48 protein-coding genes, 6 pseudogenes and 1 riboswitch (2 of these 55 cut by a window edge) are annotated in these 57,671 nt (G+C 62.7%); of the genes and pseudogenes, 27 read left to right on the top strand and 27 right to left on the bottom strand.

Features of this window, described 5'->3' with window-relative positions:
- Both BN2476_RS09785 and BN2476_RS09780 read right to left on the bottom strand, forming a co-directional pair.
- Positions 1 to 147, bottom strand: partial view of an efflux RND transporter periplasmic adaptor subunit gene (locus BN2476_RS09785; RefSeq protein ID WP_087733930.1) — the beginning only. Its footprint begins 966 nt before the window's first position; only the first 147 of its 1,113 coding nucleotides appear in the window; it begins with the start codon at positions 145 to 147; its stop codon lies off the left edge, out of view.
- Positions 148 to 229: 82 nt separating this feature from the next.
- Positions 230 to 847 (bottom strand): TetR/AcrR family transcriptional regulator, encoded by a 618-nt coding sequence (locus tag BN2476_RS09780; protein ID WP_087733980.1) that lies wholly within the window; start codon positions 845 to 847, stop codon positions 230 to 232.
- Positions 848 to 923: 76 nt separating this feature from the next.
- On the opposite strand from BN2476_RS09780, the gene BN2476_RS09775 reads away from it, so the two are divergent.
- Both BN2476_RS09775 and BN2476_RS09770 read left to right on the top strand, forming a co-directional pair.
- Positions 924 to 2,384 (top strand): efflux transporter outer membrane subunit, encoded by a 1,461-nt coding sequence (locus tag BN2476_RS09775; RefSeq protein WP_087733979.1) that lies wholly within the window; start codon positions 924 to 926, stop codon positions 2,382 to 2,384.
- A gap of 285 nt (positions 2,385 to 2,669) precedes the next feature.
- Positions 2,670 to 2,933, top strand: a complete 264-nt coding sequence (locus BN2476_RS09770) for a transcriptional regulator (RefSeq protein ID WP_175607933.1) — start codon at positions 2,670 to 2,672, stop codon at positions 2,931 to 2,933.
- A gap of 513 nt (positions 2,934 to 3,446) precedes the next feature.
- Here the strand turns inward: BN2476_RS09770 and BN2476_RS49305 are convergent.
- The 11 genes and pseudogenes from BN2476_RS49305 to BN2476_RS09725 all read right to left on the bottom strand — a co-directional run bounded on the left by BN2476_RS49305 (position 3,447) and on the right by BN2476_RS09725 (position 12,703).
- The gene (locus BN2476_RS49305; protein WP_268957887.1) at positions 3,447 to 3,581 is read right to left on the bottom strand and encodes a hypothetical protein; all 135 of its coding nucleotides are present in this window, start codon (positions 3,579 to 3,581) and stop codon (positions 3,447 to 3,449) included.
- 37 nt (positions 3,582 to 3,618) lie between these two features.
- Positions 3,619 to 3,795 carry a CoA transferase gene (locus tag BN2476_RS49670; RefSeq protein WP_369122646.1) on the bottom strand — a complete coding sequence of 59 codons (177 nt, stop codon included), beginning with the start codon at positions 3,793 to 3,795 and terminating at the stop codon, positions 3,619 to 3,621.
- Positions 3,796 to 3,859: 64 nt separating this feature from the next.
- A pseudogene (locus BN2476_RS49665) lies at positions 3,860 to 3,964 on the bottom strand (hypothetical protein); the annotation flags it as partial.
- Between the two features lie 138 nt (positions 3,965 to 4,102).
- The gene (locus BN2476_RS09750) at positions 4,103 to 5,239 is read right to left on the bottom strand and encodes a porin (RefSeq protein WP_087733927.1); all 1,137 of its coding nucleotides are present in this window, start codon (positions 5,237 to 5,239) and stop codon (positions 4,103 to 4,105) included.
- 324 nt (positions 5,240 to 5,563) lie between these two features.
- A complete protein-coding gene (locus tag BN2476_RS46425; protein WP_160111692.1) occupies positions 5,564 to 5,728 on the bottom strand; it encodes a hypothetical protein in 165 nt (54 codons plus the stop codon).
- A 243-nt stretch (positions 5,729 to 5,971) separates the two neighbouring features.
- Positions 5,972 to 7,237, bottom strand: a complete 1,266-nt coding sequence (locus BN2476_RS09745; RefSeq protein ID WP_087733926.1) for a D-amino acid dehydrogenase — start codon at positions 7,235 to 7,237, stop codon at positions 5,972 to 5,974.
- 147 nt (positions 7,238 to 7,384) lie between these two features.
- Positions 7,385 to 7,478, bottom strand: a riboswitch (glycine riboswitch).
- Between the two features lie 153 nt (positions 7,479 to 7,631).
- On the bottom strand, positions 7,632 to 8,426 hold the full coding sequence (locus BN2476_RS09740; protein ID WP_143810930.1) for a DMT family transporter: 795 nt from the start codon (positions 8,424 to 8,426) through the stop codon (positions 7,632 to 7,634).
- Positions 8,427 to 8,437: 11 nt separating this feature from the next.
- Positions 8,438 to 8,587: a hypothetical protein gene (locus BN2476_RS46420; protein ID WP_160111691.1), complete on the bottom strand. Its 150-nt coding sequence runs from the start codon at positions 8,585 to 8,587 to the stop codon at positions 8,438 to 8,440.
- On the bottom strand, positions 8,587 to 9,885 hold the full coding sequence (locus BN2476_RS09735; RefSeq protein WP_268957884.1) for a Zn-dependent hydrolase: 1,299 nt from the start codon (positions 9,883 to 9,885) through the stop codon (positions 8,587 to 8,589). The genes BN2476_RS46420 and BN2476_RS09735 overlap by 1 nt, the downstream gene beginning before the upstream one ends.
- A 16-nt stretch (positions 9,886 to 9,901) precedes the next feature.
- Positions 9,902 to 11,452: a class I adenylate-forming enzyme family protein gene (locus BN2476_RS09730; RefSeq protein WP_087733923.1), complete on the bottom strand. Its 1,551-nt coding sequence runs from the start codon at positions 11,450 to 11,452 to the stop codon at positions 9,902 to 9,904.
- Positions 11,453 to 11,458: 6 nt separating this feature from the next.
- On the bottom strand, positions 11,459 to 12,703 hold the full coding sequence (locus BN2476_RS09725) for an aromatic ring-hydroxylating oxygenase subunit alpha (RefSeq protein ID WP_087733922.1): 1,245 nt from the start codon (positions 12,701 to 12,703) through the stop codon (positions 11,459 to 11,461).
- Positions 12,704 to 12,959: 256 nt separating this feature from the next.
- On the opposite strand from BN2476_RS09725, the gene BN2476_RS09720 reads away from it, so the two are divergent.
- The 12 genes from BN2476_RS09720 (at position 12,960) to BN2476_RS09665 (ending at position 26,006) form a co-directional block, all read left to right on the top strand.
- Positions 12,960 to 13,922: an arginase family protein gene (locus BN2476_RS09720; RefSeq protein WP_235850780.1), complete on the top strand. Its 963-nt coding sequence runs from the start codon at positions 12,960 to 12,962 to the stop codon at positions 13,920 to 13,922.
- A gap of 325 nt (positions 13,923 to 14,247) precedes the next feature.
- The gene (locus BN2476_RS09715) at positions 14,248 to 15,405 is read left to right on the top strand and encodes an acyl-CoA dehydrogenase family protein (RefSeq protein ID WP_087733975.1); all 1,158 of its coding nucleotides are present in this window, start codon (positions 14,248 to 14,250) and stop codon (positions 15,403 to 15,405) included.
- A 197-nt stretch (positions 15,406 to 15,602) separates the two neighbouring features.
- The gene (locus BN2476_RS09710; protein ID WP_328590283.1) at positions 15,603 to 16,421 is read left to right on the top strand and encodes an acyl-CoA dehydrogenase family protein; all 819 of its coding nucleotides are present in this window, start codon (positions 15,603 to 15,605) and stop codon (positions 16,419 to 16,421) included.
- A 10-nt stretch (positions 16,422 to 16,431) separates the two neighbouring features.
- Complete coding sequence (locus tag BN2476_RS09705) at positions 16,432 to 17,226, top strand: crotonase/enoyl-CoA hydratase family protein (protein ID WP_087733921.1); 795 nt, start codon at positions 16,432 to 16,434, stop codon at positions 17,224 to 17,226.
- Between the two features lie 60 nt (positions 17,227 to 17,286).
- Positions 17,287 to 18,471: a thiolase family protein gene (locus BN2476_RS09700; protein WP_087733920.1), complete on the top strand. Its 1,185-nt coding sequence runs from the start codon at positions 17,287 to 17,289 to the stop codon at positions 18,469 to 18,471.
- Positions 18,472 to 18,498: 27 nt separating this feature from the next.
- Positions 18,499 to 19,263 (top strand): SDR family NAD(P)-dependent oxidoreductase, encoded by a 765-nt coding sequence (locus tag BN2476_RS09695; protein ID WP_087733919.1) that lies wholly within the window; start codon positions 18,499 to 18,501, stop codon positions 19,261 to 19,263.
- 7 nt (positions 19,264 to 19,270) lie between these two features.
- Entirely contained in the window at positions 19,271 to 20,035 is a 765-nt protein-coding gene (locus tag BN2476_RS09690) for a crotonase/enoyl-CoA hydratase family protein (protein WP_087733918.1), read from the top strand.
- Positions 20,036 to 20,809: 774 nt separating this feature from the next.
- Positions 20,810 to 21,778, top strand: coding sequence for a LysR family transcriptional regulator (locus BN2476_RS09685; RefSeq protein ID WP_087733917.1), 969 nt, complete (start codon positions 20,810 to 20,812; stop codon positions 21,776 to 21,778).
- Positions 21,779 to 21,986: 208 nt separating this feature from the next.
- A complete protein-coding gene (locus BN2476_RS09680; protein WP_235850779.1) occupies positions 21,987 to 23,027 on the top strand; it encodes an ABC transporter substrate-binding protein in 1,041 nt (346 codons plus the stop codon).
- A gap of 104 nt (positions 23,028 to 23,131) precedes the next feature.
- Entirely contained in the window at positions 23,132 to 24,271 is a 1,140-nt protein-coding gene (locus BN2476_RS09675) for an ABC transporter ATP-binding protein (RefSeq protein ID WP_087733916.1), read from the top strand.
- Positions 24,264 to 25,172, top strand: coding sequence for an ABC transporter permease (locus BN2476_RS09670; RefSeq protein WP_143810929.1), 909 nt, complete (start codon positions 24,264 to 24,266; stop codon positions 25,170 to 25,172). Before BN2476_RS09675 ends, BN2476_RS09670 begins: the two co-directional genes overlap by 8 nt.
- Positions 25,173 to 25,181: 9 nt before the next feature.
- Positions 25,182 to 26,006 (top strand): ABC transporter permease, encoded by an 825-nt coding sequence (locus BN2476_RS09665; protein WP_087733914.1) that lies wholly within the window; start codon positions 25,182 to 25,184, stop codon positions 26,004 to 26,006.
- A 775-nt stretch (positions 26,007 to 26,781) separates the two neighbouring features.
- Here the strand turns inward: BN2476_RS09665 and BN2476_RS09660 are convergent.
- Both BN2476_RS09660 and BN2476_RS09655 read right to left on the bottom strand, forming a co-directional pair.
- Positions 26,782 to 27,024 (bottom strand): annotated as a pseudogene (locus tag BN2476_RS09660) (IS66 family transposase); the annotation flags it as partial.
- A gap of 90 nt (positions 27,025 to 27,114) precedes the next feature.
- Positions 27,115 to 28,395, bottom strand: a complete 1,281-nt coding sequence (locus BN2476_RS09655; RefSeq protein WP_235850778.1) for an aspartate aminotransferase family protein — start codon at positions 28,393 to 28,395, stop codon at positions 27,115 to 27,117.
- Between the two features lie 425 nt (positions 28,396 to 28,820).
- Between BN2476_RS09655 and BN2476_RS09650 the strand changes: the two genes are divergently transcribed.
- The 9 genes and pseudogenes from BN2476_RS09650 to BN2476_RS09610 all read left to right on the top strand — a co-directional run bounded on the left by BN2476_RS09650 (position 28,821) and on the right by BN2476_RS09610 (position 41,526).
- The gene (locus BN2476_RS09650; protein ID WP_087733913.1) at positions 28,821 to 30,350 is read left to right on the top strand and encodes a CoA-acylating methylmalonate-semialdehyde dehydrogenase; all 1,530 of its coding nucleotides are present in this window, start codon (positions 28,821 to 28,823) and stop codon (positions 30,348 to 30,350) included.
- Positions 30,351 to 30,492: 142 nt separating this feature from the next.
- Positions 30,493 to 31,607: pseudogene (locus BN2476_RS09645) on the top strand (enoyl-CoA hydratase/isomerase family protein).
- A gap of 425 nt (positions 31,608 to 32,032) precedes the next feature.
- Positions 32,033 to 32,881, top strand: coding sequence for an enoyl-CoA hydratase/isomerase family protein (locus tag BN2476_RS09640; protein WP_235850777.1), 849 nt, complete (start codon positions 32,033 to 32,035; stop codon positions 32,879 to 32,881).
- 112 nt (positions 32,882 to 32,993) lie between these two features.
- Positions 32,994 to 33,857 (top strand): 3-hydroxybutyryl-CoA dehydrogenase, encoded by an 864-nt coding sequence (locus BN2476_RS09635; protein ID WP_087733912.1) that lies wholly within the window; start codon positions 32,994 to 32,996, stop codon positions 33,855 to 33,857.
- A 121-nt stretch (positions 33,858 to 33,978) separates the two neighbouring features.
- Complete coding sequence (locus tag BN2476_RS09630; RefSeq protein ID WP_087733911.1) at positions 33,979 to 35,166, top strand: acetyl-CoA C-acyltransferase family protein; 1,188 nt, start codon at positions 33,979 to 33,981, stop codon at positions 35,164 to 35,166.
- A 101-nt stretch (positions 35,167 to 35,267) separates the two neighbouring features.
- The gene (locus BN2476_RS09625) at positions 35,268 to 36,161 is read left to right on the top strand and encodes a crotonase/enoyl-CoA hydratase family protein (protein ID WP_087733910.1); all 894 of its coding nucleotides are present in this window, start codon (positions 35,268 to 35,270) and stop codon (positions 36,159 to 36,161) included.
- An 89-nt stretch (positions 36,162 to 36,250) separates the two neighbouring features.
- A complete protein-coding gene (locus BN2476_RS09620) occupies positions 36,251 to 37,684 on the top strand; it encodes an aldehyde dehydrogenase family protein (protein WP_235850776.1) in 1,434 nt (477 codons plus the stop codon).
- An 84-nt stretch (positions 37,685 to 37,768) separates the two neighbouring features.
- Positions 37,769 to 39,226 (top strand): APC family permease, encoded by a 1,458-nt coding sequence (locus BN2476_RS09615; RefSeq protein ID WP_235850775.1) that lies wholly within the window; start codon positions 37,769 to 37,771, stop codon positions 39,224 to 39,226.
- Between the two features lie 500 nt (positions 39,227 to 39,726).
- Positions 39,727 to 41,526: a methyl-accepting chemotaxis protein gene (locus BN2476_RS09610; protein ID WP_087733908.1), complete on the top strand. Its 1,800-nt coding sequence runs from the start codon at positions 39,727 to 39,729 to the stop codon at positions 41,524 to 41,526.
- 264 nt (positions 41,527 to 41,790) lie between these two features.
- Here the strand turns inward: BN2476_RS09610 and BN2476_RS09605 are convergent, their stop codons facing one another.
- The 4 genes and pseudogenes from BN2476_RS09605 to BN2476_RS09590 form a co-directional block, all read right to left on the bottom strand.
- Positions 41,791 to 42,972, bottom strand: a complete 1,182-nt coding sequence (locus tag BN2476_RS09605) for a CaiB/BaiF CoA transferase family protein (RefSeq protein ID WP_087733907.1) — start codon at positions 42,970 to 42,972, stop codon at positions 41,791 to 41,793.
- Between the two features lie 8 nt (positions 42,973 to 42,980).
- Positions 42,981 to 44,501, bottom strand: a complete 1,521-nt coding sequence (locus BN2476_RS09600) for an AMP-binding protein (RefSeq protein WP_235850781.1) — start codon at positions 44,499 to 44,501, stop codon at positions 42,981 to 42,983.
- A 37-nt stretch (positions 44,502 to 44,538) separates the two neighbouring features.
- Positions 44,539 to 45,336 carry an enoyl-CoA hydratase/isomerase family protein gene (locus BN2476_RS09595; RefSeq protein WP_087733905.1) on the bottom strand — a complete coding sequence of 266 codons (798 nt, stop codon included), beginning with the start codon at positions 45,334 to 45,336 and terminating at the stop codon, positions 44,539 to 44,541.
- 689 nt (positions 45,337 to 46,025) lie between these two features.
- Positions 46,026 to 46,301, bottom strand: a pseudogene (locus tag BN2476_RS09590) (IS5/IS1182 family transposase); the annotation flags it as partial.
- 274 nt (positions 46,302 to 46,575) lie between these two features.
- On the opposite strand from BN2476_RS09590, the gene BN2476_RS09585 reads away from it, so the two are divergent.
- Positions 46,576 to 47,997, top strand: a complete 1,422-nt coding sequence (locus BN2476_RS09585) for an ISNCY family transposase (RefSeq protein ID WP_087733904.1) — start codon at positions 46,576 to 46,578, stop codon at positions 47,995 to 47,997.
- A gap of 337 nt (positions 47,998 to 48,334) precedes the next feature.
- On the opposite strand, the gene BN2476_RS09580 is transcribed toward BN2476_RS09585, so the two are convergent.
- The 3 genes from BN2476_RS09580 to BN2476_RS09570 all read right to left on the bottom strand — a co-directional run bounded on the left by BN2476_RS09580 (position 48,335) and on the right by BN2476_RS09570 (position 52,408).
- A complete protein-coding gene (locus tag BN2476_RS09580) occupies positions 48,335 to 49,291 on the bottom strand; it encodes a CobW family GTP-binding protein (RefSeq protein ID WP_087733903.1) in 957 nt (318 codons plus the stop codon).
- Positions 49,288 to 50,940, bottom strand: coding sequence for an amidohydrolase (locus BN2476_RS09575; protein WP_087733902.1), 1,653 nt, complete (start codon positions 50,938 to 50,940; stop codon positions 49,288 to 49,290). Before BN2476_RS09575 ends, BN2476_RS09580 begins: the two co-directional genes overlap by 4 nt.
- 82 nt (positions 50,941 to 51,022) lie before the next feature.
- The gene (locus tag BN2476_RS09570; protein WP_087733901.1) at positions 51,023 to 52,408 is read right to left on the bottom strand and encodes a sodium:solute symporter family protein; all 1,386 of its coding nucleotides are present in this window, start codon (positions 52,406 to 52,408) and stop codon (positions 51,023 to 51,025) included.
- On the opposite strand from BN2476_RS09570, the gene BN2476_RS47005 reads away from it, so the two are divergent.
- Positions 52,319 to 52,537 carry a hypothetical protein gene (locus tag BN2476_RS47005; protein ID WP_162497866.1) on the top strand — a complete coding sequence of 73 codons (219 nt, stop codon included), beginning with the start codon at positions 52,319 to 52,321 and terminating at the stop codon, positions 52,535 to 52,537. The genes BN2476_RS09570 and BN2476_RS47005 overlap by 90 nt on opposite strands.
- Here the strand turns inward: BN2476_RS47005 and BN2476_RS09565 are convergent.
- The 3 genes from BN2476_RS09565 to BN2476_RS49660 form a co-directional block, all read right to left on the bottom strand.
- Positions 52,441 to 52,641 carry a DUF3311 domain-containing protein gene (locus BN2476_RS09565; protein WP_087733900.1) on the bottom strand — a complete coding sequence of 67 codons (201 nt, stop codon included), beginning with the start codon at positions 52,639 to 52,641 and terminating at the stop codon, positions 52,441 to 52,443. The two genes, BN2476_RS47005 and BN2476_RS09565, sit on opposite strands and share 97 nt — an antisense overlap.
- A gap of 528 nt (positions 52,642 to 53,169) precedes the next feature.
- A complete protein-coding gene (locus BN2476_RS09555; RefSeq protein WP_369122645.1) occupies positions 53,170 to 53,829 on the bottom strand; it encodes an NAD(P)/FAD-dependent oxidoreductase in 660 nt (219 codons plus the stop codon).
- A gap of 19 nt (positions 53,830 to 53,848) precedes the next feature.
- Positions 53,849 to 53,983, bottom strand: a complete 135-nt coding sequence (locus BN2476_RS49660) for a hypothetical protein (RefSeq protein WP_369122644.1) — start codon at positions 53,981 to 53,983, stop codon at positions 53,849 to 53,851.
- Between the two features lie 82 nt (positions 53,984 to 54,065).
- On the opposite strand from BN2476_RS49660, the pseudogene BN2476_RS09550 reads away from it, so the two are divergent.
- Positions 54,066 to 54,457: pseudogene (locus BN2476_RS09550) on the top strand (nuclear transport factor 2 family protein).
- Positions 54,458 to 54,686: 229 nt separating this feature from the next.
- On the opposite strand, the pseudogene BN2476_RS09545 reads toward BN2476_RS09550, so the two are convergent.
- A pseudogene (locus tag BN2476_RS09545) lies at positions 54,687 to 54,876 on the bottom strand (IclR family transcriptional regulator); the annotation flags it as partial.
- A 952-nt stretch (positions 54,877 to 55,828) separates the two neighbouring features.
- Between BN2476_RS09545 and BN2476_RS09535 the strand changes: the two are divergent.
- Positions 55,829 to 57,487, top strand: coding sequence for a GMC family oxidoreductase (locus BN2476_RS09535; RefSeq protein WP_087733897.1), 1,659 nt, complete (start codon positions 55,829 to 55,831; stop codon positions 57,485 to 57,487).
- Between the two features lie 75 nt (positions 57,488 to 57,562).
- Here BN2476_RS09535 and BN2476_RS09530 read toward each other — a convergent pair whose 3' ends face one another.
- Positions 57,563 to 57,671, bottom strand: partial view of an FAD/NAD(P)-binding protein gene (locus tag BN2476_RS09530; protein ID WP_160111689.1) — the end only. It continues 1,445 nt past the right edge of the window; 109 of the gene's 1,554 nt are visible here — the last part of the coding sequence; the start codon falls outside the window, past its right edge; the stop codon is at positions 57,563 to 57,565.

The following is a 57,671-nucleotide window of genomic DNA, read 5'->3' as shown; positions in this document are numbered from 1 at the left end:
GGACGCGGGGGCGGCGCGCTGAACGATGGCCGTGCGCACCAGCGGCACCTCGGTGCGTGGATCGGACGGCGCTTTTTCGCCGCAGGCCGCTAGCGCAAGCGGCAGCGCACAGGCGAGTGCGGAGGTGGCAAGGCGACGCGAGAACATGAAAGTCCCATCGATGAAGTAATGATGGCTTCCATTATGGTTCTAGTGACTATTTCAGTCAAGCGTCACAAAAGGATTCGTGTCAGGGCGACAGACTTCGGAGCACCAGGCTGGACAGCTGCGCAGGCGCGACGTCGGTGGTGTCGCGGTTGTACTGGAGTAGAAGCGGGTTGAGGTAGGGGCGCAGCACCAGATAGATCGCCATCGCGGTTTCATCCAGCGGCGTCTTGCGCTCGAAGTCGCCGCTTTGCCTGCCTGCCTGCAGGACTTCCTGGAGCAGCGTCTGGACACGTGCTTCATAAGCCTGCACCGCCTGCCAGTTTTCCGTGGCGGCTGAGGCTGCGATGTCGTACAGCTTGCGGTCCTGGAAAAACAGCCGGAGGCTGGATTCGGTAAAGACCCTGAACATCCGTCGCAGCTTCTCCGGCGGCAGGTCGGTCTCTGCGACGGCTGTCCTGACCTCGCTTTCGATTTCGTGCAGGCAGTTGACGCAGATCATCTCGCCAATGGCCTGCTTGGATTCAAAGAACTTGTAGATGTAGGCCTTGGAAAACCCGATCGCCTTGGCAAGGTCGGACACCGTCGTTTTCGCGTAGCCATACCGGCTGAAGTGCTCGGTGGCTGCGGCAACGATCTGGTCCCGTATCTCGTGATCAGCGGGGCCGCGCACGGGGGCGGGGGCAGTGGTGGTGTTTTTCATGGGCATAGCATACAGCAATGGACAACCTGTGACTATTTGGTATTATAGTCACAACCGGAAACTCTCAAAGATGCTCATGCTACCCAAACACCTCCTTGCCGCGGTCGTCGTCGCCAGCCTCTCGGCGGGCTGCGCTGTAGGGCCCGACTATGTCCGCCCCGATATCCCCATGCCGGACCAGTTCCAGGGGCAGGCCGCGGTCGATCACCGGCAGGCGGCGGCGAGCGCCGACCTGGTCATGTGGTGGACGGGTTTCGGCGATCCGCAACTGACACGATTCGTCACGCTCGCGCTGGAGCAGAACCTGGACCTCGCGCAGGCTGCGGCGCGCGTCTCGCAGGCGCGCGCGGGACTTGGGGCAGCGAATGCCGCGCTGCTGCCTTCTGGCAATGTCAGCGGCCAGGCGGCCCGGGTCTATCAGTCGGTGGAAACGCCGCTGGGACGTGTCCTGAATTCAACGCCCGGGTTCGATCGCTACGGTAACGACTACGAGGCGAATTTCAGCGCGAGCTGGGAACTGGATGTGTTTGGTGGCCTGCGTCGCGGACGGGAAGCAGCACTTGCCGACTATCAGGCGTCAGAGGCCGGAGAAGTGGCCACGCGCCTGGCTGTGGCAGCACAGACTGCCGACATCTACATCACCGTTCGCGGATTGCAGGCTCGTCTGCAGGTGGCGCGCAAACAGTTGCAGACGCAGCAGGATCTGCTCTCGACCATCAACCTTTTGTACGGCAAGGGGCTGGCGGCCGATCTTCAGGTGAGCCAGGCCGAAGGTGCGCTGGCCCAGGTGCAGGCATCCATCCCGGTTCTGGAGACCGGCCTTGACGCGGCGATGAACGCGCTGGACGTGATGCTGGGTGCACAGCCCGGCACGCATCGGGCGGAACTCCTCGAGGGCGGCGATATCCCGGCCGCCCCGCAAATCGCAGGCACCGGATCGCCAGGCGAGTTACTCAGGCGCCGGCCCGATCTGATCGTGGCCGAGCGTCGCCTTGCTGCGTCCAGCGCGCGTATTGGCGTGGCAGTTGCCGAGTATTACCCCAAGCTGTCACTCAGTGGACTGATCGGGAGCGCCACCTCAGTGGCCAGCGGCAACCTGTTCAGTAGCGGCGCCAGTCAGGCCGCTGGCGTGCTGGGACTGCGCTGGCGTCTGTTCGACTTCGGCCGCATCAATGCCCAGATCAATGAGGCCAAGGGGCAGGACGCCGAGATGCTGGCCGCGTACCGGCTTGCCGCATTGCACGCAACGGAGGACGTCGAGAATTCTTTCTCGGCACTCGTGAAGCGCGAGGAGCAGGCTGCCGTTCTCGCGCAGGGCGTGAACTCGCTGGGCCGCGCGCGAGCCGCCTCGTTTGCAGCGTATCAGAAAGGTGTGGTCAGCCTGATCGAAGTCCTGCAGGCCGACGACAATCTGCTGCGCGCGTCGGACGCGCGCGTGCAGGCGCAAACGGAATCGGCGCGCGCAGCGGTCGCAGCCTTCAAGGCACTAGGCGGAGGTTGGCAACCGGGCGATCAAAAGTCTGTGGCAAGCAGATAGCAACTGTGGACCTATGAAGGAGTAAGGATGGAGCTTTGCCCTTTCTGTTCCTTCATGGCTGTCATCGTTACCAAGCAACTTCATCTGGTCAGTTATGCTGATCGGTTGAGCATCAAACAATCGCCGCTCTCGCGGACGATGCACCTTGTTTTTGGTGCGCAGAAATCTGCAATGCAAGGTGTGCGCAACGAGGTTCGGAACCATCACTTGCGCCGAGCCAAAAGTTTCCCACGAATGCAAAGTTGTTCCTGAGTTCAGACTTTCAAATTACTGAGCGAGTCGGACATGGAAAGAGATCAACCAAGGATTTCGCAGCAGGATTTTCTGCTCGCCGCAATGAGACAGTGCGGTATGGGTCGTCATGAATTTGCCGCTCACATTTCCGCAGGGCGGAGCGCGCTCGACAAATGGTTGTTGCCTGAGGATTCAGCGGACTTCAGGGCCCTTCCCGAAATGGGGCGCGCCTACATCGCCCAGGTCGTGCATTCGACAAAGAGCGGCGATCACACATTTTCCGGCGTCCCGCTTTGCCGCCGATCAAGTAATTGAGCTATTCAAAATACTTCGCCCCCTGCAGGTCGCATGCAATTTCGACCACGCTTCGAGGATCTCAAAGTGTCGCGGAAAAAGCGCTGGTGCTCAACTTTACTGGTGCCGCTTCAATGCTGGGAATACGAGAAGGAGTGTCGGATCATCAGGTACCTGCCTCAAGCTCCGAAATCGTTGATGTTCCCGGCGGCAAAAAAATCTGTCTGTTCGAGGTGCCACCCGAAGCTGTCACGTAAGTGATATTCAGCTCAAAGGTTAGCGCCGATGTGATGGCACAGGTCGATCAGGCGCTACAGGCGCGTGCACCTCATGTTTCAAAAAAAGGGCACGTTCGTACCCGGCGCCGGACTGCAGATCGTGTAGGGCGAGGCGTCCGCCAGCTAAGGCGATCCAGCGCGCCAGTCGCGCGTCACCTGAAGTTTGCCCAGCGTCAACGGCACTCTGAATCGGCCGCTCGCGACCAGCTGTATTGGCCCGGCTACGGCGCTATACAGCACCTCTCTGCAAGCAGATTCAGATGACCCGTTGCGAGCGGAGCACGTCGATCTGTGCTTGGGCATAACCGAGCGAGCGAAGGATCGCATCCGTGTGCTCACCGAGCATGGCCGGCTTCTCGCGGATGTCGCCCGGTGTTTTCGAGAGGAACACGGGCGCGCGCGAGGGGAACAGGACGGGGAGGGGGGCCTTAGTCTACCCAGTCGAAAAGACCGGTCGCCTCCGCGTGCGGATGCCTGACCAGCTCACCTGGCCGCAGCACGGGACCGGCGGGAATTCTCGCCGTTGCAAGCTCGCTCAGCGCATCCGCACTTGTTCTGCTCTCGCACCACAGCTGCATGCGATCGCTGATGATGCCGCCATGCAGGGCGCGCGAATCGTCCGTGTCGAAGCGTTCGTCGTCCAGCCAGCCGGGGTTCTTCCATCAACGCGGCCCAACGCCGGAACAGCGGTTTGCCGACCACCTGACAGATGATCCAGCCGTCTTTCGTCGCGAAGATATCCGCCGGCGCGGCGGCGAAGCTGCGATTGCCCACGCCGACCCGGATCTGCGCAACCACGGCAGTCACCAGTTCGCTGCGCAGGCGTCGCGTCCCAATGTGTGTTGGCCGGGTCGAGCCTGAATCGCCCGATCCGGCCGGTCAGCATTCCATACGATAAAACGGGATTGTCTGTCAAAACTTGTGCCGGATCCCGACCATGGCGAACTCCTGCGACTTCGATCCTGCGGCCGCGTACGAGTCCGCGACGACGGCCCGTGCGTCGCCGCCGTTGCCGTCCTGGCCCGATGCACGCGCGTAAGACACGGACGCATACACGTCGGTGCGCTTGCTCAGGGCATAGTCGCCTGCGAGCGAAATTTGATGGTAGGTAGCCGAAGAATCGCCGTGTGACTTGAGCAGGTTGTAGCCGATTTCGAACGTCGTAGCCGGTGTAGCCTGCCAGACCGCATATAGGTTGCCATTGTTATAGCGCTCCGCCTGCCGGAACGTGGAGGCGGCGTCGGCCAGATATTCCGAATAGCTGTAATAGCCGCCGAACGTGAAGCTGTCAACCGTGAAACTCGCGCCCGCTCTCGCGATATTGATCTTGCTGGCCGTCGCGTAAGCCGAGTTGACGGGCGAAATGATCAGATCCTTCGCGTCGGCCGTACCGCGTGTCGCCGTGGTGCCGTTGCCGTTGTCAACGTGCAGATAGCCGCCGCCGAAACTCCATACGGCGCCCGAATAGGACAGACCCACGCCATAGGACTGTCCGGAGCCCACGCTGCCGGGTATGCCGCCCAGCGCGTACGAGGCACGCACCTGAAAGCCGTGGTACGAGGGGCTGGCGTACTGGACCGAACTGCTCAGTCGCATCAGACCGTCGGAATTGTCGACGTTCCCCGGCGTCGTGAAGTAGTAGAGGTATGCATTCGGCTGGACGGCATACGTCATGTAAAACAGCGGATCGTACTGGCGACCCATGGTCAGCGTGCCCAGCGTCTCGGATTTCAGGCCCACATAGGCCGAGCGTCCAAACCCGGACGAGGTCTGTGCGCCCGTATTCGTGTCGAACCCGCTCTCGAGCTTGAAGATCGCCGACAGACCACCGCCGAGATCCTCGCTGCCCTTGAGCCCCCAGTTGCTGCCCGTCAGCTGCCCGGACTGGAGGGACAGCTGATAGCTCTTGCCGGCCACGTTGTGAACATACTGCAGCGAGTTATCGATCGTTCCATACAGCGTGACGCTGTTCTGCGCATGACTGGTCTGTGAAGCCAAACCAATAAGGACTGCTGATGAATAGATAAAGACTGTTCCAATGCTTTTCATGCCGCACCCTCTAGTAAGAAAAAAGATAAAAACAGATTTCTGAACCGGGAAAAACGTCCCTTGAAGTCGTTACGCGCAGAAGGTCAGATTTCCAGATCTGGTGGATTTTTCTCCACAGATATTCTTTGGTAGTCATGTCGGGGATCTCAGACGTGTGGCGTCTCCTCATCATTATTTTCGCTTCATCAGCCGTCAGCTTTATCTGCTTTCTGTTTAGTCATGCTACGCAAGCGGTGCTGAATACCGGTCCTTTGCTGGTTGGGTGCGCAGCCTGTACAGCCGCGTGCTCCTGCTGCAAGAGGGGGTGGCCTTGCACGGAGCCTGTCATTGCACAAACTGAGGGTAGAAAGCGTGCAGCGCCATGGAAAGCATGATATGGCGCGCCAAAAATAAAAGCATCGGAAAGACCCGAAACTTGGTTCGATCTACGATCAATTCACAGGGGTTTTCGGCGTGAAACCAGCCGACACCTGGATCGCTGGCGCGCATGATTGCTGCGTGACTGGACCGGTGACCGCACCCGTGGTCGCGCCCGTCATCGCTGGCGCGCGGCACCTTGACGCCGCAGGGCGGGCGCCCGATGTGTGAGTGCGGCGCGATGGGCGGCGAGCGGCGCGTGGCCGCCGCCGGCGTCGCCTTCGCAGGTTACCTTCGCAGGCTGCCTTCCCCGGTTGCGAAAGGTTCAGGGGAAGGGCAGGCAAGGACAGGACGCGCTCCACTATACGCGCTTCGCTATGCGGGCGGCAGGTGGGCGCTCGCCGCGGCCGATTGCGCGATCACGCCCGCGACCGTCTCGGCTGTCGCGGCGGACAGGGTCCAGCCAAGATGGCCATGACCTGTGTTGTAGAACACGTTGGGCAGTTTTCCTTTGCCCACCTTCGGCAGCATCGACGGGAGCATGGGACGCAGTCCCGTCCACGGGATGACGCGCGAGGTGGCGACGCCCGGAAAATGCCGCCGAGTCCAGTCGACAAGCGGCGCGATGCGGTCGGCGCGGATATCGCGGCTGAAGCCGTTGATCTCGGCGGTGCCCGCGACGCGAAAGCGATCCTTGCCGAGGCGGCTCGTGACAATCTTGGCGCCGTCGTCCAGCAGGCTGACCCACGGCGCGGCGTTACGGCTGGCTTCATCGTCCAGGCACACGGTGATCGAGTAGCCTTTCACGGGGTAGACGTTGACATGGTCGCCGAGCATCGCGGCGAACTGTCGGCTCATCACGCCCGCGCAGATGACGACGGCGTCGAACCGGTGGTCGCACACGTCATGCGACGCCGCATCCTCGGTTCGATGTTCGGCGATCAACGTGAAGAGACCCGATTCATCTCGCGCAAAGGACGTGACCGACGTGTCGAAATGGAAGGTCACGCCAAGACGCTCGCAGGCGGCCGTCAGTCCGCGCGTGAACTTGTGGATGTCTCCCGTCGAATCGGACGGGGTAAAGAAGCCGCCGTAGCAGGAGGCCTGCAACGCGGGCTCAATCGAGCGGATCTCGCCTTCGGCTACCGCGTGTCGTACGAGGCCTCCCTCGCGCAGCAGTGAATTGACGGCGGCTGCCGCCTCGAATCCCTTGCGATCGTGGTAGACGTGCAGGATCCCGCGTCGCTCCAGATCGAATTCGATCCCTTCCTTTTCGGCAATGGAGAACAGGTGCTGTCTCGCCTGCAGGGCGATACGGACGGTTTCGATCGTGTTGGCGCGATAGTTCGGGATCTGGCGCAGAAACTCGTAGATCCAGCTGTACTTGTGCCAGGCAGGGGCCGGGTTGAGCAGCAGCGGGGCGTCGCGGCGCAGCATCCAGCGCAGCGCTTTCGCAAGCGTCGCCACATGGTTCCAGACTTCGGCGTTGCTGACTGACAGCTGACCGCCGTTTGCAAACGACGTCTCCATCGCGGCGTATCGATGCCTGTCGAACACCGTCACATCGAAGCCACGTTGGATCAGGGCATAAGCGGTCGTGACGCCGGTGACGCCAGCGCCAATTACGGCAATTCGTTTCATGGTACGGTCCAGACGGGTTGGGATATCGCCATTGAACTGGCGTCAGTGCCCCATCTGTCCATGTACCTGAGAGTTTTTCTCGCCTGCGCCTGTGGGCCGCAGGAAAGTCCCCTTCGGTGTGCGTGCGAAACGCCTCTCTCCAGATGTCCTGATATCGCGGTCCTGTTGCCTGAGAGTTTCCGGGGCGGTTGCTCCGTCGGCGTCGTCATGGTGGTGTGACGATCTCTCCCGCGCCATCACTTGCGAACCCCGTCACGATATAGGCACGCATTGTCAAAAACAATATGGCTTCGACCAATCATTACATCGTCATACTGAATAATGTTTCCAGGCGGGCGAATGATTGTCCTGCGCCGGCGCGACGCGCACACCCTGATGGCCCCGCCTACACGATTCATCCCGTTCGGGACTGCCGGCGCGGGCGTCGCGTGACCGTGAACCTCAGCTTCGCTGCGCAGCCAGCCACGTGCCGGTGAGCACTAGCAGAAGCCCGATGACGTGGCCAGACTGTCAGCGGTTCGCCCAGAAAGAGCACCGAACTCGCGATGCCGAAAACGGGCACCCAGTAGAGCCACATCGACGCGCGGGCGATACCGACCGAGCCGACCGCGCGGTTCCATACCAGCGCGCCAAACCCGGTTGACAGTGCGCCCGAGAGGAATACGACGCACCAGTGCCAGCCAACATCACTCATGCGGGGCAGTTCCTGTCGCCAGCAGAGCGCGACCAGCGCATGCGCGAGCAGCATCATGGAGCCGAACGCCTGGATGCACACGCTCACTGTCAGCGCGTCGAGCTGTACGAGAACACGCTGCGTCATGGCGTTGCCGATGCAGTAGGCGACGACGGCGGCGAAGATAAGGACATCGCCGGCGCCCGCCTGGAGCAGCTGCGCGGAAGGCTGCATCAGGATTGTCACGGCGACGCCACCGAGACCGACGACCGTGCCAAGCCAGCGTTGATGGTTGATGCGCTCGCCCAGAAACGTCAGGGCCATGAACGAGGACAGCAACGGTTGCAGCGCCGTGATCAGCGCGCCGTTGGTGGCGGTGCTGCGCTGCACGCCCACTGTAAGCAGCAGTTGCTGGAAATAGACGGTCAGCACCGCGCAGAGCAGGAACCTGCGCCTGAAGCCCCTACCGGTCTGAAAGAGGGGAACCGTCGGGCGAAGCTGGCAGGCGAGCACCACGACGCCCGCCGTCAGCCGGAGCGCGGACAGGAGACGATGTCGAAGTGGCCCGTCAGCCACTTGACGAGCGGCAGCGTGAATCCCCACACCGCCATGAGCAGGAGAAGGGCGCCGTGCGAGCCCGTCGCGGCCCGATCGCCGATCGCCGAACCCGGTTCCACTATGGGCGGACCTTGGGGGCGTCGGCGGCGCCGTCGACGAGCGCAGTTTCGGCCACTGCGTGCAGCAGCACGTTGGCACCGGCGCCCGCCCACTCGGGTGAGATATCTTCCGCCTCGTTGTGGGAAATGCCGTCGACGCACGGGCACATGATCATCGCCGTCGGCGTGATGCGCGAGAGCCAGTAGGCGTCGTGTCCCGCGCCGGACACAATGTCGCGATGTGTATAGCCGAGCGACGCTGCGACGTGCCTGACCGTGCTGATCGAGGATGCATCGAATGCGACGGGCTCGGCGTGCTGCAGCTGGCTGATCGTGAAGGTCAGTTCCAGCTCGCCGGCGATCGCCTCGACGCCCTGACGGATGCTGGCTTCCATCGCGGCGAGCACGGCGGCGTCCGGCGAGCGGATATCAATGGCGAGTTCGGCCGAGCCGGGCACGCTGTTGGTGGAGTTCGGACGCAGTTCAAGACGACCCACCGTACCCACCGCGTGAGGCTGATGGCTCATCGCGACCTGCTGGACCAGTTCCATGACCCTCGCGGCGCCCAGCCCCGCGTTCCGGCGTCGCGCCATCGGGGTGCTGCCCGCGTGCGCGGAGCGGCCCTGCAGATTCACCTGCAGCCACGTGAGCCCCTGGCCGCCCGTCACGACGCCGATCTCGGTGCTTTCCGCTTCAAGAATCGGTCCCTGCTCGATGTGCAGTTCGTAGTATGCCTTCAGCTTCAGGGAGCCAACCGGCATCCTGCCTTTCCAGCCGATGCGTTCGAGCTCGTCGCCAAACCGCACGCCTGTCCGGTCCTGGCGAGCGTAGGCCCACTCGACGGAATGGACCCCGGCGAAGACGCCGGAGGCCATCATCACGGGTGCAAAGCGCGATCCCTCTTCATTGGTCCAGTTAGTGACGACGATCGGGTGTTTTGTCCTGATGCCGCGATCGTTGAGGGTGCGCACGACTTCGAGTCCGGCCAGCACACCGAGGATGCCGTCGAAACGGCCGCCCGCCGGCTGGGTGTCGAGATGGCTGCCGACGCACACGGGCGCCGCGTCCGGGTCCGTGCCAGGCCGCATCGCGAAGATGTTGCCCATCTGGTCAACCTGGATCTCCATGTCCGCGTCCTGGCACCAGCGCGCGAACAGCGTGCGGGCTGCGCCATCCTCGTCCGTGAGCGCTTGGCGGTTGTTTCCACCGGCAACGCCAGGCCCGACCTGGGCCATCGCCATCAGCGACGCCCACAGACGGTCCTGGTCCACGCGGGTGTCCCGGTCCAATGCAAGTCCGATGTTGCTCAGGTTGGTCACTGATCGCCCCCAAAATTCAGATTGCGCGACTGGTCGTTTGCCAGTAGCGGGCCTTGACGTCCTTCTTGAGCACCTTTCCATAGGCGTTCTTCGGAAGGTGGTCCGCGAAGTCAACCGACTTGGGCTTCTTGTACGACGCGAGCCGCGTGCGGCAGAATTCAATGACGTCTTCCTCCGCCACTTCCGTCCCAGCGCGCAGAACGACAACCGCCTTCACGGCTTCACCCCAGACATCGTCGGGCACGCCGACGACGCAGGCCTCGGCAATCGCCTCATGCTGCAGCAGGATTTCCTCGACTTCGCGCGGGTAGATGTTGGATCCGCCCGAGATGATCATGTCCTTCACGCGGTCAGTGATATAGATGTAGCCCTCGTCATCGCGATAGCCGACGTCGCCCGTGTGCAGCCAGCCCGCCTTCAGCACTTCGTCGGTCGCCTCCCTCCGCCGCCAGTAGCCGGGCGTCACGACGTCACCGCGCACCGTGATTTCGCCGGCGATGTTGCTGCCGACTTCCTGTCCCTGTTCGTCGACGATGCGCATGATCACGCCGGGATATTCCCGCCCGACCGAGCCAATTCGCTCCAGCATCTGCGGCGACGCGGGGTTGTATTCGGACTTGTGCATCCCGCATTGCGCGGGCGCTTCGCTCTGGCCGTAGCTCTGGCAGAACACGGGGCCGAAGACGTCGATCGCGCGACGCAGCACCTCGGCGTACATGGGCGCGCCCGAACACAGGATGTTTTTCAGGCTCCTGACGTTGTACCGGCCAATCTCGGGAGACTGCAGCAGCATCTGCACCATGGTCGGCGCCATGAAGCTCGCGGTGGCGCTGAAGCGTTCGATCGCTTCCAGGACTTTGGGGGGATCGAACCTGGACAGCCCCGGAAACACCTGCGCCGCGCCCACCGACAGGTGCACCAGACCCACGCTCGCCGTCGCATGGGCGATGGGCGCAAAGTGAATCATGCGGTCGTTCTCATCGGCGTCCTGTAGGATGCCAAGCCGCAACTGCTGCACCATCGACACCAGGTTGCGGTGCGTCTCCATCACACCCTTGGGTTTGCCCGTCGTACCCGAGGTGTAGAAGAGCCACGCCGTGTCGTCGGAGTCGATCGATACGGCCGGCGGCGCATCGCCGTCGCCTTCCAGGAGGTCGCCGTAGAATCCGGCGCCGTCGCACCGCTCCATGCAGATCCACTGCGAAATGTCCGGGTGTGAGGCCCGCAGGGACTCGACGGCGCCCGCAAACTCCGGCGAAAAGACGAGGGCGCTCGCGCCCGAATCCGCAAGCGTGAGGCTGATCTCGTCGACATGCAGTTTCGGATTGAGCGGGGTCGCCGTCATGCCCGCAGTCAGGACCGCCAGGTAGACTTCGAACGCCTCGAACCGGTTCGTCGAGATGATGGCCACGCGATCGCGCTGCTGCAATCTCGCGTGCAGCGAATGCGCGATGCTGTTGATGCGGCGAACGCCATCGGCATAAGTGATGGTGACCTCGGGGGTGATCCAGAGCGGTCGCCCGGGATGATTTTTTGCGGAGCGGTGAACGAAATGTGCGAGATGCATGTTGATTTACATGTTCGTTGTGGACGGATGGGCGGATTCGACGCTCATCAGGAGGGGCGCGCTCGTAGCACGGCGCGGCGCGAGCCTGTCGGCGACGAAGAGCTGGAACAGGTGCAGCGCGCGCTCCCATTGCGGCGAAAACCGGGTGGCCAGCCCCAGTTCATGCCGGACGTGACATTGCGTCTGGAGTGACTTCCAGATCTTTTCATCCTCGCCGAAGACCTGCTTCCAGAATTCGGCACTTTGCTCGCGCACGGCCCGGAAACGGTCATGCACGGCCTCACGCACGAAGCGGGTCGTGGAGTGATAGGCGGTGCTCTCGGGGCCGGTGGGGACGATGAGCGAAGTCGAGATCGAGAAGGGCCCGCACGAGAGCACGGTGTTCGGAAAGACGAACAGCACCATGGACTCGGTCATGCCCGCTTTCGACATGGTGGGCATCACCGGCAGACGCACGCCGTCGCTTTGCGCTTCATACCGGGCCGCCGCCTCATCGAGGGTTCGCCGCGACGAGAATCCGGCGTACACGCTTCCGCCGTCTTCCGTGGCGTAGTCGGCGCTGTGGTCGAACGCCCGGTGCACGAAGGGCAGGTGGTAATCCTCGATCGACCCCTCAAGAACGATTTTCCAGTTTGCCGCATAGTGGAAGGCGCCTTCCCGGCCGCCAGGCGCGTGCTCGAGGCAGGCCAGGTCGAAGCTACGCTCGACGCGGGAGATCGCTGGCTTCAGGTGTTCGGCGAGCGGCAGCGCATGTCCGTCAAGATTGACGAAGACGACGCCCAGCCACTGCTCGCACCGCACGCTCAGCAGGCCGAGCGCATCCCGGTTGACGCCGGGCGACTCGTTTTGCCGCACGCCCGCGATGCCGGGCGTCGCGACGAGCTTGCCGTCCAGGCTGTAAGTCCACGAGTGGTACTGGCACCTGAGGTTGCGCGCCGAGCATTGCCCGTCGACAATTTTCATTCCACGGTGCCGGCACACGTTGTGGTAACAGCGGATGGACCGGTCCGTCGCGCGAACGAGCAGCAGTTCCCACCCGGCGATGGTCACCGCCTTCGCGTCGCCCACCTCGGGAATCTCGTGCGCGAACCCCACGCCCATCCAGCCCGTGGCGAAGATGTTGCGGCGCTCGGCCTCGTAAAAATCATCGGAAAAATAGGCGCGACCCGGTAACCCGAGGGCGACGCCTGTCGGCGCGCGCAGCGCCTTCAGTTCTTCCGGGGTAACAATCGGCGTTTTGGATGGACGCATGGGGTCACAGGCACGTTGATTTGCGTACGGCCATTTTCCAGGCATTGCGACGCCGCACGCCATCAGCGATTCACGAACCTAACATTGGGAAAAGCCGAGGACGGACCGGGCGGATTTACCAGCTTTCGGAAAGCCCGAAGAAAAAGTCCGATCTTCCTTGTTGTTCAGGACCGCCCAGGATGGTCAGATCACCGGTAACGAAGTCCGGATGGGTTCCGGGTCGTTTCCTAATCTCTATCGTGAGCTGACTATCTTCATGACCACTATCTCCAGTAATGCAACCCCGGAAGTAGCGCCGCTGACGTTCATGGGCGTGCCGCGCTGCGGGGACATTGGCACTATCGACGCGGATGTTGCGATCATGGGCGTGTCGTGCGCGACGCCGTACCTGCAGTCCGAGGCCTATGGCCTCGCGAACCTGTCCGGGCCGACCGCGCTGCGCCGCGCCTCCATTCCGCTGCTGCGCCTGCGTGATCGCCACGACTGGGATCTCGACGGCGTGTTTCTGCCCGATGGGAACGGGCGGGTGGTTGACATTGGCGATCTTCCCGTCAACTTCCACGAAGCGGAAACGAACCGCCAGATCATCCGGCAGACGGTCGAGCAGCTCGCCGCGCGCAAGACGGCCGTGATCGCGCTGGGCGGCGAGGACTCGGTGCCGACGCCGATGCTGCAGGGCCTGAGCAGCTACGAAGACGTCACCGTGCTGCAGATCGACGCGCACATGGACTGGCGCGACGAGAACCTCGGCGAGCGATGGGGGCTCTCGAGCGGCATGCGCCGCGCATCGGAGATGTCGTTTGTGAAGGACATCATCCAGGTCGGCACGCGCGGCCCGAGCTCGGCGGGTGACGTCGAAGTCAACGATGCGCGCAAGTGGGGGGCGAAGATTTTCACGGGCGAGGGCCTCTTCGATCGTGGCGTGCAGCCGATCATCGACTCCGTGCGCGAAGGCGCGAACGTGCACGTCAACTTCGACCTGGACGGGCTGGACCCGACCATCATGCCGGCCGTCTGGGTGCCGTCGCCCGGCGGCCTGAGCTTCTGGCACGCGATCAAGCTGATCCGCGGCATCGCGCGAAAGGCCAATATCGTCAGCGTCGCGATGGTCGAATACGTCGAGGCGCGCGATCCGGCAGGGCTGGCGGCCAACGTGGCCGTCAGGCTGACCACCGCCTTCATCAGCGAAATCCTGCGTCAACGGCAGGCGGCCCGCTAACGGCGCCAGGGACGGGTAGGCATCCCTCTGGTCGAGTTTTCGCGCACCGCGGAGGCGACGCGCCTGGTTCGTGCCCTTGGGGCGCCCCCTGAGGCAGTCCCTGACCCGGTCCCTGAGCGCCCCCCGACCCATGTGCGCCGCTCGCGGCGCTGCACGGCAGGCATGCTGTGCGCTGTCGTCGCCCGTCGTCGTAACCGGTCGTCGTTAACGATTGAGAACAGATCATGAGCATCCGTCTGTTTTTCGCTTCCATTTCGCGTGACGTGCATGACGTGCATGATGTATCGACCGCGCATGCCGCGCCCCGGTCCGGCCGCACCGCGTGATGGGCGCGCTGACTTCCCTGAAACTGTGCGCCATCCCGCCGGAAGACGAAGCGCTGCGCGACGGCGTGAGAACGTTCCTGAGGGAATCCATCGGGGGCGTTGCTCCGCATATCCGCGCCCGATCGTGGACCAGCGCTGACCCCGGGTTTTCGCGTGAACTGGCTCGCCGGGGATGGCTGGGGCTCGCCCTGCCAAAGGAGTATGGCGGCGGGGGCCGCAGCGCATTCGCGCGCCATGTCGTCGCCGAGGAACTACTCAATGTGGGCGCGCCCGTTGGCGCACACTGGATTGCCGATCGCCAGAGCGCGCCCCTGATACTCCGGTATGGCAGCGACGCACAGAAGCGCTTTTACCTGCCGAAGATCTGTCGCGCAGAAGCGTTCTTCTGCATCGGCATGAGCGAGCCCGGCTCGGGCTCCGATCTGGCTTCCGTTCGCACCCGCGCCGTTCGCAAGGACGGCGGCTGGCTGCTCAACGGCCAGAAGATCTGGACCACCAACGCACAGCACTGCCACTACATGATCGCGCTCGTGCGCACGTCGGGCGCACCGGAGGACCGGCGTCAGGGAATGTCGCAGATCCTGATCGACATGCGCCTTCCGGGCATCGTCGTACGTCCGATCACGGATCTCTGCGGCGACGCCCACTTCTGTGAAGTCTTCTTCGACGACGTCCAGCTGGACGCCGACGCGCTGATCGGCGAGGAAGGACATGGCTGGCAGCAGGTGACATCAGAACTTGCGTTTGAGAGAAGCGGTCCCGAACGGATTTTCTCCAGCATCGTGCTCTTCGACGAGTGGCTGGCATTCGTCCGGACCTCCGACGGCCGGACGCCGCATGCGGTCCGGCTCGCGGGCAGGCTGCTCGCGCACCTCGCCTCACTGCGCGCGATGTCGGTGGCGCTGACGGCGAGCCTCGCGAAGGGCGAGAGCCCGGCGGTCGAGGCTGCGCTCGTCAAGGATCTCGGCACCGCGCTCGAGCAGCTGATTCCGGCCGCCATCGCCGATGACCTCTATTCGCGGGACGGCCAGCATGTCCCCATGGAACTTCTGGCGACGCTCACCTATCTCGTGCAGGTTGCGCCGTCGTTCTCTCTGCGTGGCGGCACCCGCGAAATCCTGCGCGGCATGATCGCACGCGGACTGGGGCTGCGGTGATGGAATATTTGATGGAACAACCCATCAACGACCCATTTTCCGACGCGCTCGCACGACTGCTGTCGCAGGAGTGCACGCCCGACATGGTCCGTCGCATCGAAGCGGGCGGATCTGCCGATACGCTCTGGAACGTTCTCGAGGCGTCCGGCTTCGCGAATGCGCTGCTGCCCGCGGCGAAGGGCGGCGCTGAACTGTCAATGACAGAAGCGTTTGCGCTTTTCGAGTTGTGCGGAACGCACGTGTTGCCATTGCCGCTGGCCGAAACCATGGTCGCCCGGATGCTGCTCGCCTCGGCGAACTATGACATTCCCGCGGGCAGCATCACGCTGTCGGTGGCGACGCGGTACGGGGATCGCATCCGGTGTGGCGCGGTCGCCTTTGGCGCGGTGTCCGATCATGTGCTGGCGGCGGACGCGTCGGGCAACGCGTATCTGCTGCCTGCCGCCATCGCCCGCAAAAACCCGGACGTCTTCCCCCTTGACGCGGGTCTCGACTGGGACATCGGGCTGCTCGGGTCGATGCCACGCATCGCGTTCGGCGAGCTGCGCACGCTGCACGCCTGCCTGTGCACGGCCCACCTGTGCGGCGCACTGCAGGCCACGCTCAGCCGCACGTTGAGTTACGCGAATGAGCGTCTGCAGTTCGGCCGTGCGATCGGCGCCTTCCAGGCCATCCAGCATCAGTTGAGCGTGATGGCCGAACACGTGTTTGCGTCCCGGATCGCCGCGCAGCTGGGTTGCCGCGGACCACTGAAGGATCTTTCCCGTTTGGCCATCGCCGTCGCGAAGATCCTCACCAGTGAGGCCGCCCAGGAGGCGACTTCGATAGCGCACGCGATTCATGGCGCGGTCGGATTGAGCGCCGAGCATGACCTGCAACTGTTCACCAGACGGCTGTACTGGGGACGAAGGACGGCCGGTTCGGAAGGTTACTGGCACGACGTGCTGGGCGATGCCCTGCTGGCGAGCGAGTGCCGCGCGATCGACATGATCCGCGAAATCGGCGACATCCACTGACGAGGTTCTCATGGCAAATTTTCTGAATATCCGTCGCGAGGGCGCGATCCTTGTCCTGACCATGGACCAGCAGGAAACGCGCAATGCGCTGACGGGCAACACCGCGGTGCAGGAAATCGTCGACGCCTGCGCAATGGTCACCGCCGACGCCTGCGTGCGGGCGGTCATCATCACGGGCGCCGGCTCCGTTTTCAGCGCCGGCGGAAACGTGAAGGACATGCAGAAGTACGAGCGTGACAGGCCGCCGCCGGAGGTGGTGCGCGAGGAGTACCGCAGCGGCATCCAGCGTGTGCCCAAGGCGCTTTACCACCTGGAGGTGCCCGTGATCGCGGCCATCAATGGCCCCGCGATCGGTGCCGGTCTCGACCTTGCCTGCATGTGCGATATCCGCATCGCCTCTGCCGCGGCGACGTTTGCAGAAAGCTTCCTCAAGGTCGGTATCGTCCCGGGCGACGGTGGAGCGTGGCTCTTGCCCCGGGTCGTGGGCCGGGCGAAGGCGGCCGAGATGGCGTTTTTCGGCGAGCCCGTCTCGAGTGCGGAAGCGCTCGAATGCGGACTCGTCTCGCGCGTGGTCGAGCCCGATGCGCTGATGGATACGGCAATGAACGTCGCCTCCCGGATCGCCGCCCATCCTGGCGCGGTGCTGCGGATGACGAAACGCCTGCTGCGGGCGGCCGAGCACGGCTCGCTGGAGTCCTCGCTCGAACTCGCGGCCGCCTTTCAGGCGATCGCCCACATGAATCCCGATCACCACGAGGCGGTGCGCGCGTTTGCCGAAAAGCGACCGCCCAAATTTTCGCACTGAATCCCCGCGCCGATTTTTCCAACTGAGGCAGGACGATCTTCCCACTTCACTCCGGACAACATGACCCTTCAGACACCTCTTGTCGTCGACCTTGTGCGCAGCCCCGCCGGACGCATCAAGGCGGGCGGCGCATTTACAGAACTGCATCCGGCCGAACTGCTTGGCCAGGTCCTCCAGCACCTGGTGCAACGTACCGGGATTGATCCCGCCGAAGTAGGCGACGTCGTGACGGGATGCGTGAGCCAGGCAGGCGAGCAGTCGGTCACTCCGGGGCGCGTCGCGTGGCTGGGCGCGGGCTTTCCCGAGCATGTGCCGGCGACGACAATCGATCGCCGGTGCGGCTCCTCTCAGCAGGCGATCGCGTTCGCCGCGCAGGCCGTCATGGCGGGCGCGCACGACATGGTGATCGCCTGCGGCGTCGAGTCGATGAGCCAGGTACCGATGGGCAGCGCGCGGATGGGCAGGAATCCTTTCGGTCCTTCGTACATGGCGCGTTATGGTCAGCAGATTTCGCAGGGGGTGGCCGCAGAGCTCGTCGCCGCACGATGGAACCTCTCCCGCGACGAACTGGATCGCTATTCGGCGCAGTCGCATCAGCGCGCTGCGGCCGCGGCCGGGTCGGGGCAGTTCGCACAGGAGATCGTCGGCATTCGCACGGCTGCCGGGCTGGTCGATCAGGACGAATCCGTGCGACCGTCCACCACGGCTGACAGGCTGCGCGGACTGAAGCCGTCGTTTGCCGATGAGCGCCTGCGCGAGCGCTTCCCGGAGATCACGGACTGGCGTATCACCGCGGGCAATTCATCACAGATGACGGATGGGGCGGCTGCCGTGCTGATTGTGAGCGAACGGCTGGCGACGCGTCTGAATCTGCGGGCGCGCGCACGGTTCGTCGCGTTTGACGTGCGCGGCGACGACCCGATGATGATGTTGACGACACCGATCGCGTCGAGCCGCGCAGTGCTGCGGAAGGCGGGACTGAAGGTGCAGGACATCGACGCCTTCGAGGTCAATGAAGCCTTCGCACCGGTACCGCTTGCGTGGCTAAGGGAGCTCGATGCGGATCCCGCGCGCCTTAATCCGAGCGGCGGCGCGATCGCCCTGGGCCATCCCCTTGGCGCTTCGGGCGCGCGTATCGCGACGACGCTCGTGAACTGGCTCGAAATGCACAACGGTCGCTATGGACTGCAAACCATGTGTGAAGCCGGCGGCATGGCGAACACCATGGTGCTGGAACGAATCTAACGAAAAGGGGATAGGAGGAGCAACGAAATGGAGCAGGAAAAGAGCAGCGCTATCGTGACAGGCGGCGCGTCCGGGCTCGGGCTCGCGACGGTGCGGCGGCTTGTGGAGCAGAGCAGGTATGTCGTCATTGCGGATCTGCCGGGCTCGGGCGGCGCGCGCGTCGCGGATGAACTCGGCGGCCAGGTCCGGTTCGTCCCCGCGGACGTCACGAACGAGGCGCAGATTCAGGAGGCCGTCGCCACCGCGACAGCCCGCGCACCGCTGCGCGCGCTCGTGCACTGCGCCGGTCGGGGCGGCGCGCTGCGCGTCATCGACAGGGAGGGCAATCCCGCCTCGCAGGCGCTCTATGAAGAGGTCGTACGCGTGAATCTCTTCGGCACCTTCAATACCTTGCGGCTTGCCGCGGCCGCCATGGCGAAAAACGAGCCCCGGGATGGCGACCGGGGCGTATGCGTGCTGACGTCATCGGTCGCCGCGTGGGAAGGCCAGATCGGCCAGATACCGTACGCCTCCGCGAAAGCGGGCATCGTCGGCATGACGCTGGTCGCCGCGCGCGACCTCGCCCAGCACGCGATCCGGGTGATGACGATTGCGCCGGGGATTTTCGATACGCCGCTGCTCGCGCGTCTGCCCGAGAACGTACGGGCGTCGCTGGGCGCCGCCGTCCCGCATCCACCAAGACTTGGACAGCCGGACGAATTCGCCCGGCTTGTGTTGCAGATTCTCGACAACCCCATGCTGAACGGCGAGACCATCCGTCTGGATGGCGCCATTCGCATGCAGCCACGCTGAGGCGCTCATGAATTCCGAACTTCTGGTTGAACGCCGCGATGGCGTGCTCGTCATGACGATGAACCGGCCCGACGCACGCAATGCGATGACGCAGGCGCTGGCCCGTGAAATGGCTAACGCGCTTGACGAACTGGACGACGACGCAACGCTGCGCGTTGGCGTGCTCACGGGCGTCGGCGGGAATTTCTGCTCGGGCATGGATCTCAAGGGGTTCCTGCGTGGCGAGCTTCCTCGCATCGAAGGACGTGGATTCGGTGGGCTGACGCAAAAGCCCCCCCTGAAACCGCTTATTGCCGCGGTGGAAGGCTACGCGCTAGCGGGTGGATTCGAGATGGCGCTGGCCTGCGATCTGATCGTGGCGTCGCGCACCGCAAACTTCGGCCTGCCTGAAGCGAAGCGGGGCCTGGCGGCTACCGCGGGTGGTCTGATCCGCCTGCCGCAACGCATTCCCTATCATGTCGCCATGCAATACATCCTCACGGGCGACATGCTGCCCGCAGCGCCGGCCGCGCAATACGGTCTGGTGAACGTGCTGACCGAACCTGGCGAGACCCTCGCCGCTGCGTTCGCGCTTGCCGGAAAGATCCAGGCGAATGGCCCTCTCGCCGTGATGGCGGCAAAGCGGGTGGTGACTGAATCGGGTGACTGGTCCCAGGGCGAGATGTTCGAACGGCAGGCAGTCTGTACGCAGCGCGTCTTTGAATCTGAAGACGCGAAGGAAGGGGCCCGGGCCTTCGCTGAAAAACGCCGACCTGTCTGGAAAGGATGCTGAAGCGATTGCGATCCGAGGGTGATCCGAATGCGATTTGCATTCGCCCTGGGCGGCGGCGCATTCCTGATGGGACGCTCCGTCGCATGACCGCCCCGAAAAGCATCCGGAATTGCCGAAACAAGGATCTGCTTTTTCTTATTGCCTGAAATCAGTTCCCGTGCTTACTAGTCACGAGGATAGTCTGGACATCAGACGGATGGTGGTCTGTCGGCCACCGGTTTCATTCGCATAACCGGGCCGTGGCCCGTGTGTCGCCAGCGAACTACAACTACATTGACCGCGTGGCGCCCGCCGTGTCCCGGCCAGAAACACGCCAGGCTGCAGACGTCTCTTCCTGCGGGCGGCGTACAGTTTTCAGCAGTGGGCCTGCGCTTATTCGGTCCCTTTCATCAGTCCACCGAAGCAGGCGCGCGGAAGCTTCTGGTGGCCCGGCTTCGACGCGCGTCGCCATACCTGCCGTCTTTCTCATGCTGTCAGCATGGGCTTTTCCCTGATTGATCCTGTCGATGGGTGAACGACAATCGCTGGATACGATCGCAGCGCCTGGGAAAGGGCGAATCAGATAACGAGCGCGTATCGCCCCGCAATGGGACACGACGTCCACGTCCGCGGTTTCCTCATATCGAAAGGAACCCGCACATGGAATCGCCCGCGTAGTCGACAGCGATCGCATGACGCCAGGGCAGGGTGTAACTGACGCCGATCTGCGCTGCGCGATTTTTTGGCGATCTACACTCGAAGTGTCCCATCCATCATGAGAAGGAATCTGCGTCGATGTTGAAACTGAAGCAAGTCACGGATCTCGAGTTACGGCTGCTGCGCAGCTTCACCGAGATTGTTGACCGGGGAGGCTTTGCCGCCGCGCAGGCTGCGCTGAACATATCGCAGTCCGTGATGAGCGAGCACCTGAAGACGCTCGAGGTCCGACTCGGGTTTGTGCTGTGCAAGCGCGGACCTGGCGGTTTCAAGCTATTGCCGGAAGGCGAGCGGGTCTACAAGTCAGCCAAGCAACTCTTCGTCTCGATTGACGCGTTCAAGGCGGACATCGGCGAGATCGGCGACGAGATGGCGGGCGAGGTGATCGTTGCGGTCGAGGACGAGATCATTACCAACCCTGCGTGCCGGCTGCCCGAAGCACTGCAGATGTTTGGAGTTCGCGCGGGGCGCCGCGCGCGTGTGCAGGTCGAAGTCATGGTGGGCTATCAGGCCATCAGCCACGTCGCGGATGGCTCCGTGCACCTCGGCATCAGTCTCTCGGACGTCTATACGCGAGACGTGTCCACGCAGCATCTTTTTGATGAGGTCGGAGAAATCTACTGCGGAAGCGGACATCCTCTTTTCGATGTGCCTGACCACGAGATTACGGAAGCCCAGCTTGCCGAGTACCCCTATTCGAGTCGCGGACACCTGGAGCGCAAGGATGCGCTGCTCATCGGGAACGACTTCCGCTCGGGCGATGTCGGGCTGGGCGCGCAGGCGCAGCTGGCGCTTGTACTCTCGGGCAGGGATTTGGGATGGGTGCCTCAGCACGTCGCCGCACCGTCTGTCGCGATGCACAGGGCGCGCCCCGTCAGACCTGACATTACGCGCCGGACAGTTCCGATCAATGTCGTGAGTCGCGACGCCGGTCCACATGGAAAACTCGTCGCGCTGCTACGCTCCTGCATCGTCATGGCGCACACGTACGGCAACCCCTCCGAGGCCCGCCCCGCGGGCGTCTCTATCGCTGCAGTCAAGGGTTAACGCGGGTCATTCCAGTCGGACTGACTGACCGCAAATACCTGCGAGAGAACCGATCCTAGGTTCTCCTGGCAGCGATAGTGAAAAAAAATCCCGATCCATATACTGGTTTTTGAAGTCGCCGTTGTGGCGACTTCAAATTCGTGACGACTTCAGCGGCTCGCCAGTCCAAACCTGAAGCGTTCTCGTGAAACCAGCTCAAGGAAAGCACATGTTGATCGGGAAAGTAGTCAAGTGTTGTTCGGTCGCGGCCGTCCTGGCCATCAGTGGCCCGTCGGCCTTTGCCGACCAGGCGCCCAACCTGCAAGGGCAGAAAATCACCGCGGCCTTCTTTGGCGGCTCGCTTCAGAAGATGATCGAAGAAGCCTGGATGACGCCGTTCGAAAAGGCGACAGGCGCGAAGGTAAGCATCGACTCTCCTAACCCGAGAGCGAAGCTGAAGGCGCAGGTGGAGTCCGGCAACACCGTATGGGACATCTACACCGAAGATGCATCGTTCGTACAGCAAAACTGCGGCGTACTGTTCGAGAAGGTCGATACGTCGAAGTTCGTCGCAGCAGGCATCGACAAACGTTTCATCACCAACGACTGTGGCGTTTCGACGGTGGTGGTGGCCGAGGTGTTCGCCTACAACGAGGACAAATATAAAAACGCGCCCCCGAAAAGCTGGGCCGATTTCTTCGATCTCAAGAAGTTTCCGGGCAAGCGCGCGATCTTCAATAACCCGATGACGGGAATCCTCGAAATGGCGCTGCTCGCCGACGGCGTGCCCGTCGACAAGCTGTATCCCCTTGATCTCGATCGCGCATTCAAAAAGCTGGACACCATCAAGGACAAGATCACCTGGACGCAGTCGCCAGGCGGTCTGACCGACGCGCTCGTCAATAACCAGGTCGATCTCGCGCTCGCATTCTCGGGCCGCGTCGCGGCGGCGGCCAAGGCCGGCGCGAAGGTGGAGGTCGTGCGCAACCAGCAGCTCCTGTCGTGGGACCAGTGGGCGCTCGTCAAGGGTAGCAAGAACAAGGCTGCCGGCATCGCATTCCTCAATTTCGTCGCGCAGCCCAAGCAGCAGGCCAGCATGACAGAGCTCACGTCCTACGCGACGGCCAACACGGACGGACACCCGAAGGTCGATCCGCTTTCGGCGCACTTTCTGCCCGTTCGAGAAAGCGCCGTGTTCGTCAATCAGGACTGGTGGGCGAAGAACTTCGACACCGTCAATCAGCGCTTTGTGGCCTGGCAATCTCAGTAACGGGCAGCCTTGTATCGCGACGTATCAGCAGGATGGGGCCTCGACCCGGAGCACTTCCGGGCGATAGCCACCCATCATCAACGGATGGTTTGGGGAGGCGTGTGATGTCGTTTTCATCCCAAGGTATGACAAGGAACGGCGGCGGTCTTGGAGCCGCCCTGTCGATCAGGAATCTGACCAAACGCTATGGTCACAACGCGCCCGCTGTCGATGACGTGAGCCTGGAGATCCAGGCGGGTGAATTCGTCACATTCCTGGGACCGAGCGGTTCCGGCAAGACAACCACCCTGAGCATGGTGGCGGGATTCACGGACGTGACGTCCGGCCAGATCCTGCTCGGCGGCCAGCCGATCGAGGCGTTGCCGCCTCATCGCCGGAACATCGGGATGGTGTTCCAGAGCTACTCGCTGTTCCCACACATGACCGTGTTTGATAACGTCGCCTTTCCGTTGAGAAGGCGCGGCGTCGGCAAGGCGGAGATCCGGTCGCGAGTGGGGCGCGTTCTCGATCTGATCCAGCTTGCGGACAAGATGGACCGGTATCCGGTGGCGCTCTCGGGCGGGCAGCAGCAACGGGTTGCGCTCGCACGGGCGATTGTGTTCGAGCCGACGCTGCTGCTGATGGATGAGCCGCTCAGCGCGCTCGACAAGAAGCTGCGCGAACAGATGCAGCTTGAAATCCGCAGGCTTCACAAGGAACTGAAGATCACGTTCATCTTCGTGACCCACGACCAGGAAGAAGCGCTCGTGATGTCCGATCGCATCGCCGTTTTTCGCGACGGCAGGCTCGCTCAGGTCGGCACGGCCGCCGACCTGTACGAGCGGCCGCAGTCGCTTTTCGTCGCGAATTTTCTCGGCGATTCGAACATCCTGCACGGCACCGCTCGCGTCGAGCGGGATTCTCACATCCTCGAGAACCGCTGCGGAACCTTCATGGCGCCGCGCTCGCAGAAACTGGACGGTGCGGCAGCAGCCGCCATCAGCGTACGGCCTGAACGCATGCGCGTGATTCCTGTCGCGCAGGAATGCAGTGAACCCAACCGTGTGAATGCGCGCGTGTCGCAGATCATCTACGTGGGATCCTCGCGCAAGGTGGAGGTCGCGCTGCCCGACGGCACGCTGATGCAGGTCCGGGAGCAGCCGCGCGACCAGATCGACGTCAGGGAAGGGGCGGAGGTCTCTGTGTGCTGGCCCGTCTCGGCCAGCATGATGTTGCCTGTCGAAAAGGGAGGCGCAGGTGACTGACTCAGCCATCGTGTCCACGGATTCGTCGGGATCCGGTCTCGCCACTGCGCGTGTGCGCCCACGCGGCCGGATCAGTCGCGCGGCGCTGCTCATTCCTGTTCTCGCTTTTCTGGGACTGGTTTTTCTCTATCCCATCTTCACCATGACGGTGAAGAGCGTCACTGACATTCCGTCAGGCGCGAGCGCATGGTCGAATTTCGAATGGTTTTTCAGCGACCGCACGAACATGCGCATCTACTGGAACACGCTCGTCACGGCCTTCAAGGTCACGGTGTTCTGTGTGCTTGTCGCGTATCCGATGGCCTACGCGATGATGCGAGCGCGAGGCGTGTGGAAGCTCGCCATTCTGGGCGTCGTTCTGCTGCCATTCTGGACGAGCGCAGTGGTGCGTAACTTCGCCTGGGTCGTGATCCTGCAGGACAGGGGCGTCGTCAACTATGTCCTATCGCTTGTCGGTGCGCCCCCCGTCAGCATTTTGGGCACGGCGACCGCGGTCACCATCGGGATGGCGCAGGTGCTGCTTCCCTTTGCAGTGCTGCCCATCTACACGAGCATGCAGAAGATCGATGCAAGTCTGATGCGCGCTGCGCTGATGCTGGGCGCAAGACCCATCGTCGCATTCTTTACTGTATTCCTACCGCTGTCGATGACAGGCGTCTTCGCCGGGGCCGTGCTGGTCTTCGTTCTTTCGCTGGGATTTTATGTGACGCCAGCGATACTCGGCTCGCCTCGCGACGCGATGCTCCCGCAGATCATCTATGCGCAGGTCACTGAACTGCTGGCGTGGGGGCGCAGCAGCGCCATGGCGGTGGTGCTGCTCGTCACGACCGTCGGCATCCTGGCGAGTGGGGCGGTGATGACCCGCACTCTGCGCAACCGAATCGGCACGAAAGAACAGTGAGAGTCGGATATGAGCAAATACAACCGTTCCAGTTTCATCATGCGCCGCGCGAGCAATGTCGCGCTGTATGGTATTGCGAGCCTTGTCGCGTTCACCCTGATTGCACCATTGCTGGTCATCATCCCGATGAGCTTCAGCGGCGTGCAATCCTTCGCGTTTCCGCCCAGAGGCTTTTCGACGCAGTGGTACGTCAACTTGTTCACCAACCAAGCTTGGTATCGCGGCATGTTCCAGTCGTTCGGAATAGGGCTGGTCGTCACGCTGCTATCGCTTGTACTGGGCACCATGGCGGCCCTGGGGCTCACCAGGGTCAAGGGGGTCCTGAACGCGGCGACGTCGTCGCTGCTGCTCTCGCCGATGATCATTCCCGCCGTTGTGAGCGGCGTTGGTACGTACGCCGTCTTCCTCAAGTGGCATCTGACGGGGAACTATCTCGGATTTGTTCTTGCGCATACCGCACTTGCTACGCCGTTTGTCCTCACGACGGTGTCGGCGGCCCTGAAGGCCTTCAGCAAGACGATGGAGTATGCCGCCGCGAGTTGCGGCGCGACGCCTACGGAAACGTTCTTTCTTGTCACGTTGCCGATCATCAGCCCGGGACTCGCGAGCGGCGCGCTGTTCGCCTTCATGGCGTCCTTCGATGAAGTGGTCATCGCGTCGTTTCTGGGTGGTCCGGATCTGAAGACGTTGCCCGTCAAGATGTTCAACAGCGTGTATGTGGACTCGGACCCGACCCTGGCCGCCGTGTCGACTGTGATCATCGCGATCACGTCGATCGCCATCTTCGTGGTGATGCGTTTCAACCGCGGCAGGTCCTCGTACGCACAGGCATGAGCTGCGTGCGATCCAATCGCCCCACGCGCGGCTGGATCCCCGGGGCCGTCCGCGCAAGCACTGACGATGTGAGGGCTCATTGAGAAGGCACGTTGGCGCGAGGCGCAGGGATTGGTTGAAGCGCCGCCGTGATCGTGAATGGAATGCAGTGTCCGGGTTCGACTGCCTGAGTCCGCCCGGACCCTGGCAGGACGCGCCCTGCGATTTAGCGAAGTCGTTGGAGGACATCATGTACCGGCCTCAACACCTGTCACCCGAATTCATTGTCCTGGAAAGTCGGTATTGCCCGGGGGCGATGGATGGATATCGAAGAAAGGGTAAAGGCGGTCAGCGTATCGCGCGACACGCGCCGCTGGCGCGCCATCAGCGTGAGACAGGTTCGACGTCGGTCCCGGGTTACTGGCGCCGTCTCAGTGAGTACATCCGCCGGCTTATCTGAGCTTCCCGCACGCGCACCGGCTGTCTTGCGCGATCTCCCACAAGACGCACGCAGGCGGCGCGTCAGTTAACCTTTACCAGGGAACTGTCCATCGAGGCGTTACGCGAAGGCGCACCTTCGCACAAGGAGGCCACTCAACCACAAGCTTCGGTGTGACATGCTTTTCGCGGCGGCAATTAACATGGCTCAGGCTTTTTCTGAATCGGCGGATATCGCTTGACAGGGAGACAGGATGAAACCTTTCGCTGTAGTGTGGGAAAACGACTGTGGCTGCGAAACGGAATACTTTGAGAGAGTGAAGACCAGCAGGCCGCCTGCGTCGACGAATGCACAAGAACCGGGACAACTGCAGTTCGCCCACAGGTAACGCCTCACCTGCGGCTTTCGTCTTGGTTCCCTGAGTGCCTGGAAAGTCGTCTCGTCGTCGCAGATCAGCTCTGATTCGAGCAGCACGTCGCGCATCAGGTTGATCACCGGCTGCGTGGCCAGTCCCACTCGCACGACACTCGCTGCCGGCGGGTTCGACGAGATGTCCCTGTCGAAGCGGCGCAGCGGCGTGGTCTGGCGATACAGCGGCATGCTCCGTGAGCAACCCGTTCCGGGACGCCTTCGCTGACAACGGTCTGCGAAGGCGGGCCGAAATGGATGGGAGGATGTGTTTCTGGCAAATCAGTTCAGGACGGAAGCAATCGAGTCGTCCAGTACGCTCAGAATCTGGTCAATGTCTTCGTTCGACAGCGCGAGCGAAAAGTAGAACTTCCCATGCGTGAGCACGCCGCGTCGGACCATCGCCGTCATCAGCTGTCGCTGCAGCTTGAGGTTGCCCGATACGCTGCTGCGGTAATCGATGACGGGCGTATCCGTCAGCAGGATCTGCGACAGCGGTCCCGAGCCGATCGCCTGGCCCGGCAGGCCGCGTCTCGCGAAGATTTCGGCCGCGCCTTTACGGAAACGGTCGCCAATCTCGTCCAGGCGTTCATAGGTGCCCGGGCGACGCAGCACGTTCAGGGTCGCAATGCCCGCCGTCGCGGCGACCGAATTGCCGCAGGTCGTATTGCCCGTGAAGCACTTGCGAGGATCCGCGGGACTGCGCGGATTCGCCAGTCCCATGATGTCCGCGCGACCGCCCACCGCCGACAGCGGCAACCCGCCGCCAATCACCTTGCCGTAGGTGCCGAGATCGGGCAGAACGTTAAAGCGCGCCTGGGCGCCGCCCCATGCAAGACGGAAACCGGTCACCACCTCATCGAAAATGAGCAGGATGCCGTGGGTGTCGCAGATCGCGCGCAGTCCTTCCAGGAAGCCAGGCTGCGGATCGATACAGCGCTGCTGGGCTTCCACAATGATGGCGGCGATCTCGTGTCCTGATGTCCTGACGATGTCCTCGACGACGGTCAGGTTGTTGAACGGCGCGATCAGCACTTCGCTCTCGAGCACGCGGGGAATGCCCGCGCTGTCGGGGCGCGCGTTGGGGAAGTCCGGCTGCGGAGCCGGCGGGTTCATGCTCATGAGCGCGTAGTCATTGCCGCCCAGGAAGCCACCTTCGAATTTCAGGATTTTCGAGCGCCCCGTGAACGCCCGCGCAAGACGCATCGCGTACAGCGTGGCATCGGACCCCGTGACGCCGTACTTGACTTGCTGCGCGCACGGAATCGCGGCAACCAGGTGCTCGGCGAGCTCGATGCCTTTTTCGTTCAGCAGGTAGAAGTTCGACGGGCATTCGACCGCCTTGCGCAGGGCCTCGACGACTTCAGGATGCGCGTGACCCAGCAGCATCGGTCCCGAGCCGTTGACGCAATCAATGTACTCCTTGCCATCCACATCGTAGACCCTCGCGCCTTTCCCGTCCCTGATGACGAGATCGACTTCCTCGTCGAGTACGTAGGTCGTAAATGCACCGCCCGGCATGACCCGGTAGGCGGTGGCAAGCTTCTCTTTCATGGTTCCCATGATCATTTTGATAAGTAGTTGCGGTGCTACCAATGTCACCATGCGAGGCCCGGCAGAGCAACACGGGAGTACGAAGGCTTGTTTCGGACTTTCCGAAGCATCACAGGCAAATTCGCTCAGTATGATAGAGCGGCATGAGCATCGAACGCTGTCGACAGCCAATCTACTATGGACACCATATTGCCTGCTCCGGTCGAGATAACCTGCGCCGCCGCGCTGGCGACGAAGTCAGCCGCGATGATCCGTCGCGCGCGCAGTGTCCGGACCGGGAGAGCACAAGAACAACGCGAAGCGGGCTGGTAACTACCGCTGGCAACTACCGCCAGCAGGTCCAGCCTTGCACGCCGGCAGTGGTTCGCCAGTGCCAGGAATCCGTCGCCAGAGAAGCGATTTCGTGGCGACCTTAACAAAAGGAGGAGTCAACCTTGAACGCAATTCCGACGTCCCGTACGGGGCAAGCCATTTCCACCGCCAAGCTGCTGATCGACGGCGAGTTCACCGAATCGCGCACTACCGAATGGCGCGATATCGTGAACCCCGCCACGCAGGAGGTGCTCGCGCGTGTGCCGTTCGCGACGAAAGAGGAAGTGGATGCCGCGATCCGCTGTGCGCACGCCGCGTTCGATACGTGGAAGAAGACACCCGTCGGCGCCCGCGTTCGCATCATGCTCAAGTATCAGGCGCTCATCCGCGAACACATGCCGCGCATTGCGAAGACGCTGTCGGCCGAGCAGGGCAAGACGGTGCCCGATGCGGAAGGCGATATTTTCCGCGGCCTGGAAGTGGTGGAGCATGCATGCTCGATCGGCACCCTGCAGCAGGGCGAATTCGCGGAGAACGTGGCAGGCAGCGTCGACACGTACACCTTGCGCCAGCCGATCGGCGTGTGCGCGGGCATCACGCCGTTCAACTTCCCCGCGATGATTCCGCTGTGGATGTTCCCGATGGCCATCGTGTGCGGCAACACCTTCGTGCTGAAGCCCTCCGAGCAGGATCCGCTGTCGACAATGCAACTGGTCGAACTCGCGATCGAAGCGGGCGTGCCGAAGGGTGTGCTGAACGTCGTGCATGGCGGCAAGGAAGTGGTCGACGCGCTGTGCACGCATGAACTCGTGAAGGCGATCTCGTTCGTCGGCTCGACGGCGGTCGGCACACACGTCTACAACCTCGGCAGCCAGCATGGCAAGCGCGTGCAATCGATGATGGGCGCGAAGAATCACGCCGTCGTGCTGCCCGACGCGAACCGCGAGCAGACGCTGAACGCGCTCGCGGGCGCCGGCTTCGGCGCGGCGGGGCAGCGCTGCATGGCGACCTCGGTGGTCGTTCTGGTGGGTGCGTCGAAGGACTGGCTGCCCGAACTCGTCGAGAAGGCGAAGACGCTGAAGGTCAACGCGGGGCATGAGCCGAAGACGGACGTTGGCCCGGTCGTGTCGCGCACCGCGAAGGAGCGGATTCTCGGTCTGATCGAGGCGGGTGTGAAGGAGGGCGCGACGCTTGCGCTCGATGGCCGCGATGTGAAGGTGCCGGGCTATGAAGGAGGCAACTTCGTCGGCCCGACGATCTTCAGCGACGTCACGACGGAGATGGAAATCTACACGACCGAGATCTTCGGCCCGGTGCTGTGCGTGATGACCGTGCCGACGCTCGACAATGCGATCGCGCTCGTGAACAGCAACCCGATGGGCAATGGCGTTGGTCTTTTCACGCAAAGCGGCGCGGCCGCGCGCAAGTTCCAGAGCGAGATCGATATCGGCCAGGTCGGGATCAATATCCCGATTCCCGTGCCCGTGCCGTACTTCAGCTTCACAGGTTCGCGCGGCTCGAAGCTCGGCGATCTCGGCCCGTACGGCAAGCAGGTCGTCCAGTTCTATACGCAGACGAAGACGGTCACCGCGCGATGGTTCGAGGACGGGACGACGGCAGGCCCGGTGAACACGACCATCCGTCTGGGCTGATCGGGAGGACGAGGCGATGAATACGGGATCGATCGAGCCTGCCCAGGGGGGACGCGCCGATGGCGGTGAACCGGCCGTACGCGCGTCACGCGTTCCACCCGTGTCATGTGTGCGGGCGTTCGCCGCAGTGGCGGGGGCGACCATGAACACGCCGGCCAGGATGCAGGACGCCGATCCCAACGCCTTGTCCGATGTGCAGTTTCGCACGCTGAACCGCGTCGCGCTGATCACGCTGAACCGGCCGGGGGCGCTCAACGCACTGTCGTCCGGCATGGTGCGTTCGCTGACGGCGCTCCTCGAGCACTGTCGGCGCGATCACGACATCGTCGCGGTCGTGCTCAGGGGCGCAGGAACGCGGGGCTTCTGCGCAGGCGGCGATGTGCGTGAGCTGTACCGCATGGCGGGCGAAGCAGATGGCGACTGGCTGTCGTTTTTCATTGACGAATACCGGCTCGACTACATGCTGCACACGTTCCCGAAGCCCGTAGTCGCGCTGATGGACGGCGTGACCATGGGCGGCGGGATGGGTCTCGCGCAGGGCGCTGCGCTGCGCGTCGTGACGGAGCGCAGCCGGATCGCGATGCCCGAGACGCGCATCGGGCTCGTCCCGGACGTGGGCGCCACGCATTTTCTGGCGAAGCTGCCCGTGGAGCTCGCACTTTACGTCGGCCTGACGGGCGCGATGCTATCGGGCCCGGACGCGCTTGCCGCAAAGCTTGCGGACCTGTGCGTGCCGTCGTCATGGCTGGATTCGTTTGAGGCGCGTCTTGAATGCGCCGCCTGGAACGGCGACGTATTGCACGAGCTTTATCGCCTGTTCGAACCTCCGCGCAATGTGGTCCCGCATGAGGAGCTGGACGCCTGGTACCCCTGGATTGCCCATCACTTCGACCGGCGCTCGGAAGTCGAGCGCACGGTCGCGACCCTGCAGCGGGATCTCGCGCGCGAGCGGCTCTCGCTGGACTATCGCGCATGGCTGCAGACGACGCTCGATGCGCTCACCTCGCACTCGCCGACGATGCTGTGTGTGACGCGCGAAGCGTTGCTGCGCGGGCGCCATATGACGCTTGCCGAGTCGTTTCGCATGGAGCTCGGAATCGTGGCGCGGGCGATCGGCGAAGGCGATTTCCGCGATGGGCGCCCGCCGCACTTGTGGAAGTGCGCGACGAGCGCGTCCGGCATTTCCTGAGATCGCCGTGGAAGATGGAAGCGCATCCGCTTTCTGGGCTTGAAACCGGCGGTCAGCACCGCCACTGATCCGCACTCAGCCGCGGGGCGAAGCGGGGCGGCGCTCATGACCTGACCACCCCGGGGTTGCCCCGGGTTGCCTGCGTGGCGCAGGATCCGGCGCGCACCATGCCCCCCGGTGCGTTTGCGCAGAACCGCGCTCCGGCAACGCACGCTGGCTGGACGCCCTTGCTCATCCATCGAAAAAGGGGACGCCCGGTGCGCCCGGCTGCCGCGCCATCCGCGGGAATGCTCGCGTGCGTGCCCGCGTGATCGGTGAACGCGACGCCCCTGAATGACCCTCCGCCGCAGCACATGTAGCGACTCTGCCGAAGTAAGGTTTGGCTCCTGCGTGTTGTTGCCGGGCCTCGCGCATGTTTCCATTGATGCCTGTATCGAAAGGGCGCTCCACTGCCCATATGGCGGAGATGGACTGAGCACTTACTGGAGGGACAGTGACAACAATCAACCAATCGGCCCGTGGATCGGCTCCTGAAGTGGCCACTGAAGTAGCCCCCGAAACCGCGCCGATCCTGGTGCGCAAGGCGCACGGGGTAGCCGAGATCGTGCTGAACAGGCCCGCGTCAATGAACGCGCTCACGGTCGACATGGCGCGGCAGCTGAGCGCGGCCTGCGCGGCGATCGCCGCCGACAGCGCCACGCGCGCGGTCGTGCTCCGTGGCGCAGGAAAGGCATTTTGCGTGGGCGCCGACGTGCGGCTCTTTGGCCATGACATGGATAGTGCCCCACAGATATCGGACCAGATGATCGAGGCGCTGAACGAGGCGGTAATCCTGCTGGGCGAGATGCCGCAGCCGACCATCGCCAGCCTGCAGGGACCCGTAGCCGGTGCTGGCATCAGTCTGGCGCTGGCCTGCGACATGGCGATCGCCGCGCGCAACGTATCGCTCAACGCCGCGTACACGCGCATTGGCGCCTGCGTCGACGTCGGCATTTCCTGGCACCTTCCACGCATCGTGGGACTGCGAAAGGCCACCGAGATCCTGCTTCGGGGCGACGCCATCGACGCAGAGGAAGCGCTGCGTCTCGGGCTGGTCAACGCGCTGGTTCAGACCGATGAGATCGACGCGCAAACGCGCGCGCTCGCGCAGCACTTCGCCAGCGGCCCGACATGTGCGTTTCGCACCGTCAAGCAGTTGCTGAAGCGCTCATTCGACAACAGCCTGCGGGCGCAGCTCGAGGACGAGCGCCGGGGGTTCGGCGTCTGTGTGACGACAGAAGATTTTCGGGAAGGCGTGCACGCGTTTCTCGGCAAGCGTGCGCCCCGGTTCGCAGGCTCGTAGGCGCACTCATGGCACTCGAGGCAGTCACCGGCCCGTGAGCACAGACAGACAGTCAGGCGGTGCGGCGCGCCTTGCCCGCGCCGGATACGGCAGAAATACAGGAGATTAAGGGATGGAGATCGAAACAGTTGGCGTCGTAGGCGCAGGCATCATGGGCAGCGGCATCGCGCAGGTCCTGGCCGCTAGCGGACTGAGCGTGATCATCGTCGATCGTAACGACACGATACTGGCGCATGCGAAGGAAAAGATCGGCCAGAACCTGGCGTACTTCGTGAAGAAGGAACAGATGACCGGGGATCAACGGCAGGACATCCTCAGTCGCATCGGCACAACGACGGGTCTGGTCGATCTGCGAGACGCCGATTTCGTTATTGAAGCCGCCAGTGAAAACGAGACCATCAAGGTCGGCATCCTCAAAGAACTGGACACCGTCGTCCGTCAGTCATCCATCGTCGCGACGAACACCTCGTCGATTTCCATCACGCGGCTGGCGGCAGCCACCGCCCACCCCGGGCGCGTGATCGGCATGCATTTCTTCAATCCCGTCCCGCGCATGGGGCTCGTCGAACTGATCCGCGCGCTGACCACCAGCGACGCCACGCACGCGATCGCCGACGCGCTCGTCAGGCGCATCGGCAAAACCCCGATCACGGTGGAAAACAGACCCGGGTTCGCTGTCAACCGGATCCTGTGCCCGATGATTAACGAGGCCATTTTTGTGCTGTCGGAGGGCATCGCCTCTGCAGAGGAAATCGATGAGGGCATGAAGCTCGGATGCAATCACCCGATTGGCCCGCTGGCGCTCGCCGACCTGATCGGGCTCGATACGCTGCTCTCGGTGCTGCTGGTCTTCTACGAAGGCTTCAAGGATCCGAAATACCGGCCGGCCCCCTTGCTGCAGGAGATGGTCGATGCAGGCCGCCTCGGCAAGAAATCGGGGATCGGGTTCTACGACTATTCGCCCACGACTGCCTGACGCAGCGATGAATAACGGTGAACGGTGAATGGCTGGCAGCGGACGAACTGACGCACCGGATAACGGAGCGCGCTGGCTAGGTTCGATCCGTTTCAATGGATCAAGTTAAATGGGAAACGCAATGAGAAAGCGTGAAGTCGCCATCCTGGCGACCGCGAGAACCGCGATTGGCACCTTTGGTGGGGCGCTCAGGGACGTGCCGTTGCGCGACCTTGGCGTGACAGTCGTCAAGGCGTCACTGGAGCGCTCTGGCCTGGCGCCGGCCGATGTCGGACAGGTGGTGCTCGGCAACGTGGTGCCGACGGAGCCGGCTGACGCCTATCTGAGCCGCGTCGCTGCGCTCGGCGCCGGCATCCCGAAAGAGGCCACCGCGTATAACGTCAATCGCCTGTGCGGCTCGGGCCTGCAGGCGATCGTCTGCGCTTCCCAGGCGGTTGCGCTTGGCGACACGGATTTCGCAATCGCGGGAGGTGCGGAGTCCATGAGCCGCGGCCCGTATCTGCTGCCCGCAGCGCGCTGGGGCCAGCGCATGGGTGACAGCCAGGTCATCGACTACATGAATGGCATTCTGCACGATCCTTGGCAGCGTCGTCACATGGGCATCACCGCGGAGAATGTCGCTGAAAGGTATGGCATCTCGCGGGCGATGCAGGACGCGCTCGCGCTCGAGAGCCAGCAGCGGGCGGCCAGCGCGATCCGCAACGGCTACTTCACGCAGCAGATCGTTCCCGTCACGATCAGGCGGCGCACAGGGGACGTCGTGTTCGATACGGACGAGCATGTGCGCGCCGATGTCACGGAAACGGCGCTGTCCCAGATGAAGCCGGTGTTCAGGGCGGACGGCGGGACGGTCACCGCGGGCAATGCGTCGGGAATCAATGATGGTGCGGCAGCCGTCGTGCTGGGCGACCTGGAGCAGGCGCTGGAGCGCGGACTGAAGCCGCTCGCGCGACTCGTCGGGTACGCGCACGCCGGCGTCGAACCCGAACTGATGGGCATTGGACCGGTGCCCGCCACGCGCCTTGCGCTCCAGCGAACCGGCTTGGGTATCCGCGATATCGATGTCGTGGAGGCCAATGAGGCTTTCGCCGCACAGGCCTGCGCGGTGACGCGCGAACTCGACCTCGATCCTGCCAGGGTGAACGTGCACGGCTCGGGGATCTCGCTCGGGCATCCCGTTGGCGCCACGGGCGCGATCATCACGGTGAAGGCGATCGCGGAACTGCATCGCACGGGTGGGCGCTATGCGCTCGTGACTATGTGCATCGGAGGCGGGCAGGGCATTGCAGCCATCTTCGAGCGCCTTTAGGCATGCCACCAGCCGATGACGTCGACGCTTCATGAGCTAACGTACCCTGGCGCCGCGGCAATACGCGCGGCGCACGCTTCACCATTTTCGAGAGGCCGTCCATGCCCGCGATTTCCCCGCACTTCGATACGTTGCGCTACACCGTCGACAACGGCATCGCCACGATCACGCTGAATCGCCCCGAGAAGCTTAATGCCTTTACGGACACGATGATGCAGGAGATCGTCGGCGCACTCGACGTCACGGATGCGGACGATGAGGTGCGTTGCGTGGTCTTCACGGGCGCGGGTCGTGCGTTTTGCGCGGGAGCGGACCTGTCGTCGGGCGCAGAGAGCTTCAACTACGCCGAACAGCACGATATCAATGTCCACGCCGATGTCGACGTCGATACGGTGCATCGCGACAGCGGCGGTCTTGTGGCGTTGCGCATCTTTCGAAGCCTCAAGCCCGTCATCGGCGCAGTCAACGGCGCAGCCGTCGGCATCGGGATAACGATGCAGCTTCCCATGGATATCCGGCTCGCCTCAACGAACGCCCGGTTTGGTTTCGTGTTCGGCCGGCGCGGCATCACGCCCGAAGCGGCGTCGTCCTGGTTCCTGTCGCGGGTGGTGGGCATGTCCGCCGCGCTCGAGTGGTGCTGTACGGGCCGCGTCTTCGACGCCGACGAAGCGCTTGCGCGCGACCTGGTGCGCTCCGTGCACGCGCCGGACGACCTGCTGCCTGCGGCCTATGCGCTGGCGCGCGAAATCGCCGACAACGTCGCGCCCGTGTCCGTCGCGATGTCCAGGCAAATGATATGGCGCATGGCGGGGGCGAGCCATCCGATAGAGGCGCACCGGCTCGACAGCCGCGCGGTCCAGTCGCGCGGACGCTCCGCCGACGCCGCCGAAGGGGTGAACGCATTTCTTGAAAAACGCCAGGCCCGGTTCCCCGACCGGGTGTCGACCGACATGCCTGGGTTCTTCGACTGGCGAAGCGAGCCGCCGTTCATCTGACTGATGCGCCCGGACGTCCGGGCCGCAAGGAATGATCGCACCCGCGCGCGCGTGAGCGAACAGGAGACAGTGACACCATGCAACCGAAAATGCTGATCGACGGCAAACTCGTCGAGGGCGACTTTTCGCTCGACGTCGTCAATCCGGCGACGGCCATGTCGTTCGCGACATGCGGGCGTGCAAGCGCGCAGCAGTTGGAGGCGGCCGTCGATGCGGCCAGGCGCAGCCAGCCGGCGTGGGCGCGTCTGACCTTCGCGCAGCGAGGCAAGTACCTTGAGCGCCTGTGCGATGCGATCGAGGCGCGCACCGGGGAGTTCGCGCGGCTGCTCACGCTGGAACAGGGCAAGCCGTTGCGCCAGGCGCGATCGGAGATCTCGGGCGGTCTCGTCCGCTTCCGTTACTTCGCCGCGCTGGACTGCCCGCCCGTCGTGCTGAGGGACAACGAACGGGAGCAGATCGTCCAGGAACATGTGCCCCTCGGGGTCATCGCCGCGATCACCCCGTGGAATTTCCCGTTCAGCCTTCTGATCAGCAAGATCGCGCCAGGGCTGATTGCGGGGAACACCATCGTGGCGAAGCCTGCGCCGACCACGCCGCTGACTACGCTGCTGCTTGGCGAGGTAGCGGCCGGGATCCTGCCGCCTGGTGTGCTGAACGTCATCGTCGACGCCAATGACCTCGGCTCGCGACTGACCGCCCACCCCGACATCGCCAAGGTCGGCTTTACGGGCTCGACGGAAACCGGCAAGCGGGTGATGCAGGCCGCCGCGCAATCGCTCAAGCGTCTGACGCTGGAGCTTGGCGGGAACGACGCGGCGATCGTGCTGGATGACGCAGAGCTCGGCACGGTCGCACGCCAGGTGTTCGAAGCCGCCATGGTCAACGCCGGGCAGGTCTGTCTTGCGGCCAAGCGGGTGTACGTGCCTTCCGGCATGTTCGACGCCTTTTTTGACGAACTTGCACAACTGGCCCGCTCGGTTATCGTCGGGGATGGGCTGGACGAGAAGACCCAGATGGGGCCGCTTCAGAACCAGCAGCAGTACGAGAAGGTGCTCAAACTGATCGAAAGCGCGAGACTGGCGGGCGCCGAGATCGCGGGCGGCTGTTCGCGAGACGGCCCCGGATACTTCATTGCGCCGGCCATCGTGCGCGGACTCACGGACGATGCCGAACTCGTGAGGACGGAGCAGTTCGGTCCCGTCATGCCCGTGCTTGCCTACGAAACCGTCGATGAGGTCGTCGAGCGGGCGAACGCGACGCCATTCGGACTCGGTGCGACGGTGTGGACGTCTGACTATCGCCGGGGCGCGGACATCGCCCGGCGGCTCGAAGTCGGCACGGCCTGGGTCAACCGGCACCTTCATCTCGCGCCCGATGTGCCCTTCGGCGGCGCGAAAGAGTCGGGACTTGGCCACGAGAACGGGATCGAAGGTCTGAAGGGTGTGATGCAGCTGAAGATTCTCAATATCGAAAAGGGGGCGGCCCAGGGAGCACGCCCGGGCGCACGACAGAATCAGGTGTAGACATAAGGTGTTGCTGGTCCTGCATCCAGCTGGTCCAGCGAAGTAACGAAGTGTGGTACAGAAAACTACAGAGGAGAACTTTCGGTGGAGCAGGTACAAGCCGTTGTGAAGGAGACGCCGAAGATGGACGCAGAGCGCGCAACGCTCACTGGTCGACTCGGGACACTGGACATCGTTTTTACGGTGCTTGCATATAACGCGCCGCTGGCGGTGGTAGTAGGGCTGATCCCGATCATCATCGCGTACGGAAACGGACTGGGGGCGCCCGCGACGTTCGTCGCGGTGGCGATCCTGATGCTCGTGTTTTCGGTCGGATTCACGACCATGTCGCGCCATGTGCCGAACGCCGGCGCCTATTACGCCTACATCACCGTGGGTCTCGGGCCGTGCACTGGCCTCGGTTCGGCATTCATGGCCATGCTCGCGTACGCGTTTTTCATCATGGGAGGCTACCCGTACGCGGGCATTATCATCGGCTCCTTCGCCGCGCATGTGACGGGCAAGGGCGCCGAAACATGGTGGCTGTGGGCCGTCATCCTCTGGGCGGTCGTTTCCGTGCTGGGATACTTTCGCATCACCCTGTCGGCCCGGGTGCTCACGCTGGCACTGGTGTGCGAGATCTTGCTGGTGGCCGTCTGGGAAGGCGCCATCGCGCTGACCAAAGGGTATGACTCCCTGTCGCCCGTCTGGCTCACGCCGACCGCCGTCGTGTCGGGGTCCGTCGGGCTCGCGATCCTGTTTGGCGTCACGTGCTTTGCGGGCTTTGAGGCGACAGCCATATTTCGCGAGGAAGCGAGAGACCCGGAAGTCACGGTGCCACGGGCGACGTATCTCTCGATCGTCATCATGGCGTGCGTGTTTGTCTCGGCCACGTACTTCTTCATCGTCGCGTACGGTCCCACAGGCGCGCTCGCGAAGGCGGCAGGCGACCCCGCGACGGCTGCGCTCGACAGCATCGCCGGATACCTCGGACATGTCGGGCAGGCCATGGTGAGCGTCCTGATGTGCACGAGCATGTTCGCCTGCCAGCTCGCGTTGCACAACATCCTCGCGCGCTACATCTATTCGCTGAGTATCGATGGGGTGCTGCCGCCCGGGCTCGGCGCGATTCACAGCCGGCACGGCTCTCCCTACCGGGCTTCGCTGCTCGTCTCGGTCCTGGGCGTGGTTTCGGTCACGGTTTTGACCGTGACGGGCGCCGATCCGTTTACGGCGTATGCCGCGCTGGTCGGCATCACCGGGTTCACGCTCATCCTGCTGCAAATCCTGACGTCCCTGTCGGTCATCGTCTTCTTTCGACGCAGTCGCGTCCACCCGGGACGATGGAAGACGATGTATGCGCCCGCGGTGAGCCTCGTCGGCCTCGTCATTACAGGCTGGCTTGCGATCAGCAATATCGAGATGCTCACGGGCAACCTGAGAGTCGCGCAGTGCCTGCTCGCCATCATTTTCGCCTCACTGGTGGGCGGTATTGGGTACGCCAACCGGCTGCGGTCAAGCCGTCCCACGGTATTCGCGGCCATCGGGAGAAAAATGAGATAGCGCTGCTTCGCTGACGGAGCGCGTGCGGACCGTCGTCTCGCGCGTTCCATCAGGACGGGAACAGGCATGTCGATCGCCGACAATCACGTCCGGCCTGTCCGGAGGATTGTCGGGTGCGTCATTGTTGAGCGCGCTTTCAGACGTGAGCGGCACCGAATGGACTATACCGGTTGGGATTGAGCTTGAGAGATATTACGACAATAGTAAGGATAACGAAGTAAATATTATCGATTTTGTTATCCGTTCGAGCGACTCGACCGAACCTCTCAGTGTCGGCTGCCAGAGTGTCTGCGCAGGTGAAGCGCGCCCGGCGCGAATGGCATCGTATCCCGTTGCTTCACTCAGAACGCCGCCCCGCGGGAGGGGTCCATCCTGGTTTATCGATTCCCCGATTTGCGGATGGAAGACGTTCACAAGATTTTCCGATAATTCGCGAGTTTGCCGCTTACCCCGGCGAATTCGTCCACCGGGCGTTCATGCGCCCTTACGGGGTCGTTGTCATGTTCTCGTCCATCCGCGCCCGCATCATCGCTGCGAGCGTCGCCATAGTGGTATTCGCGCTCGTCGCCTCCACGCTCATCAACTATTTCATCGCGCGCTCGTACAACGACGACGCGATCGACCGGAATCTGACCTCCGTTGCGAGCGGCCACGTGGTCGGGATCGCCGACTGGGTCGCAATGAAAAGCCGGATGATCGTATCGCTGCAGGACGCCGCGCTCGCTGCCGATCCATTGCCGGTGTTTAGGCAGTCGGCCGCAGCGGGTGGTTTCACCAACGTCTATGCGGGCTATGCCGACAAGACGTTCAGGTTCTTGGACCCGACGGGCATCCCGCCCACTTACGACCCGACCGGCCGCCCGTGGTACAGGCAAGCCGCGCAGGCCGGCAAGCCGGTTGTCGAGCCGCCTTACGTCGACGGGGCCACGGGTCACCTCATCGTTACCTTCGCCGTACCGATCATGCGTGATGGCGCGCTCAAGGGCGTCGTGGCAGGGGACGTCGCAATCGACAGCGTGATCGCCAACGTGAAATCGATCCACCCGACGCCGGGCAGCTTCGGCATGTTGATCGACAGTAGTGGCCATATCGTCGCGCATCCCGATCCCAAGCTCACGCTCAAACCGGTCACCGACGTGTCGCCCGATCTCGGGGGCTTAAGCGGCGCGTCGCTCGTGGGTGCGACCGCGCCCGTGGAGGTGAGCGTTGGCGGCAATACGAAACTGGTTCGCGCGCAGCCTGTGCCGGGCACCGACTGGTATGCGCTCGTCGCGCTCGACAAGACGGACGCGACAGCCGGCATGCGCTCGCAGCTGACCGCGTCGCTGATCACGCTGGTCGTGATCGTCGGCGTCGCATCGCTGGTCGTCGGCGCAATCACTGCGACTACGTTCCGCCGGCTGTCTCAGGTGCGACGGGCGATGGCGGCGATCGGCTCCGGCACCGGCGACCTGACGCAGCGCCTGTCGGCCGACGGCCACGACGAGGTTGCGGACATTGCGCGCTCGTTCAACAGTTTTGTCGACAAGCTGAACGACGTGATGCGGCAGATCCGCGACGCGAGCGAATCGGTGCGCACGGCCGCGAACGAGATCGCAGCGGGCAACCAGGATCTGTCGTCGCGCACCGAATCGGCGGCTGCGAGCCTCCAGCAAACGGCTGCGTCGATGGAAGAGATTACCGCCACCGTCGGTCAGTCGGCGGCCGCCGCCGGCCAGGCCGACGAACGCGCGGCAGCGGCATCGCGGATCGCGTCGCACGGAGGCACTGTCGTATCGGCCGTCGTCACGACGATGGGGAAAATAGAGGAGGCGTCGGGCCGCATCGGCGACATCATCGGGGTGATCAACGGCATCGCGTTCCAGACCAACATCCTCGCCCTGAACGCGGCCGTGGAAGCCGCGCGTGCGGGCGAGCAGGGCCGCGGCTTCGCGGTTGTCGCGCAGGAAGTGCGCAGCCTCGCGCAACGCAGCGCGCAGGCCGCGCGCGAGGTGAAGGTGCTAGTCGAGTCGACCGTGGAGAGCGTGTCCGCGGGTTCGGAGCAGGTGCGCCAGGCCGGCGAAACGATGCGCGAAATCGTCTCCAACGTCGCGAACGTGACGACGATCATCTCGGAGATCACGCACGCCGCGAACGAACAGACACGCGGCATCCAGGAAGTGAACCGTGCGGTCACGCAGCTCGACGAGATGGTGCAGCAGAATGCAGCGCTCGTCGAGCAATCGACCGCCGCCGCGATGGCGCTCCAGACGCAGGCGAACGCGCTCGGGTCGACGGTCGGACAGTTCAGGGTCGCCTGACGCCGCCCGGTAGGACGACGCGCGCCACTTTCGCGTGCCGAAAGTATACGGAGGCGCCCGGTTCGCGCATCAGCGCGAGCCGGTTCCGCGGCGTCCTGACGCGGAGGGGCGCTAACGCAGCGCTTGGCATTTGGAAGACGTAATCGCATATGCCCAACGCTCACGACAGAAATTGCTCCCGTGACGTCTTCTTTTGAATCGGCCGCTCGCGACCAACTGTATTGGCCCGGATACGCGCTACACAGCACGTCTCTGCAAGCAGATTCAGATGACCCGTTGCGAGCGGAGCACGTTGATCTGAGCCTGTGCATAACCGAGCGAGCGAAGGATCGCATCCGTGTGCTCACCGAGCATGGCCGGCTTCTCGCGGATGCCGCCCGGCGTTTCGGAAAGGAACACGGGCGCACGCGCCAAGGGAACAGGACGGGAAGGGGTGCCGTAGTCGACCCAGTCGAAAAGACCGGTCGCCTCCGCTTGCGGATGCCTGACCAGCTCACCTGGCCGCAGCACGGGACCGGCGGGAATTCTCGCCGTTGCAAGCTCGCTCAGCGCATCCGCACTCGTTCGGCTCTCGCACCACAGCTGCATGCGATCGCTGATGATGCCGCCATGCAGGGCGCGCGAATCGTCCGTGCTGAAGCGTTCGTCGTCCAGCCAGCCGGGTTCTTCCATCAACGCGGCCCAACGCCGGAACAGCGGTTTGCCGACCACCTGACAGATGATCCAGCCGTCTTTCGTCGCGAAGATATCCGCCGGCGCGGCGGCGAAGCTGCGATTGCCCACGCCGACCCGGTCACGACCCGTCAGCGTCGCCTCCGTGGCGAAGGCGCTGCCCAGCATTGCGGCTGTCGCGAAGAGCGACCCGTCGACCACCTGGCCGCGCCCCGTCGTTTCGCGCGCAATCAGTGCCATCGCCGTGCCGTAAGCGCAGTGAAGCGCCGTGCCGAAGTCGCACCAGAGAATCTGGGTGCGACTCGGCTGTCCTTCGTGGCCGCTCAGATAGACGCCGCCCGACATCGCCTGTCCGATCGAATCGAACGCCAGATGCCCGGCCATCGGCCCGCTCTGACCGAACCCGGTCGCCAGCGTCAGGATCGTTCTGGGATTGATCGCAGAGATGGAGGCGAAGTCGAGCCCCATCGCTTCCAGCGTTGTGGGAGGGAGGTTCGCGACGACCACGTCGGCCGTCGCGACAAGCCGCCTGACGAGTTCGCGGCCTTCGTCCTTCATCGGATCGAGCGTCATGGACTTCTTGTTCCGGCTCATCTGCAGGAACAGCGCCCCCTCGCCAGTTTCCAGCGCGGGCAGCAAGAACCGGTCCTCGCTGCCGCCGATCTTCTCGATGCGGATGACCTCTGCGCCGAACTCCGCCAGCAGCGTGGCGCAGTAGGGTCCGGCCACATAGCGTCCGAAATCCAGCACGCGAATGTTGTCCAGTACGCTCATGGTCGCGATCAGATAGCGCGGGTAGCGCTCTGCCAGTAGCGCGCCTTGACCTCTTTCTTGAGGATCTTGCCGTACGCGTTTTTCGGGAGATGGTCCACGAAATCGACGGCCTTGGGCTTCTTGTACGAGGCGAGCCGGCTACGGCAGAACTCGATGACATCGTCGGACGAGATGGTCGCGTTTTTCCGCAGAACGACCACGGCGTGGACGGCTTCCCCCCAGACTCTGTCGGGAACGCCAACCACGCATGCTTCGGCGATGGCTTCATGCTGCAGGAGCACTTCCTCCACTTCGCGCGGATAGATGTTCGAGCCGCCCGAGATGATCATGTCTTTCACGCGATCGGTGATGAAGATATAGCCCCTGTCATCCCGGTAGCCGACGTCGCCGGTGTGCAGCCACCCGTTCTTCAGCACTTCGTCCGTCGCTTCCTTGCGCCGCCAGTAACCCGGAAACACGATGTCGCCGCGAACGGTGATTTCGCCGGCGACGTTCGGCGCCACTTCCTTGCCGTGCTCGTCGACGATGCGCACGCGCACGCCTAGGCTCTCGCGGCCCACGGACCCGAGTTTCCTGATGCCGTCGGGCGAGCTCAGGTCGTACTCGGACTTGTGCATCCCGCACACGCCGCTCGGCGCCTCGCTCTGTCCATACCCCTGTCCGATGATCGGTCCGAACACCTCGATCGCGCGACGCAGTACCTCCGCATACAGCGGCCCGCCGCCGCAGAGAATGTTTTTGAGGGTTTTAACGTTGAAGCTTTCGAGGTCGGGGCAGTTCAGGAGCATCTGCACCATGGTCGGCGCCATAAAGCTAGACGTCGCCTCGAACCGTTCCACCGCCTCGAGTACCTTGGGCGGATCAAATTTCTCGAGGCCGGGGAAGATCTGCGCGGCGCCCCGCGCCAGATGAGAGAGACCCACGCTGGTGGTGGCATGCGCCATCGGTGCGAAATGGATGATCCTGTCCGTTTCGTCAACGTCGCTCAGGATGCTCAGCAGCCTGCCCGTGACCATGTTGACGAGGTTGCGGTGCGTTTCCATGCACCCCTTGGGCTTGCCCGTCGTCCCGGACGTATAGAAGAGCCACGCCACATCGTCGGGGTCGATCAGCAGATCCGGACGGGCGTCGCCCACGCCTTCGAGCAGGTCGCCGTAGTAGTCGAACCCCGCGACGCGATCCATGCAGATCCAGTGCTGCACGCAGGTATGCCGGGCACGTAGCGCTTCGACCGTTTCAGTGAACTCGGGCGAGAAGACGAAGAACGCTGGCATTGAGTCTTCGATCATGAAGCTCAGCTCGTCGACATGCAGCTTAGGATTGAACGGCGTGGCCGTCATCCCGGCGTTCAATGCCGCGAGGAACATCTCGAAATGCTCGAAGCGGTTCACGGACAGGATTGCCACACGGTCGCATTGCTCACCCGCTTCGAGCAGGCCGTTCGCAATCCTGTTTGCGCGTCGTGCACCCTCCGCATAGGGGATCGACGTCTGCGGCGTGACCCACAGCGGCCGGTCGGGGAACTGCATCGCGGAACGGTGAAGCAGATGGGCAAGATCCATGGTCTCAGCTCCCCGTGGACGGGAAAACCGGGGGCCGCTTGTCGAGGAACGCGCTCAGGCCTTCCCTGGCGTCAGGCTCCATGAAGTTCAGACTTTCGTAGGCGACCGAGAGGTCAAAGATCGGCGCCGCCTGGCGCACCCAGTGATTCAGGCATCGTTTGGTCCAGCGAAGTGCGCGCTGCGGCTTTCTTCCGAGTGAATCCGCGATCTGCAGCGCGGATTCGATCACCTCGTCGGCGGGCTTGCACATGGACACGAGGCCAATCCGTTCCGCTTCCTTGCCGGTGAGAACGTCCGCCGTCAGCAGGTACAGCTTCGACTTCGGCAACCCGCAGTAAAGCGGCCAGAGCATCGTGGCGTGGTCTCCGGAGGCGACCCCGATGTTCATGTGCGCATCGCAGAGTTTCGCCGTCTCGGAGACGATTGAGATGTCCGCGCTCAGCGCGACGGCGAGGCCCGCGCCCGCCGCCGCGCCATTGATGGCCGACACGACAGGCTTGTCGAGGTGGACCATGTTGTAGACGATCCGCAGCGCCTCTTCACCCGTCTCGATATGGCGCTCGATCCTGCCGAGCTTGTCGATGCCTTCGGCGAGGTCGCCACCGACGGAGAACGCGGCGCCTGCGCCGGTAATCACGGGTACGCGTACGGCGGGATCGTTCCTGACGGTCTGCCACACTTCCGCCAGTTCATGGTGAAGAACGCCGTTCGCTGCGTTGCGAGGAGGCCGGTCAATCGTGATCAGCAGCACACCATTCGGTTTGTGTTCAAACCGGAGGTGACGATAGTCAGAGTAATCCATTTGAATGATGTCCCTCGGCGCGCGCCCGGCGTGCCCGATTGTTTGTCCAGGGATCATTCTGGAAAATTCATATCCCGCGCGCCATCAATGATTCGCGAAGCAAGCATTGGGAAAAACGAAGATTGCCACGCCAGAACGGTCAGACGCCGCATGAGAGGCGGGACGCGGCCGCACGTCAACCGGCCGCCCGGCTGATCTGCGCGACCACTGAAGCCACCAGTTCGCTACGCAGGCGCCCCGCCCCTTCCCGGTCGCTGGGGCGCGCGCCCTGGCGATTGTCGTAAACGCCGAGCAGCAGCCAATCGTTCCAGCAGGCCACCCATCCGCAGTCCCGCGACACGGGACATAATCAGCCAGCACACGGCGCTTGCGGAACATGTACCGCCAGTGCGAATAGATGTGCGCCTCGTTGGACACGAGCAGGGTGTTGCGCGCGCCGAGGGAGCAGGGCGATCCAGTGACTCGACGAGTACCGTCCGCTATCAAGCCGCGCAACTGGTTAATCTGGTTTTTTGCAGGACAGATCGCGCGTTCGGTCGGCTTGGTTGCCTGGCTCAAATCCATGCAGTACGGCAGAAGGAGAGGGTTCAGCCCAAGGGCTTTGCAAATTGGACTCGCTGGCCCGAACAATTTTAAAATGGTTCGGAGTAGCCGGGAGCCTCCTGATCCTGATAACGGTCATTTGCGACTGCCTTGTTCGTCGAACTGGATGCCGAAATCAGCGTTGCGTCGACTGCCGAGCCCGCCTTAAGCTTAAGCATCAAGCCTTTCGCCTGCAGGATCTGGTTGACCGTCGCCAGCATCCTGGCCGACAGCTCATGCGCCTCAAGCAGATGCCGCAATCGCAGGATCGTACTCACGTCGGGCAGCCGCATTATGCCCGTTCCCAGCAGCGCAAACTCGCGATACAGCGGGATGTCGTGCCGCGCCTCCTCCATCGCCGGGTCCGAGAGACTGAACCATTGCCACTGAGATGGACCCGACGCACCTTTCGCAGGACACTGGGCGTCTTGCTCTCGCGAACCGGTGTGGAGGCACATCATGGAAAATCGATCTTCTCGGCATTGATCTCGCCAAGCGCGTCTTGATCAAAAACCTATGTTCGATTTGACATAAAGCGAACTAACGAATCCGTAGGTGTAGCGGCTACGTCCTAATGTCGTGTTCTGGCTATTTACAGATGTCGTGTTTTTGAGCGCTGGCAAGCTGGCAGACTGCTGCGACGTTGCGGGGCCTGCCATGAAGCCGGACACGACGCTGGTGAGTCTGAGCATGCGCGAACTGGACAGACTGAAGGTTATACAGGCGGTCGTTGAGACGGGCCTCAAGCCCGGCCGTGCCGCCGACCGGCTGGGACTGACGGTACGTCAGATCGAGCGGCTGGTGATCCGGTTGCGGGAGCACGGGCCGTCTGGCGTGGCCTCGGGCCGGCGCGGACGGCCAGGTAACCGCAAGCTCGACGAAGGCCTCGCGTTGCGCGCCCTGACGATCATCCGCGAGCGCTACGCCGATTTTGGGCCCACGCTGGCGCGCGAGAAGCTGGACGAATGCCACGGCATCCGGCTGTGCAAGGAAACGGTGCGCCAACTGATGACCCAGGCCGGCCTGTGGGTGCCGCGCAAACAACGTCCGCCGAAGGTCTACCAGCCGCGCGCACGACGCGCGTGTTTCGGCGAGCTGGTGCAGATCGACGGCAGCGACCACCGCTGGTTCGAGGATCGCGCGCCGGCCTGCACGCTGCTGGTGTACGTCGACGACGCGACGAGCCGGCTGATGCACCTGCACTTCACGCAGACGGAGTCGACCTTCAGCTATTTCGAGGCGACCCGCGCGTACCTGGAGCGCCACGGCAAGCCGGTGGCGTTCTACAGCGACCGCGCCAGCGTCTTTTACGTGAAGCGCCGCGCGGAGACGGCGGGCAAAGGCGTCACGCAGTTCGGCCGCGCGATGTACGAACTGAACATCGACACCTTCTGCGCGAACAGCAGCCCCGCCAAGGGACGCGTCGAGCGCGCGCACCAGACGCTGCAGGACCGGCTGGTGAAGGAACTGCGGCTGCGCGGCATCAGCACGCTGGACGAAGCGAACGCCTGGGCACCCTCCTTCATGGCGGCCTACAACGCCCGCTTCGCGAAGCCGCCCAGAAGCCGGTTCGATGCACACCGGCCGCTGCGCGCCGACGAGGATCTCGACGCGATTCTGACGTGGCGGGTACAGCGCAAGGTGTCGGACGCGCTGACGCTGCTGAACGACCGCGTGATCTGGCTGCTCGACGATACGCCGGCCACCCGCCGCCTGATCGGCCGCTACATCGACGTCTGGGAGTATCCGGACGGCCGCCTCGAGATCCGCGCCGACGGTGTGGTGCTGCCCTGTGTGCCGTACGACAAGCTCTCCGAAATCGACCAGGGGGCCGTGATCGAGCACAAGCGGCTCGGCCATGCACTGCGGGTCGCCCAGGCGCTGCAGGCGCAGCGCGACAACCGCCGCGTATCGGGCTCGCCATCACGCACGAATCGCGGCGCCGCAGTACGCAAACCCAAGCCGTTGCCCGGCACGCGGAAGCAGCGCGAAGTGACGCTCGAGGACTTGAATGCGGCGCTAATGGGGACTCACCGGAAGCCGGGAGCCTCGGTGCTAAAACCCCCTCCAGATAGATAAAAAGGACTGCATAACAAACGACTCCAACCCAAAACCGATCTCAAACCCGACATCTGTATTTAGCTGGAGCCCCGACATTTCAAAATAGCTTTGACAGTAGGTGTTCGAATTATATATATGGCTTTCAGATCGAGTCCGAAACGGTGCATTCTGAGGTAGGCTTATAGGCTATTCAAGGTCAGACGGTGGGCTATTACTGGAGTAGGTCGTTCGTCTTCCCATCCCTTCTGTTCAGTTTCTCGGTTGGTCCGAAGGCGAGGCGGTTACGGATCGGCTGCAAGCCAATAGGGTGGCTACACGCGGGTGCGGTAGTGTTGACGCACAGTGCCACCTAACGTCAGGACAGGCTTTCCGGGTTGCGGGCGGCGGATGCAAGCGCGTCAATAGCGAACGCCATATCGACTTGCTCGAACAATCCGATCAGAACGATGACTGACTCTGAGATTTGCCGCTCTCGGCATCGGACGATATGCACGCGATCTCCCACCACGTGAATCTCCGCACACTCGCCATTTTCGAGACGTACGAACCCCTTGGCCCGTAACAGCCGGCTGGAGAACGTTGCGCAGGCGGCTTTCAGTTGCTGCCGCTCGAAACACGCGCGAGATCGAAACGTGAAGCTGCGCAAATTTGCAGGAAGGTGGGTGGAAGCAGCGTACTGGCGCGACCCGATTCGCTCGCGCGGGAGCGCGTCGTCGCTGAAGAACAGCCCGTCCGGCACCTTGCCCTGATCGGCCTCGAAAACGATCCGCGTATGCGCAAACTCCAGGACGTGCGACCGCACGGTGCGGGCTTTCTCATCGTTGAGCAAGTCGGTCTTGGTCAGCGCGATCGCGGTCGCGCCTTCGATCTGTCGCCGCGCAATGTCGCCGATATACGGATCGGCGAGGGTCTCTTCGATGCGATCGGCGTCGACCGCAACGACGATGCCCTGCAAGCGAAATGCGCGATCAAGCATACCAACTTGTGCGATCCGCACCGGGTCGGATACGCCGCTTGCTTCGATCACGAGCAGATCGGGCCGCGTTTCGCGCGCGCTTATCTCGAGCAGCGTCTCCACCAGCTTGCCGCCGATCGTGCAGCACACGCAGCCGTTCTCCAGGCCGATCACGTCGTCGCTCCGCTCCCGGATGAGCGCAGCATCGATGTTGATCGAGCCGAAGTCGTTGACGAGCACCGTGACGTGGCGGCCACGCGGGTTGGCCAACATCGCGTTGATCATCGTGGTCTTGCCCGCGCCGAGATATCCGCCGATCACGGCGAGCGGAATCGGCGGTTGCGCTGCGGCAATCATGTTGGTGACTTGAAGACGCGGCCGCCGAGTATGGTGCCCCAGACGGCCAACTGTCCGAGCCGTTCGACCGGAACCTCAGAAGGATCTTCGTCGAGCACCGCGAAGTCTGCGAACTTGCCTACCTCAATGCTCCCAATGACGTCGTCCATGCCAATCGTATAAGCTGCTCCACGGGTGATCGCTCGTAGTGCATCGTCGACGCTCAATTGTTCCGCTTCGCCAAGCACACGCCCCGATGAGGTTTGCCGCGTTACCGCGCACCACGCGGTAAAGAGAGGATTGAGCTGCGTGATCGGCGCATCCGAGTGCATGGCAAAGGTGATGCCGAGCTCGCTCGCCGTACGCGCCGCATTCATGCGGTTCGCTCGGTCAGCGCCCATCGTCTGCGTATAGTGCGCGTCGCCCCAGTAATAGATGTGGTTCGAGAAGAAGTTCACGCACATGCCAAGGCGCGCTGCGCGCGCGAGCTGCCGCGCGTCGGCCATCTGGCAGTGCTGCAGCGTATGCCGGTGGTCGCTGCGCGGATGTCGGCTCACGATCGTCTCGATCGCGTCGAGCACGAGTTCGGTCGCTTCGTCGCCGTTGGTATGGATATGCAGCTGTAGCCCGGCCTCGTGAAAGGGGAGGAAGGTTTCGACAAACTGTTCGGGCGGAATCAACCATAGGCCGTTTGGTCGGCCATTCAGATAGCCGGGCCAGCGCAAGCGTGCGGTAAATCCCTGGATCGATCCGTCGACGATGAATTTCACGGGGCCGGCGCGCAACTTGGCTGAATTGCATTCAACCGCCGTGTGCACTCGCGATGGTCCGCCTTCGGGATTACGCTGTGGTGCAAACGCGGGCACAAGACGAATAGGGAACTCTTCGTCACGCGTCACCTCGACGAGATTACGGAGGCCCTTATCGGACAGGTCGTTGAGCAGGTCGGTGGCCGTCGTGACGCCCGCGAGTTGCGCAACGTTGCCGAAATTCCAGACCGCTTCCGGGTTGTCGGCGGCCGATGGTGATAGTCGGTCGCCGATCACGCGATAAACCGGAAACATCGCGGCAAATTCCTGCAATTCGCCGGTTAACCTGCCATTGGCATCGCGAACGATGCCGTCGACGTCGGTGTCCTCGTCGATGCCCGACATGTCGAGCATCGGCGTATTCACATTCATCAGGTGCACGCTCGCGTGCAGGATTGCGATTGGGCGGGTGGCCGACACGCGATCGAGATCACTGGCTGTGAGGCGCTCGTTACCGAAGAAAATCGGATCGAAGCCCCAGGCAAGCAAAGGCGTATCGGGGTCTTCGACCTTGTGCTCGGCTTCCTGCAGGCGCGCGATCACCGCATCGAGGGTCTTTAAACCTGGCCAGCGTTTGCCGTCGGGGCCACGCCGTTCGTAGTAGCCGACGTAAACCTCGCTCCACATTGCACCTTCCATCAGATGTGAATGACCTTCGACAAGGCCAGGCATCAGGACCTTGTCGCGAAAGGTAGTGTCCGGTTCCACGTCGGTCCATTGACGCATGTCTTCAAGCGTGCCGACTGACAGGATCTTGCCGTCGCGTATCGCCACGTGCGTGGCGAGCGGCTGATGCGGATTCATCGTCAGGATCTTGCGCGCGACGAGCACCCTCACTTCATTGCTAGTGGATTTGTCCATAAAGGATTCGGGTAAGAGAACAACATTCGAAGCCCGGCTTTGTGTAGCCGGGCAATAACCATCGATTGCCCGGCAATTTGCATCACAACTGCGCGTGAATTTGACTGCGGCGGGTGTTCAGATTGAGAGTCCCCATGACGAGGACGTTCGCCGCGAGACACACGAGCCCCAGGTTCAAGCCTCCCAGATCGGGGTTTAGCACGTAGAGTACGACCGCGAGTACCTGTCCGACGACCATGCCCGAGCCGATGGCGCGCGCGCTCACCCGCAGACCGAACACGGCAACGATGACACCCGGAAAGAACTGCGTGACGCCGTAGTAGGTCATGTTGATGAGCGTGAGCATCAGGTTTGGAGTCGCGAGCGTCATGACAATCGACAGCAACAGATACAGCGCGATCACCACCTTCGCGCCGGCCTTCTGACGTGTTTCGGGCACGTGCGGCAGCAGGTTGCGCGTCACCACAGGTCCAATAGCCAGGCAAATGCCTGCAAGCACGAGCAGTCCAGAAAGCGAGGCGCCGGCTGCCACCAGGCCAACAAGCCAGGAAGGCAACAGGTGGGTGACTGCACTGAAAAAGGCTTCGTTGGGTGACCCTAGCTTCACGTTCTGTGCGATTGCGTAATAGGACGCGACCACAAGAAAAGGATACATCAACATGTACAGCGGCATCGCCACCTGCGAGCGGCGAATCGTATTGGCGCTCTTCGCGGTGAAGAAGTTCTGGGTCGAGAATGGCAATACGTAGAAGCCGAGCGACTGGAACAGCATCGTACTCATCGCGAAGGTGAGTTGATGCGCGTTCATGCTATTCGAGACGTGCTGGCTTGCGGCCTTGAACACCGGGCCAACGCCCGCTTCCCATGCGACCGCCACCCCGGTAATGACAATGGCGGCGACCATCAGGATGTCCTTCAGGATTGCGATATATGCCGTCCCGCGCACTCCGGCAATCAATATATAGGTGAATGCGAGCGCTGCGGCAATCGAGATAAGACCAACAGGGTTCACGTGCCAGCCGAGCCCCTTGAGCGCAGCGACCAGGCCGGTGAACTGCAACTGACCCCATGGCAGCAGGAAAAAGAGCGCGGAAATTGCGACGATTACTTCAAGCCCGCGGCTCGCGAAATGGCCTTTGAACAGGTCAGGCAGCGTAATCGCGTTGTATCGTTTGCCGGCTTCCCAGATTTTCGGGCCAATGAAATAGCCGACCGGATACGCAAGAAGGATGTAGCCAAGGAACCAGACGCCGTAGGTCGGCCCCTTCGCATAAATTCCGCCGGGAAAGCCGACCATCGTGCCTATGCTGTAAATTTCACCTGCCGCAAGAAAGAACACCAGCCACGCGCCGAATTGACGAGACGCAACGAAAAAGTCGTGTACACCCTGTTTGCTGTGGCCCTTGCCCGCGCGGAGCGCGAGGAAGAGCGAGAGGGCGATGAAGCCCAGAAATACTGCGGATGCCATGCTGATGTCTCCTGGATTGGTTTTCTGAATTCTCAGCTGTTGCGCGTTTCGGCGTGCTTGTCAAAGAGCTTCCAGCACAACAACAGGCATCCGGAGGTAAGTACGAACCACGCGAACATCCACGCGTAAATAAAGGGAATCCCAAGCACGTAGAAATCCTGCGACGCAACCCAAGGCAGCAAGCCAACGACTCCGATATAGGGTATTACGATACCAATCAAGAATCTAAGCATGGTCCACTCCGTGCGAGCGTTGAGCCTGACCGATTCGCAATGGAAGACCAGCGCTCGGATATGGCGAAAGGTTACGGTCAGTATTACTCTCCAAAAACAGTTGCTCGTAGCGCCAGTGGCTGTAAATCGGTAGGGCCAGTCGCGCGATGAAGCGAATATGGATGGCTGTCTGGAGCTATAAAAAGGGCAGAGGCTGGCACTAGGACAAGCGCGACGTCCGAGGCAGTGTGAGAGCACTTTCCAGGAGTGCTCGTGGCTACCATTGATTTCATCGCAACGGCCCATCGCGGCGCGTGTGTCGCTTACGATCCCCTTCCAAGCCCATGGATTACGCGCCAACCTACTGGGTTGCGACCGCCGGCGAGCCGCCGGAAGACGATGGGCCGCAGGAGGGTGACGCCGATGTCGACGTGGTGATTGTTGGCTCGGGTTTCACGGGCCTGTCGTCCTGCGCGTGATACTCCTTGTAGAGAAAGCATTGTCCGATGCGACGGAACGGCGCGAAACCTTTCCACCTCATCACGCTTATTACATTTGGATATTCGAGTACCGAGTCGTAGATCGGGAGATCGCGATTCCCCGGCCATTTGCCCGCGACGCGCTCGGGCGTCGCGCCGCATGCGCCGAGAACGACACACCGTTGCCTCCGAACCCAATTGTGTAGAAGACGCTTTGCCGCGCATCGGGCTGTACGACGCGCGGCATCATGTCATGGCTCACATCCACCCAGCTCCACCAGGAATAGTCGATCTTGATTCCCCTCAAGGCTGGGAATTTTCTGTGCAGCCCCTCCACAAGCACAGCCATGTGTCGGGGGGGCTTGCATCTGCACCGGTAATAGCGCTGCGGCTCCCGATCTGCACGCGGTTGTCCGGCAGAAGACGGTAATAGAACCGGAGGGTCCTCGTATCGGTGATAAAGATGTTCGCGCGGAAGTTCGTTGCATCGATCTCTTCCAGGGTCTTCCAGGGAGAGAGGCCGGGTTAGCAGAGAATTGGACAGGATAGGCATGATCTTGGCGGAAAGCGCACTGTGCATATCGTTACGCGTGTATCCACCCGTTGCGAAGGCGACAGCCTTCGCCCGCACCACGCCGCGAGGTGTACGCAAATGATGTACTCCCCGAACAGTCTCGACCCCGAGTACGGGTGTTCCCGGATGGACCTTCACGCCAAGCTTCCGTGCCATCCGTAGATAGATAGCCAAACTACAGCTTGAGCGGGTGCACGCCAATCCCGTCAGGTTCGAGCATCGCACCCCAGCTTTCCCTATCGTCGACGTATCTCCCTGCGACTTCATTGGCAGTCAGGATGCGCGTGTCGTAGCCGAACACATCGCGCATGACTTTGCACTCGCTTACCAGAAGATCCACGAGAAGCGCTAAATGCGCGCGGACGCTTCTTCAACAAAATGGCAATTGACCAATGACAACTCAATCGAATCAGGACTATATCCGTCTTCTCGAAACGTTCAACGACGCATGGAACCGCCACGACATTGAAACGTTGATGAACTGCATGGCCGATGATTGCGATTTTTCACGGCGTGGCCGGCCCCGATTTGATGGGCCGCACTTTCGATGGCCGTGACGAAGTGCGCAAGGGTTTCTCGCTAGCGTGGGAAACCTGTCCCCTATGCATTGTGACAGGAAGGCGAGCATTTTGTGAGCGGCGAACGCGGCGTCTCAGAATCGACGTTCCGCGGCACCAAGGCCGACGGCTCGCGCGTCGAAGCACGCGTGGTGGACGTGTTCACTTTCAGGAATGGCAAGATAGCTGTTAAGAACGCCTACCGCAAGGATCGTCCGGCGTTCTGACCGCTTGAGGCGCGCCCCCCACTCGCGTCGATACCTCAAGGAGAGTGACCGCCGGCACATGGGCCGATGAATCACTTGACTTGATCGAGAAGCTGTTGCGGCTGGCGACCGCGCTCAAGGTTTCGGGGCGACATGCCGCTGCGTTCGCACGGCGGCCCAGCCGAGCATACCGTTCCCCTGATCTTCAGCTGGCCTGTCGCGATTTCCGCTGCGTAACGTCGTCGTTATCGACATACAGGCCCGCCCTGACTAGGTTTGCAATCTCGAGCAAGCGCATCCCCAAGCGGGCCGGGGGCCAACCGATCGAGGAAATCAGGCAGGATGCGGTAAGGGGTTGAGGGATGCAACTCTGCGCGCTGCCCCAGTTCTTTCAGGCTTACGGGGTCGCTATGGGCGGTGAGCGTGTCCAACAGTCGCATCACTCGATCGATAACCTGGGTCGATGTTTTGGAGCCTGGATTTGAGTGGATCGTCACTCCAACTTGCGGACCGGCGATCGACGCTATCGGCCATACGCCGGAAGATACCCTTGATACCCGCCGCGCTCCCGCGGAGACACGGCGTCCGCAATCGCAGCTTGCGCAGAGACATCAGCCCTCCGCCACCGAGTTGACCATCACCATTCCTGTCTTCGGCCGCATTTCGGATCTCGTCGGCCGTCCCGTCTGTATGGTTTCGCGGCACTCATCACGGCGGCGTTCGTCTATCCGGCCTTTTAGGTATTCACCCATGCGGCCGGCCACACCATGCTGGTATGGATCGCAATCGCGATTCTCTACGGCATCTTTTACGCCGCCATCAACGGCACCGTCGCAATTTTCCTGTATGAGTTGTTCACGCCAGAGTGCGCTATATGGGCATCGTATCTTCTCTGTGCGCGTCCTTTATCGGTCGCCGCATTGTCCAGGCATGAGCATCAAACGAAGGAGGGAGTGAGCCGCCGCCGGCTTTCTGAAACATCTTCTGGTCTCTAAAGTCCTGCTCTTTCGCACATTCCCGCGAGTCGCAGAAACGAGGGCCCGGCTAGTCGGCCGTTGCCCGCTTCGTTTTGGTGACCGTGTGGCCACGCCCGGGATCGGCCTTGTTCCGCCCCGGCCGTCTGCCCGGCCCATTCTTCTTCCTCAACTCGACGTTCCTGCTACTCGATCGTATGAACCATCACGTTCAGTTGGAGCGCGCCTAGGTGAATTCCCTGAAATTCGAGCTATCGCTATTGACCCCGTCATCAGCCGGTGACAGGATCCCAAGTGTCAAGGTATAGAACACGTGTCCCATAAACCAGGACGGCACGAAACGAAATCTCGAAGTGAGCGCCTTCGATCAAAGACCCATGCGCGGCGACGGAAGCGAACAGAATGGACGAGGATACTCATGCAGACTTATGACTACATCGTGGTGGGTGCGGGATCGGCGGGGTGCGTGCTGGGCAACCGGTTGAGCGAGTCGGGCAAGCATTCGGTGCTGCTGCTGGAAGGCGGCCCGGTCGACGATTCGTTTTGGCTGCGCATGCCGCTCGGCTACGGCAAGACGATTTACGAAACGCAGTTTGCGCGGCACTTCTACACCGACCCCGAGCCGACGATGGGCAACCGCGAAATCTTCTGGCCGCGCGGCGTCGTGCTCGGCGGATCGAGCTCGATCAACGGGCTAATCTTCATTCGCGGTCAGCACGAGGATTACGACGCCTGGGCCGATGCGGGCTGCACCGGCTGGAGCTTCAAGGACGTGCTGCCGTACTTCCGCAAATCGGAGCACAACACGCGCGGCGAAAGCACGTATCACGGGGCGAGCGGCCCGCTCTGGTGCTCCGACATCAATGAGCGCTTCGAGCTGATGGAAGCGTTCTTCGATGCAGGCGAAGAACTCGGCATTCCACGCAATCCGGACTTCAACGGCGCGCAGCAGGAAGGCTGCGGCTACTATCAGATGTTCATTAAGGAAGGCAGACGATGCAGCACCGCAGTCGCTTATCTTCGCCCGGCAATGAACCGCGCCAATCTGCGCGTTGAGACGCATGCGCACGTCGAGCGTGTGGTGTTCGAAGGCAAGCGCGCGAGTGGCGTTCAGTTCACTCAGAACGGCTCGAAGTTCCATATCTCGGCGCGCCGAGAGGTGATCCTGTCGGCTGGAGCGTTGCAAAGCCCGCAACTCCTGCAACTGTCGGGCGTCGGAGCGGCGGGACTGCTGGGCAGGCACGGCATCGATCTGGTGAGCGATCTGCCGGGCGTCGGCGAGAATTTGCAGGATCATCTTCAGTTGCGCTCGATCTATCGCGTCACGAAGCCCATCACCATCAACGACGGCATGCGCACGAAGGCGGGGCGCCTCGGGCTCGGACTGAACTATCTGCTGCGCAAGCGTGGTCCGCTTGCCTATACGGCGACGCCGGGCGGCATGTTCGCGCGTGTGCTGCCCGAATCGAAGACGCCCGACGTGCAGTTCCATTTCGGCGCGATATCGGCGGAAAAGACGCGCACCGATCCGCATAAGTTTTCCGGATGCACCTTTTCGGTGTGCCAGTTGCGGCCCGAATCACGCGGACGGCTCGCGATCAAATCGCCGGATTCGCGCGAATCGCCGTCCATCGTCGCGAACTATCTGACGGCCGAAGTGGATCAACGATGCGCGATCGAAGGGCTGCGTCTCATCCAGCGGCTCGCCGACACGCGCGCCATGAAGCCGTATCTGCGCGACACCTTCTCGCCGAGCGCGCCACTCGAGACGGATGACGAACTCCTCGCGTTCGCGCGCGAAACCGGCGGCACGATCTTCCATCCGTCCGGCACCTGCAAGATGGGCGTCGACGATATGTCTGTGGTCGACCCCGAACTGCGCGTGCGTGGCGTTGGCGGGCTGCGCGTGGTCGACTGCTCGATCATTCCGCTGCTCGTGTCGGGCAACACGAATTCTCCGACGGTGATGATCGCGGAGAAAGCAGCCGACATGATTCTCGCGGCCGCGTCGCGCGGCGATGCATCGTCGGTTGGCTTCGACAATGGCGTGAAGCGCGCCGCCGCGACGATGTCCTGACGTGGCACTAAGAAAAACGCCGGTCCCGACAATGCGCGGGGCCGGCGTTTCACATGCAATGACGCGATTCGAGCGTCACGCGACGCGCGCCATTCCCGCCTTCCTGATCGATGCTGCCAGCGCTTGCGCTTGTCCATCCGCGAGGCGTGCGTTGATCTCCATCGACGTGGTCCAGAAATAGGCG

This window comes from Paraburkholderia piptadeniae, assembly GCF_900007165.1.
GTDB classification, from domain to species: Bacteria; Pseudomonadota; Gammaproteobacteria; order Burkholderiales; family Burkholderiaceae; genus Paraburkholderia; species Paraburkholderia piptadeniae.
The sequence above is the reverse complement of the archived record's forward strand: the minus strand, read 5'-3'. Positions and strand labels throughout refer to the sequence as shown.

Excerpts from the sequence above, each read along its gene's own strand:
- BN2476_RS09575 (WP_087733902.1), bottom strand. The coding sequence starts at position 50,940 with ATGGACAAATCCACTAGCAATGAAGTGAGGGTGCTCGTCGCGCGCAAG.
- BN2476_RS09710 (WP_328590283.1), top strand. The coding sequence starts at position 15,603 with ATGACAGAAGCGTTTGCGCTTTTCGAGTTGTGCGGAACGCACGTGTTG.
- BN2476_RS09535 (WP_087733897.1), top strand. The coding sequence starts at position 55,829 with ATGCAGACTTATGACTACATCGTGGTGGGTGCGGGATCGGCGGGGTGC.
- BN2476_RS09600 (WP_235850781.1), bottom strand. The coding sequence starts at position 44,501 with ATGCAGTTCCCCGACCGGCCGCTGTGGGTCACGCCGCAGACGTCGATC.
- BN2476_RS09720 (WP_235850780.1), top strand. The coding sequence starts at position 12,960 with ATGACCACTATCTCCAGTAATGCAACCCCGGAAGTAGCGCCGCTGACG.
- BN2476_RS09745 (WP_087733926.1), bottom strand. The coding sequence starts at position 7,237 with ATGAAACGAATTGCCGTAATTGGCGCTGGCGTCACCGGCGTCACGACC.
- BN2476_RS09580 (WP_087733903.1), bottom strand. The coding sequence starts at position 49,291 with ATGATTGCCGCAGCGCAACCGCCGATTCCGCTCGCCGTGATCGGCGGA.
- BN2476_RS09620 (WP_235850776.1), top strand. The coding sequence starts at position 36,251 with ATGCTGATCGACGGCAAACTCGTCGAGGGCGACTTTTCGCTCGACGTC.
- BN2476_RS09565 (WP_087733900.1), bottom strand. The coding sequence starts at position 52,641 with ATGCTTAGATTCTTGATTGGTATCGTAATACCCTATATCGGAGTCGTT.
- BN2476_RS49660 (WP_369122644.1), bottom strand. The coding sequence starts at position 53,983 with ATGCGCGATGTGTTCGGCTACGACACGCGCATCCTGACTGCCAATGAA.
- BN2476_RS09595 (WP_087733905.1), bottom strand. The coding sequence starts at position 45,336 with ATGGATTACTCTGACTATCGTCACCTCCGGTTTGAACACAAACCGAAT.
- BN2476_RS09570 (WP_087733901.1), bottom strand. The coding sequence starts at position 52,408 with ATGGCATCCGCAGTATTTCTGGGCTTCATCGCCCTCTCGCTCTTCCTC.
- BN2476_RS09690 (WP_087733918.1), top strand. The coding sequence starts at position 19,271 with ATGAATTCCGAACTTCTGGTTGAACGCCGCGATGGCGTGCTCGTCATG.
- BN2476_RS09685 (WP_087733917.1), top strand. The coding sequence starts at position 20,810 with ATGTTGAAACTGAAGCAAGTCACGGATCTCGAGTTACGGCTGCTGCGC.
- BN2476_RS09780 (WP_087733980.1), bottom strand. The coding sequence starts at position 847 with ATGAAAAACACCACCACTGCCCCCGCCCCCGTGCGCGGCCCCGCTGAT.
- BN2476_RS09610 (WP_087733908.1), top strand. The coding sequence starts at position 39,727 with ATGTTCTCGTCCATCCGCGCCCGCATCATCGCTGCGAGCGTCGCCATA.
- BN2476_RS09695 (WP_087733919.1), top strand. The coding sequence starts at position 18,499 with ATGGAGCAGGAAAAGAGCAGCGCTATCGTGACAGGCGGCGCGTCCGGG.
- BN2476_RS09770 (WP_175607933.1), top strand. The coding sequence starts at position 2,670 with ATGGAAAGAGATCAACCAAGGATTTCGCAGCAGGATTTTCTGCTCGCC.
- BN2476_RS46425 (WP_160111692.1), bottom strand. The coding sequence starts at position 5,728 with ATGCGCGCCAGCGATCCAGGTGTCGGCTGGTTTCACGCCGAAAACCCC.
- BN2476_RS09775 (WP_087733979.1), top strand. The coding sequence starts at position 924 with ATGCTACCCAAACACCTCCTTGCCGCGGTCGTCGTCGCCAGCCTCTCG.
- BN2476_RS09585 (WP_087733904.1), top strand. The coding sequence starts at position 46,576 with ATGAAGCCGGACACGACGCTGGTGAGTCTGAGCATGCGCGAACTGGAC.
- BN2476_RS09555 (WP_369122645.1), bottom strand. The coding sequence starts at position 53,829 with ATGGCACGGAAGCTTGGCGTGAAGGTCCATCCGGGAACACCCGTACTC.
- BN2476_RS09630 (WP_087733911.1), top strand. The coding sequence starts at position 33,979 with ATGAGAAAGCGTGAAGTCGCCATCCTGGCGACCGCGAGAACCGCGATT.
- BN2476_RS09665 (WP_087733914.1), top strand. The coding sequence starts at position 25,182 with ATGAGCAAATACAACCGTTCCAGTTTCATCATGCGCCGCGCGAGCAAT.
- BN2476_RS09675 (WP_087733916.1), top strand. The coding sequence starts at position 23,132 with ATGTCGTTTTCATCCCAAGGTATGACAAGGAACGGCGGCGGTCTTGGA.
- BN2476_RS09680 (WP_235850779.1), top strand. The coding sequence starts at position 21,987 with ATGTTGATCGGGAAAGTAGTCAAGTGTTGTTCGGTCGCGGCCGTCCTG.
- BN2476_RS09705 (WP_087733921.1), top strand. The coding sequence starts at position 16,432 with ATGGCAAATTTTCTGAATATCCGTCGCGAGGGCGCGATCCTTGTCCTG.
- BN2476_RS09655 (WP_235850778.1), bottom strand. The coding sequence starts at position 28,395 with ATGGGAACCATGAAAGAGAAGCTTGCCACCGCCTACCGGGTCATGCCG.
- BN2476_RS09625 (WP_087733910.1), top strand. The coding sequence starts at position 35,268 with ATGCCCGCGATTTCCCCGCACTTCGATACGTTGCGCTACACCGTCGAC.
- BN2476_RS09725 (WP_087733922.1), bottom strand. The coding sequence starts at position 12,703 with ATGCGTCCATCCAAAACGCCGATTGTTACCCCGGAAGAACTGAAGGCG.
- BN2476_RS09750 (WP_087733927.1), bottom strand. The coding sequence starts at position 5,239 with ATGAAAAGCATTGGAACAGTCTTTATCTATTCATCAGCAGTCCTTATT.
- BN2476_RS09605 (WP_087733907.1), bottom strand. The coding sequence starts at position 42,972 with ATGAGCGTACTGGACAACATTCGCGTGCTGGATTTCGGACGCTATGTG.
- BN2476_RS09730 (WP_087733923.1), bottom strand. The coding sequence starts at position 11,452 with ATGCATCTCGCACATTTCGTTCACCGCTCCGCAAAAAATCATCCCGGG.
- BN2476_RS09635 (WP_087733912.1), top strand. The coding sequence starts at position 32,994 with ATGGAGATCGAAACAGTTGGCGTCGTAGGCGCAGGCATCATGGGCAGC.
- BN2476_RS09700 (WP_087733920.1), top strand. The coding sequence starts at position 17,287 with ATGACCCTTCAGACACCTCTTGTCGTCGACCTTGTGCGCAGCCCCGCC.
- BN2476_RS09715 (WP_087733975.1), top strand. The coding sequence starts at position 14,248 with ATGGGCGCGCTGACTTCCCTGAAACTGTGCGCCATCCCGCCGGAAGAC.